A 54,605-nucleotide genomic window follows, 5' to 3' on the forward strand; every position below is an offset into this window, starting at 1 on the left:
GGCTGTGCCCGTGCGGTCAGTCGTCCAGCCAGTCCAGCCGGCGACCGCCCCGGTCCTGCTGCGGCGGGCCGTCCGGGCGGCCGCGCCCGGCCTGCGGGTCGTCGTAGCCGCCGCCCTGCTGGCCGTAGCCGCCCTGGCCGTAGCCGCGGTCGTCGTAGCCACCGCCGCGCTGCTGCGGGGGCTCCTGGCCGTAGCCACCCTGCTGGCCGTAGCCACCCTGGTCGTACGAGGTGGGCTGGTCGTAGCCGCCCTGGCCGTAGCCGCCGCGCTGCTGCGGGGGCTCCTGGCCGTAGCCGCCGCGCTGCGGTGAGGGCTCCTGGCCGTAGCCGCCCTGCTGGCCGTAGCCCGGGTCGTCGTAGCCGCCGCGCTGGTCGAAGCCGCCGGTCGGCTCGCCGCCCCGCCCGTACGGCGCGGTCTCGGACCGGCCGTAGCCCTGGCCCTGCTCCGGCTGGTAGACGCCCGTCGCGTAGGGGTCGGCCGGGGCCGGGTACTGGGTGGGCTCGCCGGTGTAGCGGCCGGTGGGCTCGTCGTAGCGGTCGCCGTAGCCCCGGCCGCCTCCGGCTCCCGCCGAGTAGCCGCCGGCACCCGCGGCACCCGCCGGAGCGCCGTAGTCGTGGCCGCCGTAGCCGCCGCCCGAGGCGGGGGCGTTGCCGTAGCCGCCGCCGGAGGACGGCGCGTTGCCGTAGCCGCCACCGGAGGCGGGGGCGTTGCCGTAGCCGCCACCGGAGGCGGGGGCGTTGCCGTAGCCGCCACCGGAGGCGGGGGCGTTGCCGTAGCCGCCGGCACCGTAGCCGCCCGAGCCGGCGGACTCGTCGCCGTAGCCGTTGCCGGCCCAGCCCTGCCCTGCGTCTGCCGCGCCGTAGGGCTGCGGGGGTGCGCCGTACGGGTCCGGCGGCACGTCGTCGACCACGGGGCGGTGCATCATCGTCGGGGCGTCGCTGAGCGAGGTGCCGCCGACCATCGTCGGGTCCGGCCCGGCACCGGCTCGGTTGACCACCCGGGTCTGGTCGTCCGCGCCCGCGCCCCGGTACGCCCCGCGCGCCGCCGGGACCGCGCCTGCCGCAGCGGCGCCCGCCGAGACGTCGTCGCCCTCGTCGCCGTTGTCCTTGCGTCGCATCCAGAGCAGCACGATGGTGCCGACGCCCGCGGCGACGAGCAGGCCGCCGAGCAGGATGATCAGCCAGGAGCCCATGCCGCCCGAGTCCTCGTTGCTGGCGTTGGCCGCCGCGCCAGGGCTCGCCTCGGTTTCCTCCCCGGGGGTCTCGTCGAGGGCCTCGTCCGTGGGGAGCGGCTCGTCGGTGGCCGAGGGGGTGGCGCTCGGGGTCGTCTCGACCTTGATCGCCAGGGCGATGCGCTGGCCGGTGATGCTCTGGCCCGCGCTCGCGTCGAAGCTCTTTGTGGCGTACACCTCACCGACGTTGGCGCCGACGGCGAGCCGGCCCGGCGCGATCGGCTTCTCGGTGGTGCCCGTGAAGCGGAAGTTGCCGCTGTCGTCGCTGACCGTGTCCCGCGTATTGCCGGCGCCGTCCTTGAGCATCACCACGGCGTTCGGCACGGCCTTGCCGTTCGCCTGGGCGACCACCTTGCCGGAGACCGACCGGACGGTCTGGGCCTCCTGCGGGCCGCGCACCGTGAAACTCCGGTCCGCGTTGCCGGACTCGCCGTTGATGGCGGCACTGATCTGGACGCTGCCGGACTTCGTCTGGCCCGCGGCGACGTTGTCCGCCAGCAGCGTGACGGTCAGGGACTTGTTGCCGCCGCCGTCGATCTTCTCGGTGAATTCGCAGCGGCCGTCGCACCTGACCGTGCCGGATGTGGTGACCTTGATCTCGGCGGAGTCGGAACCGTTGCCCACCGGCGGCCTGGCGTTGTTGTTCGCCACGACGAAGGACAGGCTTATCCGGTCTCCGGCATTCAGCGTCGAGGGAGACGTGCCGATCTGCACGCTCGGTGGGGCGGCCAGGGCTGGTGTGGCGGGGACAGCGAGCAGAGCGCCGACAACCAGCGCCACGACCACACCGGCCCGCTGCTTCCAGGCACGTCGGTGTGTTGACACGTCCACCGCCTTCCGGACTGACTTCCCTCGGCCGGCGGGGCGCCGGGCCGGGGATCATCACGGTACGAATACGCCGTCGGCAACTATGCCTTGTCTGACCGGATCAGCGCGACCCAGGGCCAGCGTGTGACGCACTGCGTTCGAGTCGTATCGTCCCGTCGTGTCCTCTCCGCACATAAAGTCCGCCGCGGTCGCGGCGGCGTTGTCGGCGCTCGACGAGGGGCGTACGCCCGAACGACCGGTCCTCCGAGAGGCGGTCCGTGCCCTGTTGACCGCCCTCGCGGAGCGCGCCCCCGGCCGATCGGTGGAGGTGCGTGTCCCACCTTACGGCGCAGTTCAGTGCATTCCCGGGCCTCGACACACCCGCGGCACCCCGCCGAACGTCGTGGAGATGGATCCGGCGACCTGGCTGGCGGTGGCGACCGGACGGCTCGACTGGGCCGAGGCGATCACCCAGGGTCGCGTGCGGGTGAGCGGAATCCGGGCGGACCTCTCCGAGCACCTGCCCCTCTAGCTGCGACGATGTGTGGCCGACCGGTGACGCTCGGGAGCCATATCGTGACTTTCTGTGTCGACACGGATTCGCGTACACTGTCAGGCGACGACAGTGGTCCCGGCCGAGGAGCGCGAATCCCGCCCCCCGCGTGGTTCGCCAGGCCGGTCCAGACCAGCATGAGGGAGCGCAGGTGCCCCGAGGCGACGGCCGGCTGAGCCACGACCTTGATCCCCAACGACCAGGCCCCCAGGACGCGTGTGGCGTCTTCGGTGTCTGGGCGCCCGGGGAGGAGGTCGCCAACCTCACCTACTTCGGGCTATACGCCCTCCAGCACCGCGGCCAGGAGGCCGCCGGCATCGCCGTGAGCGACGGCTCCGGCGTCGTGGTCTACAAGGACCTCGGCCTGGTCGCCCAGGTCTTCGACGAGCCGACCCTGGCCAGTCTGCGCGGGCACGTGGCGATCGGCCACGCCCGCTACTCCACCACCGGCGGTTCGACCTGGGAGAATGCCCAGCCGACCATCCGGTCCACCAGCTCCGGCACCACGATCGCGCTGGCGCACAACGGCAACCTGGTCAACACGGCCGACCTCCAGCGCGAGGTGACCGAGCGGGGCCTGGTCGCCGACGGCTCGACCAACGACACCTCCCTGGTGACGATGCTGCTGGCCAGTCGCCCCGACCTGTCGGTGGAGGCGGCCGCGCTGGAGGTGCTGCCGCAGCTGCGCGGCGCGTTCAGCTTCGTCTTCATGGACGAGTCGACCCTCTACGCGGCCCGCGACCCGCACGGCGTACGCCCGCTGGTGCTGGGCCGGCTGGAGCGCGGTTGGGTGGTGGCGAGCGAGACCGCCGCCCTGGACATCGTCGGGGCGAGCGTGGTCCGCGAGGTCGAGCCCGGCGAGCTGATCGCGATCGACGAGGACGGCCTGCGTTCCAGCCGGTTCGCCGCCCCGGAGCCCAAGGGCTGCCTCTTCGAGTACGTCTACATCGCCCGTCCGGACGCCACGATCGCCGGCCGCAACGTGCACGCCGCCCGGGTGCAGATCGGCCGTCAGCTGGCCAAGGAGCACCCGGTCGAGGCCGACCTGGTCATCCCGGTGCCGGAGTCCGGCACTCCGGCCGCCATCGGCTACGCCGAGGAGTCCGGGATCACCTACGGCGCCGGCCTGATGAAGAACCCGTACGTCGGGCGGACCTTCATCCAGCCGTCGCAGACCCTGCGCCAGCTCGGCATCCGGCTCAAGCTCAACCCGCTGCGGGAGAACGTCCGGGGCAAGCGGCTGGTCGTGGTCGACGACTCGATCGTGCGCGGCAACACGCAGCGGGCGATCGTGCGGATGCTGCGCGAGGCCGGCGCGCTGGAGGTGCACGTGCGCATCTCCTCGCCGCCGGTCCGCTGGCCCTGCTTCTACGGCATCGACTTCGCCACCCGCGCCGAGTTGCTGGCCAACGGGCTGGACAACGAGGGCATCCGGCGGTCGATCGGCGCGGACACGCTGGGCTACGTCTCGCTCCCGGGTCTGATCGCCGCCACCGAGCAGCCGAAGACCCGGCTGTGCCGCGCGTGCTTCGACGGGGAGTACCCGATCGACCTGCCCGCCGGCAACCTGATCGGCAAGCACGTGCTCGAGGGGGTGGGCCGGCGCGTCACCGCGGCGCCCGACGCCCCCGAGCACACCACCCCTCCGCTCGTCGCCACTCCGGGCGGCGCGACCACACACCGCCCGTAGCACCACCCGGCGCGGCCGGTCACCGCCGGCGCGGCGCCAGAACCACAAAGGGGAGAACCGTGACGCACGTGTCCGAGCGCAGCGGCGCAGGAAGCAGCCCGACCGGCGCCGGCGGCGACCGTCAGCCCTGGACGGCCGGCACCGGCCGGCCGGCGCGCAAGAGGTCGGTCTCGTACGCGGACGCCGGGGTCTCGATCGAGGCGGGCGACCGGGCGGTCGAGCTGCTGAAGTCGAAGGTGAAGCAGACCCGGCGCCCGGAGGTGATGGGCGACCTGGGTGGCTTCGCCGGGCTGTTCCGGCTGGACACGAAGAAGTACAAGAACCCCATTCTGGCCTCGTCCACCGACGGCGTCGGCACCAAGCTGGTGATCGCGCAGCAGATGGACATCCACGACACGGTGGGCATCGACCTCGTCGCGATGGTCGTCGACGACCTGGTCGCCTGCGGCGCCGAGCCGCTCTTCCTGCTCGACTACATCGCCACCGGCGAGGTCGTGCCGGACAAGGTCGCCGAGATCGGCGCCGGCATCGCCGACGGCTGCCGGTACGCGGGCTGCGCCCTGCTGGGCGGCGAGACCGCCGAGCACCCCGGCGTGCTCCGCCCGGACGAGTACGACATCTCCGCCACCGGCGTCGGCGTGGTGGAGGAGGCCGACATCCTCAGCCCGGAGCGGGTCGAGGTGGGCGACGTGGTGATCGCGATGCGCTCCTCCGGCCTGCACTCCAACGGCTACTCCCTGGTCCGGCACGTGCTGCTGGGCGCCGGCCGGATGCGGCTCGACGTGGTGATCGACGACTTCGGCCGGCAGCGCACCCTCGGCGAGGAGCTGCTCACCCCGACCAAGATCTACGCGCAGGACTGCCTCAAGCTGATCGCCGAGGCCGAGGTGCGCTCCATCGCCCACGTCACGGGCGGCGGCATCCCCGGCAACCTGGTGCGGGTGCTTCCCGAGCACGTCGACGCGGTGGTCAACCGGTCCACCTGGAAGCCGCAGCCGATCTTCGACCTGATCCAGACCAAGGGGCGGATCGAGGACCCGGAGATGGAGGCGACGTTCAACATGGGCGTCGGCATGTTCGCGATCGTCTCCGCCGAGGACGCGGACCGCGCGCTGGCCACGCTGACCGGCCGCGGCGTCGACGCGTGGCAGGCCGGCGAGATCATCGAGGGCTCCGGCAACGTGCAGATGATCGGGCAGCACACCCGGGGATGATGATCACGCTCCGGTGACCGTACGGGCATCTGATCAGGGCTTCACCCGGGTGGCCGTCGCCGCCTAGCCTGAGGGGCACCCTCAACGCTGTCGGGCAACCCCTCACCGGGGGCCCCGACAGCCCTTCAGGCGCGGAGGAGGGCAATGGCTGCTCGGGGACAGTCGTTCAGCGGGATGCGCGGCCTGGCCGCCGTTCCCTCGTACGTCGTGATGCAGCCGACCACCCTGTGCAACCTGGACTGCGCCTACTGCTACCTGCCGTTCCGGGCGGTCGACCGGCGGATGCCGGTGCCGGTGGCCGAGGCGGTGGCCGCGTCGGTCAATTCGTGGGCGGCGGCGGGCCGCTTCTCCGTGGTGTGGCACGGCGGGGAGCCGCTCGCCGCAGGCCGGGAGCATCTCGCCGCGCTGATCGCGCCCTTCGGGCCCGAGGTCGAGCACCACGTGCAGACCAACGCCACGCTGATCGACGACGCGTGGTGCGCGTTCTTCACCGAGCACCGGGTGCGGGTGAGCGTGAGCGTGGACGGCCCGCGGGAGCGCAACGGCGACCGGATCACCCGGGCCGGCGGGCCGGCGTACGACCGGATCGTGCGCGGGGTGGCGGCGCTGCGCCGGCACCGGCTGCCGTTCTCGGCGCTGGCGGTGGTGGGCCGCCCGGAACCGGGCCTCGCCACCGAGCTGTACGACTACTTCCTCGGTCTGGGGTGTGACGTGCTCGGCGTCAACATCGAGGAGACCGAGGGGGTGAACCTCCGCGACAACTCCCACGACGCCCGGGCGGTGACCGCGTTCTGGGCGGAACTGGTGGCGGCCTGGCGGCGGGAGCCCAGGATCCACCTGCGCGAGGTCGAGTGGTCGTTGCGGTACGCCGCCGCCGTGCTGGACGGCACCGCCGACGACGTGCTGCCCCGGCGGCTGGACCCGATCCCGACCGTCGGCCACGACGGCTCGGTGACGGTGCTCTCGCCCGAGCTGGCCGGCTTCACCGACGTCCGGTACGGCGACTTCAGCAGCGGCAACGTGCTGACCACGCCGCTGGCCGACATCCTCGCCCACGCGGGCCGGACGCCCTGGGTCGGTGAGTTCCTCGCCGGTGTCGAGGCGTGTCGCTCGTCCTGCCCCTACTTCGGTTTCTGCGGCGGCGGCCACGCCGCCAACCGCTACTTCGAGCTGGGGCGTTTCGACGGTACGGAGACCGCGCACTGCCGCAACAGCAAGATCCACCTACTGGAGGGAGTGTTGGAGCATGCCCGAGACCACCAGTCACCGGCAGCCTGAGCGTGGGGTGGACGCCGCCCCGGGCCAGGTCGCCGATCGGGTGCGGGAAGCCGCGCCGGGACTCACCGCTCTGCTCCATGAGGCCGAGGCCGCGCGGCGGCTGCGGGCGGAGGTGGCGGGCGGCGACGGCGCGAGCGCCGTCTGCGCCTGGAACCACTTCGAGAACATCCCGACGTTCTACAACTGGAACAACCGGCCCCGCTGAGGCGGGCCACACCGGGATCAGGGACCTGCCGAGCAGCCGGAGTCGCCTCCGGGACGGCATGGTCCCTGATCGTCGGTGTTGGCGCCGCTTCGGATGGGCACATGCGTGAGCACGCGGGGGATTACCGCGTGCTCAGCTGCGACCGGAGGTCAGCGGGTCGGACGTACCCAGGGATCCGGGTCTTCGTCCGCGTGATCCTCATCATCGTCGTCGACATACTCTTTGTAGTCGTCGTCGAAGTTGTGCTCAGACTTACCAGCACCCGCCAACTCGCGCTGCAAGGCGGTGAGGTCGGTGTTCGGGGAGTGGTACTTCAACTCCCGCGCCACCTTCGTCTGCTTGGCCTTAGCACGGCCGCGCCCCATGGCTCGACCCCCTCGCACAGAATGCGGGGCAGCCCGAAGGCGGGCCCCGATGACGTCAGGCATCTCTCGTAGCTCTTACGGTACATGGGGATGCCGTCGTTCGGCACCTCGGGTTACCGTCGACCGGTGCCGCGCGTCGCGGTCATCCAGCCGTCACCGATTGTACCGGGTAAGGAGCGGTGCCGGGAGCGCCCGTGACACCGGACAAAGTCCGACGAAATCAGCTTAACGGCGCGCTTCGGTGCGGCGGCGCCGGAGGCGGAACCGGGCCGGCTCCGCCTCCGTGACGCTCATCGCAGGTGGATCGTGCGCAGCCGGCCGACATCGGCCATCCGCCGCTCCGCCAGCCGGTCGGCCGCCACCGCCGGGGGCACGCCCTCGGCGTCGGCGAGCTGGAGGATCTCCCGGGTGGTGTCGTAGATCCGGGTCGCGCGCAGCTTGGCCCGCTCGAAGTTGAAGCCCTCGATCTCGTCGGCCACCTGGATCACGCCGCCGGCGTTCACCACGTAGTCCGGGGCGTAGAGGATGCCGCGGTCGGCCAGCAGCTTCTCGATGCCCGAGTGGGCGAGCTGGTTGTTCGCCGCACCGGCGACCACCTTGGCGCGCAGCGCCGGCACCGTGTCGTCGTTGAGCGCGCCGCCGAGCGCGCACGGGGCGTACACGTCGATGTCGGCGGCGACCAGCGCGGCGGCGTCGTCGACGAGCGCGACCTGCGGGTGGGTGTTGCGCGCCCACTCCAGGGCCTTCGGGTTGACGTCGGTCGCCACCACCTCGGCGCCGTCGTCGAGCAGGTGGCCGACCAGGTACTTGCCGACCTTGCCCAGGCCGGCCACGCCGACCCGCCTGCCGGCGAGGGTCGGGGTGCCCCAGACGTGCTCGACGGCGGCCCGCATGCCCTGGAACACGCCCCAGGAGGTCAGGACCGAGGAGTCGCCGGCGCCGCCGTGCTCGACGCTGCGGCCGGTGACGTACGACGTCTCCCGGGCGATCACGTCCATGTCGGCCACGTAGGTGCCGACGTCGCAGGCGGTGTAGTAACGCCCGGCGAGGGACTCCACGAAGCGGCCGTAGGCGCGCAGCAGCGCCTCGCTCTTGATCCGCTCGGGGTCACCCCAGATGACCGCCTTGCCGCCGCCGAGGTCCAGCCCGGCCAGGGCGTTCTTGTACGCCATGCCCCGGGACAGGTCGAGCACGTCGGCGAGGGCGGCCTCCTCGCTCGCGTACGGGTAGAACCGGGTGCCGCCGAGCGCGGGGCCGAGCGCGGTGGAGTAGATCCCGATGATCGCCTTCAGGCCGGACTGCTTGTCCTGGCAGAACACGACCTGTTCGTGACCGGTGGATCCCGGGTCGTCGTTGCTGGCGAATACGCCCATGAGTAGCTCCTGGTGTGGGGGTGCGTCCTTGTGGGACGCGGACCTGTGGACGCCGGCGGGATGCTGCCGGTGCCGCTGAGCCTAGTATCGGCCGACGCCGTCCGACCGCCCACGGCGCGCGTGATCGCAGCGCCGACGACGGTCGGGTTCCGATTCGTGGGAGGATCGCGCCGTGCCGTCGCTCTTCGCTTCTTACCTGCGCGTGTACGAGCCCCTGACCGCTTTCGACCGGGACCGCCAGACGTACTGGCGCCGCTACGTCGAGCAGGGGCGGGCGGTGGCCCCCGTGGAGGGGCCCGGCCGGCAACGGACGTCCGTGATCGAGGCGCTCGGCGCGGGCTGGACGCGGCTGCCCGACCTGCCGGACGAGGCGTACGTGCTGGAGGCCGACGACACGCTGCTGGTCTGCCCGTGGAACCTGCGCATCCGGGTGGCCGAGGCGGCGCTGAGCGCGCGCGACGGCGTGCCGCCGGTGCTGGCCGACGCGTTCGTGCCGCCGGTGCTCGCCGGGCAGGCCAAGGCGGTGGTGGAGGACTGGCGCAGCGGGGCCCGCGTGCTGGAGCACGGCGTGCCCCGGCTGCACGAGCAGATCGCGACCTGGGGTGTGCCGCTGCGCTGGTTCGTGCTCTTCGACCCGGAGGAGCGGCACCACGTGACCCGTCCGGGCCGGCGGGCGCTGCGCTTCCGGACGGAGATCTCGAAGGCGCGGCGCCGGTCGTCGCGGGCACTGTCGGTGCTGCGCAAGTCGGTCGGCGACGCGCCGATCACCGAGGCGGTCGAGGAGGCCGCCCGCTGGCTGGAGGAGTTCCACCCCCGCTCGATGGTGGAGCTGGACTACGGCGGCCTGGTCGACCTGCTCTCCGACGAGACGCTGGCCGCCGACGACTCGCCCGAGCTGGTGGCGAGCGGGCTCGCCGGGCTGTCCCGGGGCGAGGCCGAGGAGGCCTCGGCGGCGTACGACAAGCTGGTCGCGCGGTGGCGTGCGGTGCAGCTGCTGGAACGGTGCAACTGACGACAATTCGCCCAGGCGGGGCCGCGAAGGCGAGGCGTCCTCGTAGTTGACGCATCACGAACCGTGATCATGAGTCCGAATAAGGTACTTTCTGCCGTGTAAAAGTCGCATAAATCGGGCATGGTTCATCCGTCCGTCTAGGGACGTTCGGCCGTTCGGCCCATGTCGGACATCGGGGACTAGCCGGACCATGGGAGACGCGTCGACCGGCGGGACCCCGGCCGATGTCTATACATGTGGAGGAGTGACCGATGGCATCGCGAACGCACGAACCAGAGCCGCTACTCACGCCGGCCGAGGTGGCGTCGATGTTCCGTGTCGACCCGAAGACGGTGACCCGGTGGGCCAAGGCTGGCAAGCTCAGCGCCATCCGCACCCTGGGGGGCCACCGCCGGTACCGCGAGTCGGAGGTCAGAGCCCTGCTGCAGGGGCAGATCCCGCAGCAGCGCCAGGGGGACTGACGGCCGGAAGGCAACGGGTGCGCACGAAGGGCGGCGGACACGGTCCGCCGCCCTTCGTCGTGTCGGGGCCCGGCCGGTCGGCGCCCGCGCGGCCGGGCCGGTTGCGCATGCCGGCCGCACCGGCGCCCCTGCCGCCGAGCGGCGGCAGGGGGCAGCGGGGGCGGGGCGTGGGTCAGTCGCCGCCCGATGGCCGGCCGGCGAGCGAGACCCGGATGCCGACCGTGCCGCCCTCGCCCCGGCGCAACCGGCTGCCGAGCAGGCTGAGCCGCCCGATCATCCGGTACTTCTGCTTGATCAGGTCGCGGACCCGTCGGGTGTCGGCCGGGCCGCAGAGCGTCGCGTGGGCGGGCACCGCCTCGCCGTGCGGGCGGCCCCGGACGTCGCACGGCGCGACCGTGACGTCCCCGCTGCGCCGGATCCGCTTCACCTTGCCGGAATCCGCCGCCGACCACACCGCCAGCGCGTCGCCGTCGCGGACCGCCCAGACCGGCGTCGGCACCGCCCGCCCGTCCTTGCGGAACGTCGTCAGCAGGATGTATTTCTCCGCGGCGAGGCGGTCCAGTGTGGCCACCCCGCCAGGATACGGCCGCCGCGGCTGACTGACCGGCCGGATAGCGTGAAGCCGTGACGGTGGAACCACGGATCGGTGACGTCTTCGGCGAGATGCTGCGCGACGCGTTCGCCGTCGCCACCGGCATCGGCCCCCGGCCGCTGGCCGGCGGGCGGCTGCCACGGCCGGTCATCGAGATCATCGAGCGGGACGACGGGCTGATCAACGGCGCGCCCGCCGCGCACTACCTGGACGGCCCGGCCGACTGGCAGCCGTACGACCACCGGGCGGTGGACCGGGTCGAGGGCGCCACCCTGGACGTCGGGGTCGGGGCGGGCCGGATCGCGCTGCTGCTCCAGGAACGGGGCGTGCCGGTCACCGGGCTGGACACCTCGGCCGGCGCGCTGGCCGTCTGCCGCCGCCGGGGCGTACGCGAGCTGGTGCACGGGACGGTCGACTCGCACGTCGCCGACGGCCGGCGCTACGACACGTTCCTGCTGCTCGGCAACAACGTCGGGCTGCTGGAGGGGCGGGAGCGGGCCCCGGCCCTGCTGGCGGCGCTCGCCGCGCTGGCCCGGCCGGGCGCGCGGGTCATCGCGCAGGGCACCGACCCGTACGGCACCCGGGACCCGCTGCACACGGGCTACCACGAGCGCAACCGGCGCCGGGGCCGGCTCGGCGGGCAGCTCCGGCTCCGCCTGCGCTACCGGGAGCTGGGCACCGAGTGGTTCGACTACCTGGTCTGCTCGCCCGACGAACTCGCCGAGCTGGTCCGGGGCACCGCCTGGCGCCTGACCGACGTGGACGACCACGACGCCCCGTACTACCTGGCCACCCTGCGCCTGGCCGGCTGACGCCCGGGGCCCGCCGCGTGGCGGCACCCCGGACGACCTGCGTACGCCTCAGACCTGGACGGTCGGGGGGAGCTGCTCGGGCGGGAGGCCGCCATCGCCGTCGACCACCTCGTCCGGGGTGCCGTCCTCGTCGAGGTCGACCATCGTGACGTCCACCCTGCCGTCGTGGTCGGTGTCGAACTGGAACAGGTCGGGCCTGCCGTCCCCGTCGGTGTCGGCCACCCAGACGTCGGTGCGGCCGTCGTTGTTGGTGTCCGCGCGCAGCAGGTCGACCCGCTCGTCCCCGCGGGTCTCCACCGTCTCCGCCGCGCCTGCACTGTCCACGGTCTCCGGTGCCTGGCTCATCTAGGTTCGTCCTTCCCTCGGTTGACGGCCGTCGTACCCGATCCGCGCCGCCCCCACGCATGCCGGGGCGAGCGTCGCTGCATAGGGTCGGCCCATGAGCGAGTGGAGCGGGTGGCGGAGCGCGGGTCAACCCCGGGTCGCCGCCGGAGGCAGGGAGGCGTCATGAGCGACCGCTTTGTCGTCGTCGGGGCCGGCACGATGGGGCTCGGCATCGCGTACGTGGCGGCCGGGGCCGGGTACGCCGTCGAGCTGGTCGAGGTGGACCGGGCCCGGGGCGCCATGGCCGTGGACCGGCTCGGTGAGCTGTGGGACAGGGCGGTGGGGCGCGGCAAGCTGACCGCCGACCAGGCCGCGACGAACCGGGGGCGGGTGACGCTGCGGGCCGCGCTCGCCGAGGTCGCGCAGGAGCCGGCCGTGGTGGTGGAGGCCGTGCCGGAGCGGCCGGACCTCAAGCGGGCGGTGCTGCGCGAGGCCGAGGCGCTGCGCCCGGCGCTGCTGGGCAGCAACACGTCCAGCATCTCGATCGCCGAGCTGGCCGGCGGGCTGGCGCGACCCGAGCGCTTCGTCGGGCTGCACTTCTTCAACCCGGTCTGGGCGATGGCGCTGCTGGAGGTCGTGGTCGGCCCGGCCACCGCCGACGAGACCACCGCCGCGGCCGTCGCGCTCGCCGGCCGGCTGGGCAAGGACCCCGTCGTCGTACGCGACATGCCCGGCTTTGCCACCTCCCGGCTCGGGGTCACCCTCGGCCTGGAGGCGATCCGGATGGTCGCCGACGGGGTGGCCAGCCCGGCCGACATCGACAAGGCGATGGTGCTCGGCTACCGGCACCCGATCGGCCCGCTGGAGCTGACCGACCTGGTCGGGCTGGACGTGCGGCTGGACATCGCGCGCACCCTCCAGGCCGCGTACGGGGACCGGTTCGCGCCGCCGCCGCTGCTGGCGGAGATGGTGGCCGCCGGCAGGCTGGGCAAGAAGTCGGGTCAGGGCTTCTACCGCTGGGAAGGCGGGGTGAAGTCGTGAGCGGGCTGCGGGTCGAGGAGCGGCCGGACCGGCTGGTGGTCACGCTCGACCGGCCGGAGAAGCGCAACGCCATCGACGCCGACCTGATCGCCGAGCTGCACCAGGTCTGCGCGGAGCTGGAGGCGCGCCCCCGCCTGCTGCTGCTCACCGGCGGCACCGAGGGCATCTTCGCCGGCGGGGCGGACATCGGGCAACTGCGCGAGCGGGGCCGGCTGGACGCGCTCGCGGCGATCAACTCCGCCGCCTTCGCCCGGATCAGGGCGCTGCCGATGCCGACCGTGGCGGCGGTGGACGGGCCGGCGCTGGGCGGCGGCGCCGAGCTGGCGTACGCCTGCGACCTGCGGGTCTGCACCGAGCGTGCGGTGTTCGGCCAGCCGGAGGTGCGGTTGGGCATCCTGGCCGGGGCGGGCGCGACCCACCGGCTGCCAGCACTGGTCGGGGAGGCCCGGGCCAAGGAACTGCTCTTCACCGGCCGCCGGGTGGACGCCGAGGAGGCGCTGCGGATCGGCCTGGTCAACCGGGTGGTGGCCGAGCCCGACGAGCTGCTGCCCACCGCGCACGGGCTGCTGGACGAGATGGCCAAGGGGTCCGCGCTGGCGCTGCGGCTGACCAAGCTGGCGGTCGACGCACCGGCCGCCGCGCACCCGCACCTCGACCTGGTCAGCCAGGCGGTGCTCTTCGAGGACGAGGAGAAGCGCCGGCGGATGACCGACTTCCTGGAGCGGCGACGGTCCCGCTGACCGGGGGCGTCCGTGGCGGCGTCGGCACCCGCGGCGGCGGTACCGGCACCCCGTCGCGGCGTCGGCGGCATGACGACGACGGCCGCACCGGTCATCCGGTGCGGCCGTCCGCGTGCGACGGGTCAGCGGCTCAGTGCCGGATCTCCACGCCGGCGTCCGCGAGCGCGCGGATCACCTGCGCCGACTCCGCGAACCCGATGACCAGCACGGCGTCCGCGCCGAAGTCCTTGATCTCCTTCGCCCCGGCCGTGAAGTCCACGGGGTTGGTCTTGGCGTCGGCCGGCGGATCGTAGGCCAGCAGCTTGATCCGGTCGCCGTCGACGCCGGTACGCTCCAGCTCCGCCTTGACGGTGGCCTGGAGGCCCTCGCCGTAGGAGTCCTTGCGGGCCACGATGGCGATCTTCTGCGGCCCGTCCCGGAGGATCACGTCGGCCAGCGCCCGTCCCTGGAGGCTGTCCGGCGGGGCGGTGCGGAAGTAGAGGCCGTTGTCGTCCAGCTTGGTCAGTCCGGCGTCCGTGTTCGAGGAGGAGAACAGGATCTTTCCGGCCCGCACCACGTCGGGCAGGACCTCGCGGGAGATCCCGGAGGCGCCGGCGCCGATGAGGACGTGCACGTTCTGCTCCACGTGCCTCGCCACGGTGGCCTTGGCCACCTTCGGGTTGGTGCCGTCGTCGCCGTCGATCCAGACCACCGGCTCGCCGAGCACGCCGCCGGCCGCGTTGATCTCCTTGATCGCCAGGGCGGCCGCGGCGGCCATCGGCGGGTACGCCAGGGACAGGTCACCGGTCATCGGCAGCAGGCCGCCCACGACCAGCGGGGAGCCGTCGCTGCGGTCGGTGCGGCCACCGCGCTGCTTCTTCCCCTTCGGCGGGGCCTCGGTGCTCGCCGCCGACTCGTCGCCGGCGCCGACGAACTCCGTCTTGCCGTCGTTGAGCTGCTGGCCGTCGAAGTGCACGGTCGCGTAGCTGGCGGTGGCCGGCTCGCCGGCCTCGGTGAACCCGGCCCGGGTTATCGAGACGCTGCGGTACTCCACGTCCTTGCCGGCGCGGGCCAGCGCCAGGCAGGACGCCACGTCCTCGCAACGCTGCCCGCCGTTGGTGACCCCGACGATCTGCTTGGCGACGGCGGCGGGGTCGGTGCTGCCGGCGAGCTGGGCGGCGATCGCGCTGATCACCACCGCGTCGTACGTCTCGGCGGTGTAGAGGAAGTCGTTCAGTCGCGGGTCGACGGACCGTAGCCGGTTCTTGAAGCTCTCCGGCAGCGGCGTCATCGGCGTGGTGCCCTTCATGCCGTCGACGAGGCTGGCGCGGTCCTTCAGCTCAGCGGGGTACGAGTTGAGCATGTTGCCGTCGGAGCCGTAGAGGCGCACCTGGTGGGTCGTCGCCTCGTCGGGCCCCTCGGTCCCGCAGGCGCTGGTGGCGAGCAGGAACGTCGCGCAGGCGGCCAGGGTGGCTGCCCGCGAGGCGCGTGACTTGAGCATGGTCGTCCTTCCTCCGGGCGAAGGTCCGCTGCGCACATTAGCGTGCCGACATGTGCGGCGTGACCACGGAGGCGACTCAATCCGCAGGTCGTCCGCCATGCGCACGGAGAGTCACCATCGCCGATCGCTTGACCCGCTGCCGTACCGTGCGGTGCGTGACGGAATCACCACAGCAGACGCTCGACGACGCGACCGCCGTGCTCCGCTCGGCGCTGGCCGGGGACGGCGACGCGGTGGTGGGGGCGTTCGACGCGGTCGTCGACCGGTCCGGCCTGGCCGGCGCGTACGGGGTGGCCTGGTGCCTCGCCGCGACCATGGTCGGCGGGCCGGTGCCGCCGGGCACGTGCGCGCTGGACTTTCCCGGGATCGACGAGGCGGACTACGACACGCGCTGGGTGGCCCGCTTCGTCAGCGCGTACGCCAACGCCGACGCCGACACCGGCGAGGCGCTGTTCGGGGCGGCGGCGGCCGACGGGTTGCTGCCGGACTGCCTGCTCACCCTGGCCGGCTCGACGGTGGCCACCCTGCGCAGCCGGGCCGGCTGATCCGGCGGCTGCCGCCGCCCCGAACAGCGCCTCGCCCGCGTGACAGGCTTGGGGGCATGTCCGAGGCCATGCTCAGCAAGGTGCGCAAGCTGCTGGCCCAGGCCGAGGACCCGGCCTGCACCCCCGCCGAGTCGGCCGCCTTCACCGCCAAGGCCACCGAGCTGATCGCCCGCTACGGCGTGGACCGGGCGCTGCTGGCCGCCCGGGACCCGGCCACCGACCCGGTGGGCGACCGGGTGGTCGAGGTCGTCGCCCCGTACGCCCGGGACAAGGTCGGCCTGCTCGCCGCGGTCGCCGACCCGCTGCGCTGCCGCTGCGTCCGCCGCCGGCAGGGCAGCGGCTTCGCCATGCACCTGTTCGGCTTCGCCAGCGACCTGGAACGCGTCGACCTGCTCTTCACGTCGCTGCTCGTGCAGGCCGCGCACGGGCTGGCCGCGGCCGAGGTGCCGCCCGGCGAGCATCCCGCCGCCTTCCGGCGCTCCTGGCTGGCCGGCTTCGCCCAGGTGATCGGCGTGCGGCTGAGGGCGGCCGAGGCCCACGCGGCCGCCGACTCGGGCGGGTCGTCGGTCGCGCTGGTGCTGGCCGACCGGTCGGATCGGGTGCGGCGCCGCGTCGCCGAGGTGTACCCGCGCCTGCGCACCGCCGCGCCGCGCCGGCTGGCCGGCAGCGGGTTCGGCTCCGGCGCGGAGGCGGGACGCCGCGCCGACCTCGGGGGCCGGGGAGTCGCCACGGCTCCCGGCACCCGCCCGGGCATCGGCCACTGACGGCTCGGGCCACGGCGACGGTGCCCGTGGCCCGGTGGGTGCGGGTGGCGCGCGCCGGGTCAGCCGGCGCCGTGGGCCACCGTGGTCGCGTAGCGGGAGAGCAGCTCGTGCCAGCCGGCGGTCAGCGCCTGCCGGTAGCCCTCCGCGGCCTCGCCGTGCCGGTCGAAGTGCCGGTGCTCGACCTCCACCCGGGTCCGCTCCGGCCCGTCCGCGTGGAAGAGGACCTCCACCTCGCTCGCCTGCGCCGGATCCGGCACCGGCGCCCGGTCGGCGCCGATCTGCCAGGTGAAGACCAGCCGCCGGGGCGGATCCCAGGTCAGCACGCGCCCCCAGTCGCAGCGGAAGCCGTACGGGCCGATCTCGTAGAGCATCCCGCCGGCGCGCGGCTCCATGCCCAGCTCGGCCAGGTGCTCCGGGCCGGACCACGTGTACTCCGTCACCCACCAGGCCGCCAGGGCGTCGGTGAACACCGCGAACGCCTGGTCCGCGGGGCCGGGGACCAGGAGAACGCTGCGTAACGAGAACTGGTCGTACTCCTGCCGGAAGCCGGCCGGGTCAGCCATCTCCTGTCCCATAGGCCCGGACCATACCGGCTGCTGCCCGGGTGTGCAGCTTCGCGCGCTGCCCGGTTCCGGACACCCTTTTCGTACGCCCGTACGGCGGCCGGCGGCCGGCCGGGCGCGCCTTCCCGGGGCGGGACGGAGGCGGGACGGCGGGACGGGATGGTCGACCGGATAGCGGGTAAGCGCCCCGGACGGTCCCGGCCGGACCGGGCCGGAGGATGCGGAGCGGGGAGCATGAGCGAAGACGCGCAGCAGCGGGAGCCGGACCGGGTCGCCGGGCCATCGCAGCAGGGGGCGACGGAGCCGGACGTCCTGCTCGACGTACCGGAGGTGTCGGTCGACTCGATCCGGCTCGCCGTGGACGGGCTGGACGCCGACCTGTCCCTGCGGGCGCGCTTGGCCAACCTCCTCCAGCTCGACGCCGGCGTGCGGGTGCACCTGCGGGGCGTCGAGCTGGACATGACCGGGGTGCACGCCGAGGCGCAGCTCAAGGTGCGCCTGGAGAAGCTGGTCGACATCCTCGACCGGGCGCTGAGCACCATCGACAGAAATCCGCATATCATCGACGCCCTGTCCCGTACGGCGATCGCCTCGATCGACGACGTGAACCGGGCGACGCAGCAGATCGCGAGCCCGGGCGGGCAGGTCGCCGGCTCGGCAACGCAACCCGGCGGGCTGCTCGCCGGCTCGGCAACGCAACCCGGCGGGCAGGCAGCGGGCTCGGCGGAGCGGCGGGGCGGGCAGGTCAGCGCCTCCGGGGAGCGGCCCGGCGGCGCGACCGACGATCTCGGGCAGCAGGTCGGCGCCATCGGCGCGGTCGCCGACCGGTCCCTGCGGGAGCCGGGCGCCCCGGGTCAGGGCGGGGGACCGGGCGCGGGCGGCGGCGGGGAGCAGGGCCAGCGCGCTCGGGAGCAGGCGGGGCGCGAGGCGGGCCCGTCCGCGCAGGAGCGCCCTGAGCAGGGCGGGCCCGAGCAGGCCCGCGGAGAGCAGGGCGGGCCCGGACGCGGGCCGCGCGAGCAGCCCGACGAAGCCGGCGGTGGTGGGACGCCGAGCGCGACGCAGCTCGCGGAGCAGGCGGGCGAGACGCTGCGGCAGGCCGGGCGAAGCGTGTGGGAGGCGATCCAGAGCGGGATGGCCCAGCGCCGGCAACAGGGGCGCTGACGGGTCGGCCCCCGACCCTGGGCCGCCCCCGTCTCGCCGGTGACGACGGACCAGCCGCAGGCGACGCCGGTCCCCACCCGCGTCCTGGGCGGGCGGGGACCATCCATCCCCGGCGACTGTGGCCAGGGGTGGTGCTGGCCCGCCGACCTTCCGGCTGCCAGCCCCCGACCGGTACGGGTCAGGGCGTCGGGCGCCTCGTCATGCCGCCTCGTCCCGGAAACGCACCTCGGGGTAGGCCGGGGCGGGTGCGTCGAGCAGGGGCTGCGGTCGATCACGCAGGTGCGCGTCGAGGAACGCCGCGACGTACGCGCGGGTGATCAGCAGTTGCCGGTCCCCCGGAATGGCGCCCGGGTCCATGCCCAGTTGGGCGCCGAGGACCGGCCGGTCCGTGAAGGAGAGGTGACCACTGCCGGTGACGGTGAGCCACCGCTTCCAGCCGGCCAGGCCGGGCCAGTCGCGCAGCCAGCTCGCGTCCGTCGGCCGCTCGGAGCCGACCAGCAGGAACGGCTTGGCCACGGTGCCCGCCGGGACCGGGACGAAGTGGGTGCCGTCCAGGTTGACACCGGCGTCGACCCGCCGGTCGGTGCGGAGCACCTGCGCGGCGCTCGCGCCGCCGATGGAGTGCCCGGCCATGCCGATCCGGCTCGCGTCGATGAACCGGGCGCCGCGCCACACCGGACGCGGCCCGGTCAGCCGGTCCAGCAGGAACGACACGTCGGCCGCCCGTCCCTCGACCACCCGGGGGAGCCTGTCCTGCCCGGTCGCCTCACAGGCGAGACAGTCGGCGACCCGGCCGTCCGGGAACTCGACTCCCCGCGCCTCGTGGGGGTGGTCCACGCCGGCCACCACGTACCCCCGGCTGGCCAGCTCCTCGGCCAGCCCGGTCAGCGACTCCCGGCTGAGGCTGAAACCGGGAGAGAGCACCACCAGCGGCCAGCCCCGGGCGGCCGGCCGGACCGGCACGTCGCGGCGGGCGTTGGTGCGTACGGTGGTCAACAGGTCCGGCGGGAGGGGCAACCCCTCGGCGGCGATGATCCGCGCGGAGACCGCCGCGGTGGTGTAGGGCGCCCGCGCGCCCGGCGCGGCCACCGCCGGGTACCAGAGCGACACCATCAGCTCCCGGCGTAGCTCGGGCCGCCACGGGTCGGGCCGGGCGTCGTCGGTCAGGTGCAGCCAGGTGGTGCCGACCAGGTAGCGGCCGGTCGGTGCCGGCAGCTTCAACGCCGGCGCCGAAGCCTGGGCCGCGACCGGGCTGCCGGCCAGCAGTGTGGCCAACAGCGTCAGGAGTACGAGCAGTGCCCGGCCGCGGCTACGCAAGGCGACCACCGGCCGCTGCGCCCGACGCCGCCGCCGCGCCGAAGCGTGTCGTCAGCCCAGTTGAAGTGATCATGTCGCCCTCCCTGAGGATCCGTCGTGACGCGTCGACGGTAGGGATCCGCCAGGGGCGCGCACCGTGCCCGAACGACAGGCGGGCGTACCCACCTTCGTCAGGGTTCGGCCCTGCGCCGTCGGCCACGGCAGCGTCGACCGGCCCGGCAGAGGCGCAGCTCTCTCCGCGTTGCTTCCAGGGCTGGCCGGTCTGGCGACTGCCCGACGAGGAGATCCTCCGCAAGCGGCGGTGATCAGAGCAGGTCGGACACGACGATAGCCACGAAGATCAGGACCACCGCCTCGCTGACCAACCACGAGTGGTCGTTGGCCCAGTTGCGGATCTTCGGCAGCGCTGCCGTCGCCCGCTGACCGAACGCGAGCAGGGCGAGCAGTGGCAAGGCCAGTAGCAGCAGCGTCAGACACAGGAACGGCAGCAGGTTCCACCACGGCTTGTCGTGGCCTGCCAGGCTCCCGGCGACTGCCAGCATGGTCGCCTCGTCGCTGGGCATGGCGATGAAGAGAAGGAAGCCCAGCCCGAAGGCGAAGCGCGGCTCGGCCTCCTGCAACCTGCTCATCCACTTCGGCGGCTGGCTGCGCCTGCGGCGGGCGAAGATCATCACCATCAACGCCAGCAGCACCAGCAGCACCACCCAGTCGATCACGCGACGCGTGCCGGAATGCTTGTGCTGCCCGTTCCCGGCGCCATGCACCGTGTGGAAGACGACGTACCACACGGTCAGCGCGACGAGGATGCCGAGCCCGGCGCCGACCAGGTAGGCGAGCGAGCTGCGCTTCGCGTTCCGGCTGGAGGCGAGGAAGATGGCGCTGATGATCTGCGGACCGGCGATCATCACGAAGGCGAGCGGCAGGACACTCAGCAGATTCACGGTCCCTCCCTGTCGCCCTGATTCTTTTCCGAACCGGCCCGCCAGGTCGGCGTTCTGGGTGATCCGGTCCGTCCGGCCCACAGTGAGTCCGCGCAATCCACGTGTGACACGGGACGGCCATCGGCGGGATTCCGGGGCCAACGAGGGTCAGACCGGGCAGCCGTGTTCTCGGGGCGTGACGCAGAAGCGCCGACCGGCTTTCGCGACGGGGTCTACCGGCCGCTCGTAGGAGCACGAGGCGTCGATGAAGGGTCGGTGATCAGCTTCTCGACTCGGGCGCGGATGTCGTCGCGGACCTGGCGGACGACGTCGAGGGGCTGCCCGGCGGGGTCGGTGAGCTTCCAGTCTTCGTAGCGTTTGCCGGGGAAGACGGGGCAGGCGTCGCCGCAGCCCATGGTGATGATGACGTCGCTGGTTTCGGCGGTGTCCCAGGTGAGCCGGGCCGGGGTTTGGTCGGTGATGTCGATGCCGACCTCGCGCATGGCTTCGACGGCGACGGGGTTGATCTGGTCGGCGGGTTCGGAGCCGGCGGAGCGGACGTCGATGGTGTCGCCAGCGAGGTGGCGCAGCCAGCCGGCGGCCATTTGGGAGCGGCCGGCGTTGTGGACGCAGACGAACAGGACGGTGGGCTTGTCGCTCATCGGTGGGCTTCCTGTCAGGTGATGGTGGGACTGCGGCGTTCGATGAGGGTGACGTCGCGCCAGGTGCCGTGGTGTCGGCCGACGCGTTCGCGGGTGCCGACGGTGCGGAAGCCGCAGGTGGTGTGCAGGGCGAGGCTGGCGGTGTTCTCGGGGAAGACCCCGGATTGGATGGTCCAGATGCCGGCCTGCTCGGTGGAGGCGATCAGGGCGTCGAGCAGGAGTCGGCCGACTCCTCGACCGCGGGCGTCGGGATGGACGTAGACGGAGTGCTCGACGACCCCGGCGTAGACGCATCGGTCGGACACGGCCGAGCAGGCCACCCAGCCCAGGACGCGGCCGGTGGGGTCGACGGCCACCCAGCGGTGGTGCGGTAGCCGGGTCGCGGTGAACCGCTCCCAGGTCGGTGGCTCGGTTTCGAAGGTGGCGTGGCCGGTGGCGATGCCGAGCCGGTAAATGTCGAGCACGGCGTCGGCGTGCTGGTCGCCCATCGCGGTGATGGTGATGCCGGCGGGGCTGGCGGGGGCGTTCATCGGTTCTCCTGGACGAGGTGCGGCACGACGACGGCGTCGGCGGAGTCGGCGGCGTGGGGGTACCAGGCGGCGAGCGCGGCGACGGCGACCAGGCCGCCGACGAGCTGGGCGGCGATGAAGCCAGGCACGGATGCGGGGGCGATGCCGGCGAAGGTGTCGGTGAAGGCCCGTCCGATGGTGACGGCCGGGTTGGCGAACGAGGTCGACGAGGTGAACCAGTACGCCGCCCCGATGTAGGCGCCCACGGCGGCCGGAGCAGCGGAGGTGCGGCCGGAGCGGGCGAGGGCGAAGACCAGGAGGACCAGGCCGGCGGTGGCGACCACCTCAGCCAGCCACAGGTTCCCACCGACCCGGTCGGTGCGCGACCAGGCCACGGCCGGCAGGTCGAACATGAGGTCAGCCAGGACAGCCCCGGTGATCGCACCGCCGATCTGGGCTGCGGTGTAGGCGGCGAGATCCCGTCCGGTCAGGCCGGTGCCGGCGCGGCGGCCGAGCCACCAGTCGACGGCGGAGACGACCGGATTGAAATGCGCCCCGGACACCGGCCCGAAGGTCAGGATCAGCGCGCCCAGGGCCAGGGCGGTGGCGATCGCGTTTTCCAGGAGCTGGAGCCCGACGTCAGTCGGAGAGAGTCGGGAGGCCGCGATCCCAGACCCGACCACGGCGGCGACCAGGAGGGCGGTGCCGGCGAACTCCGCCGATGCCCGCCGGGGCAGGGCGAGGCTCACTCGGCGCTGCCGGCTGCGGGGGCGGCGGAGATCTCCAGCAGCGCGCCGAGCTGGCGGAACGCCTCCGGCTTCACCCGGTACCAGACCCAGGTGCCGCGCCGCTCGGAGTCGACCAGGCCGGCCTCGCGCAGCACCTTGAGGTGGTGGGAGATGGTCGGCCCGGACAGGTCGAACGCCGGGGTCAGGTCGCAGACGCACATCTCCGGCACCGACGCGATCATCGACATCAGCCGCAGCCGGACCGGGTCACCGAGGGCCTTGAACATCGGCGCGACTACCGCCGCCTGCTCGGGGTTCATCGGGCGGACGGCGATCGGGGAGCAGCAGGCGACCGCGTTGAGGCCCACCACCGGCAGCTCTTGTTTCGACATTCCTCTAGCTTGACAGATCTCAAAACAGGGTGCAACGTAGTCCTTGCTTCGAAAATCATCTAGGCAACCGCACCGCCGCTCTCGCCTACCACGTCCGCTGAACCCATCAGGAGGGAACAACCATGTCTCGTGTCCAGCTCGCTCTGCGCGTGTCCGACCTCGAAGGCTCCGTGGCCTTCTACTCGAAGCTGTTCGGCGTCGAGCCGGCCAAGCGTCGCCCCGGTTACGCCAACTTCGCCGTAGAGAACCCGCCCCTGAAGCTCGTCCTCTTGGAGGGCGAGGCCGACCAGCCCACCGTGCTGGACCACCTGGGCGTCGAGGTGTTCAGCACCGACGAGGTCACCGCCGCGACCCGGCGTCTCACCGACTCCGGCCTCATCACGCTGGAGGAGAACAACACCGAGTGCTGCTACGCCCTCCAGGACAAGGTGTGGGTGCGCGGCCCCGGCAACGAGCCCTGGGAGGTCTACACCGTCAAGGCCGACTCCCCCCAGTTGGAGAAGGCCGCCGGGAGCGCATGCTGCACCCCGGCCGCCGGGAAGGAGCCGGCCACGGCCGGAGCAGCCGGAAGCTGCTGCTGACTGGTGAGGCATACGCGCCCGGCCTCGACCAGGGGGCGGGCGCGTTCGGCTTGAGGGGAGCCGTGCGATTCACGTGCGATACGTGACGGTGCTCCCGGGCAAGGAGCGGTCAGCAGCGCGCACAACGACAGCAGAACGATCCGAAGCGCATACAGCAAGATCCCCACCAGGGTCGGGATCGGGCAACCACCGCTTCTCGGTCGCGGTGTGACACCCGGAGGTCTTTCACAAGCAGAGGGTGGCCAAGAGCGGTCAACCATGGCCAAGGGCGATCCATGAGGCAGGCCCCTGCACGCAGAAGCGCCGACCGGCGTTTCCGCTGGTCGGCGCTTCAGTAGCCCGGCGAAAGGCTATGTGGCCAGGGGCGGGGTCGAACCGCCGACCTTCCGATTTTCAGTCGGACGCTCGTACCAACTGAGCTACCTGGCCGTGTTGCTCGGTTCATGCTACCCGCACGGCGGGCTGTCCGCCGGGAGGGTCACACGCTCCGATACGCAGAACGCCGCGCATGGTGGGCGCGGCGTCAGCGCTGGCGGTCCTGACGGGACTTGAACCCGCGACCTCCGCCTTGACAGGGCGGCGAGCACTCCAACTGCTCCACAGGACCTAGCTTTGTTGCCTCCGGCCGAAGCCGGACCGTGCCCCCAACGGGATTCGAACCCGTGCTACCGCCTTGAAAGGGCGGCGTCCTGGGCCGCTAGACGATGAGGGCGGCCCCGCCATCATTGCACACTCGCAACTTCAAGCGGACTTGCTCCCATCCGGCCCCGCCGGAGGCTTGGATAGCTTACGTGATGGTCGGCCCCTCGACCAAACCGGTATGGCCCTGGCCACAACGAGCCACAAAACCGCAGGTCAGGGACGGTCTAGCGGAGTCGGGCGATGCCGAAGCGGCGCTTCAGGTCGGTGATCAGGTGCGGGCAGGCGGCCAGTGTCGCGGCCCGATCGCCGCCCCCGTCGTGCAGCAGCACGACCGATCCGGGCCGGGCCGCGGCGCGTACCCGCTTGGTGATCGTCGCGGTGGTCGGCTTGCCCCAGTCCTGCGGGTCGACGCTCCAGTGCAGCGACCGCATGCCGAGCTGCTTGGCGACCGACACCACCTCGGGCGTCCACCGGCCGCCCGGCTGCCGGTAGAACGGCACCTTGGCCCCGGGCGCCGCGGCCCGGATCGCCGCGTTCGTGCGGGCCAGGTCGCTGCGGATCTCGGCGACCGGTCGCCGGGCGAGGTCCATGTCGTGGCGCCAGCTGTGGTTGCAGAGCTGGTGCCCCTCCCGCACGATCCGCCGCACCAGATCGGGGTGGCGGCGGGCCTGGGTGCCCACCACGCAGAACGTGGCGGTGACCCGCGCCGCGCGGAGGTGGTCGAGGATCTTCGGCGTCCAGACCGGGTCGGGCCCGTCGTCGAAGGTCAGCGCCACGGCCCGTACGCCGGTGCTGCGCTGCAGGCCCGGCGGCAGTTTGCTGGGCAGCGGCCGGACCGGGCGTTTGGGCGGGGTGCTGCGGGTCGGGCGCGGGCTGGCCGTCGGGGTCGACTCCGGCGGCAGCGGCGCCGAGGCGACGGGGCTGGGGCCGGCCGCCTCCGGCGGGGACGCGGAGGTGTCGCCGCAGCCGCCGAGGAGGAGGGCAAGGGCCAGACCGGATGCCAGTACGGCGCGTGGGCGCATCGTTCGCTCCCGAAGGGGGTCGGGGTCAGCGGACCCCCCGACGCTAGTGGACGGCTTTTCGTCCCGGCGCCCCGGTCAGCCAGCGGTGGACTGGTCCAGCGAGTCGCGTACGGCCAGCGCGAGCGAGACCGCCTCGCTGAGGTCGAGCGGCCGCACCACCCCGGCGGGCAGCGAGTCCGCCGGCCAGCCGGGCCCGGCGGCGAGCACCAGCAGCGGCCGGCGGGGCGCGGCGAGCAGGGCGGTGAGCTGGGCGGGGTCGGCGGTGGCCGGGGCGTGCGACCAGACGACCACGGCGGCCGGCCCGGTCCGGTTGACGGCCTCGACCAGCGCCGCCCCCGGCACCCGGGCACCGAGCATCCGGTAGCCCACGCCGGCCTCGGCGAGCGCGGCGGCGAGCGCCTCCAGCGGCAGGCTGTGCTGCTCCTCGTCGGCGCAGGAGAGCAGGACGCGCGGCGGCCCGGTGGGCGCGCCGGCCCGGGCGACCGCCGCGAACGCCTCCGACACGCACCGGGACACCAGGTGCTCGACCTCGATCAGGCCGGCGGTGGCGGCGTGCCGCTCCCCGATGCCGACGAGCACCGGGCGCAGCAGCCCGTCCCAGGTGGCGACCACCCCGTCCGCCTCGACGGCGTGCGCGATCGCCTCGCTGATCGCCACCGAGTCCAGCCGCATGGCGGCACGGGCCAGCCCCCGGGCGGCCGGCCCGGCCCGGCCGACCGGGATCGTCGGGCCGCCGCCGTCCCGCGTGCCGGCGGTACGCGCGGGCGGGCGGGCACGGGCGTCGGTGGCGGGTGCGGCCGCCGGCGTCCGACGGGCCCAGCGGGCCGCCTCGGCGGGGGTGACCCCCTGGGCGGTGAGCCGCCGCATGATCTCCAGGCGCGCGAGGTCAGCCGGCGTGTAGCGCCGGTGGTGCCCCGGTACGTGCTCGCTCGGGCCGAGCCCGTAGCGCTGGTGCCAGGTGCGCAGGGTGGTGACGGCGACCCCCAGCTGCCTGGCCACCGCCCCCGCGCTCAGCGCCTCATCGGCCACCCGACCGCTCCGACGCGTCGTCCGCCGGCAGCGCGGAGGGGCTGGTGGCCGCGTTCGGCGGGCCGACGGTCGGCCGCAGCAGCCGCTTCACCACCCCGCCCAGCCAGGGCGCGTACGCGCGGGGATCGGCGTCGAGGTCGGCGACCAGCTCGACGGGGTCGACCCAGCGCAGCTCGGCCACCTCGTCGGGGTCGGGCAGCAGCGGCGTGCCCGGCCGGAACCCGCCCCGCAGGACGTGGTCGTACTCGAACTCGACCCGGCCGGTGGCCGGGTCCTCGGCGTAGTAGACGTACACCCCGACCTCGGTCAGCTCGACCGGGTCGGCGCCGAGCTCCTCGCGCAGCCGGCGGTTGGCGGCCTCGGCCAGCGACTCGCCGGGCGCGGGGTGGCCGCAGCACGAGTTGGCCCAGCGCAGCGGGAAGCGGGTCTTCACCCCGGCCCGGCGCTGGAGCAGCACCCGGCCGTCGGGGTCGACGAGCAGCACCGAGAAGGCGCGGTGCAGCTGGCCCGGGGGCTGGTGCGCGGCGGACACGGTGGTCTCGCCCCGTGCGTGCCCGGCGTCGTCGACGAGCTCGACGAGGTGCTTCTCGCGGGTGGTCACGGCAGGTGCCTTTCGGGTGTGCGGGCGAGGGTCATCAGGATTCCCCGGTGATGCGGCCGGCGGCGAGCTTGCCGGAGATGAGCACCATCGGCACGCCGACGCCGGGCTGGGTGCCCGAGCCGACGAAGACCACGTTCGACAGCGTCCGGTGCAGGTTCGACGGGCGGAACGGGCCGGTCTGGAAGAAGCTGTGCGCGGCGGCGAACGGGGTGCCGGCGGCCATCCCCTGCTCGGCCCACTCGGCCGGGGTGACGGCCCGCAGCACCTCGACGCCCGCGCCGAAGCCGACGTAGCCGCGCTCCTCCAGGGTCCCGACGAGCTGGTCGGCGTAGCGGTCGGTGAGGTCGCCCCGCCAGTCGAGCGGCGCCCGGTGGAGGTTGGGCACCGGCGCGAGCACGTAGTAGGTGTGCCGGCCGGCGGGCGCGACCGACGGGTCCGTCCGGCTCGGGTTGGTCACCAGCAGGGACGGGTCGCTCATCAGCTCGCCGCGCCGGATGACCTCATCGAAGGTGCCCTTCCAGGACCGTCCGAAGTGGATGTTGTGGTGGGCGATCCTCCCATATCCCTGCCGGGATCCCACGTGCAGGACCACGCAGGACGGCGAGTAGGTGAGCCTGCGGGGGCGGGTCGGCGGCAGCAGGTCGCGGTAGGCGACCGGCAGGTCGGGGTTGAGCACCACCACGTCGGCCGGGATCAGCTCCCCGTCGGCGGTCAGCACGCCGGTGGCCCGGCCGTTCGCGGTCTCCACCCGGGTCACCGTGGTGTCGTACCGGATCTGCACGCCGTGTTTCTCGGCGGCGCCGGCCATGCCCCGGGAGACCGCGTGGATGCCGCCGCGCGGGAAGTAGACCCCGGCCACCGAGTCGAGGTACGCGATGACCGCGTAGATGGCCAGGGCGTCGTGCGGGGCGAGGCCGGCGTACATCGCCTGGAAGGAGAAGATCCGCTGGGTGCGTGGGTCGCGGAAGAACTGGTTGATCTTCGTCTGGAGTCGGCGGAAGGCGCCGCCCGCCAGCAGCCTCAGGAGGTTGCCGGTGAGCAGGTCGGTGGGCGCGTCCAGGTTGCGTTCGATGAAGTCGGCGCGCTCCCACTGCCAGAGCTTCCGGGCGTAGTCGACGAAGCGCAGGTAGCCGTCGGCCTCGCGGGGGCCGCAGACCCGGGCGATCTCGGCGGCCATCCGGGCGGTGTCGGTGATGACGTCCAGCGTCGACCCGTCGGGGTAGTAGGCCCGGTAGGCCGGGTCGAGCGGGGTCAGGTCGAGCCAGTCGTCCAGTTCCTCGCCCACCGCGCCGAGCGCCTCGGCGATCAGGTCCGGCATGGTGAGCACGGTGGGGCCGGTGTCGAACTCGTAGCCGTCGACGCCGAGTCGGCCGGCCCGGCCGCCCGGCACCGGCTCGCGCTCCAGCACGGTCACCTGCCGGCCGCTGCCCGCCAGGTGCAGCGCGCAGGCCAGCCCACCCAGGCCGGCGCCGACCACCACCACCCGGTCCGTACGCCCGTGCACGGTGCGCACGCGACCACCCCCCTGTGCGAAGTTGCCCATCATGCCCGCCGGTTGGTGGCGGCGGTGGCGAGACCGGTCAGCGCGGTGCGCGCCGTCTCGTCGACCGACGCGGCGTCGAGCGCGGCGAGCGCCTCGGCGACCCGGTCGGAGATCATGCGCTCGACGCGGTCCACCGCGCCCGTGTCGGCGACCACGCCGGCGAGCCGGGCGATCTCCTCGTCCGTCACCCCGTCGCCGACCCGGTCCAGCGCGCGCCGCTGAGCCGGCGTGGCGAGCTGCCGGGCGAGCATGAGCAGCGCGGTCGGCTTGCCGGTGCGCAGGTCGTCGCCGGCCGGCTTGCCGGTGGCCGACGGGTCGCCGTAGACGCCGAGCAGGTCGTCGCAGAGCTGGAACGCCTCGCCGACCGCGAGCCCGTACCGGGTGTACGCGGCGATCAGCGGGGCGTCGGTCTCGACGCCGGCCAGGCGGGCGCCGAAGAGCAGCGGCTTCTGCACCGTGTAGCTCGCGGTCTTGTAGCGGGCGACCCGCAGCGCGCGGTCGACCGACCAGTTCGCCGCGTCGCTCTCGCCGAGCACGTCGAGGTACTGCCCGGCGATCGTCTCCACCCGCATCTGGTCGTAGCAGCGGCGGACGTGGAGCAGCCGGGCCGGCGGCAGGGCGGCGTGCGCGAGGAGCCGGTCGGCCCACACCACGCAGAGGTCGCCGACCAGCACCGCGACCGCCTCGCCGAACCGACGCGGGTCGCCCCGGTGCCCGGCGGCGGCGTGCCGGGCGGCCTGCGCCACCTGCACGGTCGGCCGGCCGCGTCGAGTGGCGGAGGCGTCCATCACGTCGTCGTGCACGAGGGCGAAGGTGTGCAGCAACTCCAGGGCGGCGAACGCCGGCAGCACGGCCGGCAGCGGCTCCGCGCTTCCCGCGCCGCGCCAGCCCCAGTAGGCGAACGTCGGCCGGACCCGCTTGCCGCCGGCCAGCACGCTGTCGCGCGCCGTCGCGGCGAAACGGCCCATCGCCGCGTCGATCTCGGCCAGCGAGGCGACCTCGGCGGCCAGGAAGGCGGCCAGGGTGCGGTCCACCGCCGTGACCAGATCCCTCGTGTACGCGGCCAGGACCGCGCCGACGAGGTCGTCCCCGTCCCCCTGGGCTGCCGGCGTGACGCGGAGGGTGTTGCCGGCAACTGCGTCGTTGGCCATGCGGCCGAGCGTACCCTAGGGTTACGTCTTGCGTCGATTGGTGCGTCGATAGTTGAGGAGGGCCGGTGGACACGGATCTCACCGCTGCCTATGACCGTTGCCGTGCGGTGCACAGGCGCCACGGCCGCACCTACTATCTCGCGACCCGGCTGCTGCCCGCCTGGAAACGGCGGCACGTGCACGCCCTCTACGGGTTCACCCGCTACACGGACGAGATCGTCGACCGGACCGAGGAGTTGTCCCCGGCCGAGCGCGCGGCACGGCTCGACGACTGGGCCGGCCGCTTCGTCGCCGGGCTGCACGGCCAGCCGGTCGACGACCCGCTGCTCCCGGCCGTGTTGCACACCATCGCCGTCTTCGATCTCGACCGGGACGACTTCGTGTCGTTCCTCAAGAGCATGGCGATGGACCTGACGGTCACCTCGTACCGCACCTACGACCACCTGCTCGACTACATGGAGGGCTCGGCGGCCGTCATCGGCACGATGATGCTGCCGATCCTGGGCAGCTCCGACCCGGCCGCGGCCCGCGAGCCGGCGCGCCAGCTCGGCTTCGCCTTCCAGCTCACCAACTTCATCCGGGACATCGGCGAGGATCTGGAGCGCGGGCGGACGTACCTGCCCGACGACGACCTCGCCCTGTTCGGCGTCACCCGCGAGGAGCTGACCGAGGCCCGCGCCCGGGGGCGGGCCACGCCCCGGATCCGGAAGCTGATCGCGTACGAGGTGGGCCGCGCCCAGGCCCACTACGCCGCCGCGGCACCCGGGATCACGCTGCTCGCGCCCGCCTCGCAGGCGTGCATGCGCACCGCGTACGCGCTCTACGGCGGCATCCTCGACGAGGTGGCCGCGCAGGACTACGACGTCTTCGCCGGCCGGGCGCTGGTGCCGCGGCGCCGCCGGCTGGCGGTGGCCGCCCGCGCCCTGCTCACCCCGACCGGCACGCCCGTGGTGTTCCCCGGGCCCGCCCCGGCGCCCGCCCCGGTCCCCGTGCCCGCCCCGTGACGCCGCCGCCCGGGGGGGGCGGGTCAGAGGCAGGTGTGCAGGGCGTCCACCAGGGCGTCGACCCGGTCGTGGTCGGCCAGATGGGACGTTGCGTAGGCGAAGGTGTAGCCGCGCGCGGGGTCGGCCCAGGCGGAGCTGCCGCCGATCCCGCCCATGCCCCAGCTCCCGTCCTCCTCCCACCGCATGCCCAGCGTCCACCGGGTGCGCCGGCCCAGCAGCAGGTCGTCGCCGTCGTACTGGACCCGCGTCGCCTCGCCCACCAGCTCCGGGCTGAACAGGCGTACGCCGTCGAGGACGCCACCGGCGAGCAGGCCCGCGTAGAGTCGGGCCAGGGCACCCGCCGTCGAGTGCAGGTTGACCGCCGGCACCTCCGCGCCCCGCCAGAGCGGGCTGTTCACCACCGCCAGGTCCCGCCCGCCGGGCGGGTTGTCCAGCGCCCGCGCCCAGAGCGAGCCCGGCGCACCGGCCACCCGGTCCGGCCACCCCGGGTCGCCGTACCGCAGCTCGGCGCAGCGCCGCCGGTCCGCCTCGCCGAGGCCGAAGCCGAGGTCCAGCCGCCACGGCCCGGCGATCTCCTCGGCCAGGAAGCGGCCCACCGACCGCCCGTCGACCCGCCGCACCAGCTCGCCCACCAGATGCCCGTACGTCCAGGCGTGCTCGCCCGCGACGGAACCCGGGGGCCACTCCGGCCCGGCGGCGGCGAGGTCGGCGCAGAGCAGGTCCCAGTCGGCGATCGCGGCGGCCGGCCGGGGCACCGGGAAGGTCGGCAGTCCGGCGGTGTGTGCGAGCACCTGCCGGACGGTGGCCGCGGTGCGGAAGTCCGCCCAGTGCGCGGCGACCGGGTCGTCCAGGCCGAGCCGGCCCCGGTCGACCAGCATCAGCAGGCAGAGCGCGGCGACGGGCTTGCCGACCGAGTAGACGTTCACCAGCGTCTCCGGTCGCCACGGTCGCCCCGGCGACCGTTCCCCGCCGACGATGTCGACGACCGGCTCCCCGTCGTACCAGATCGCCAGGCCGGCCCCGCTCTCCCGGCCGCTGACGAGCAGGTCGGCGAAGCAGTCGTGGACGGCGGAGAAGCGGGCGCGCATCCGGCCACCGTAGGCGGCCGACCACCACCCGGGCAGCGAATATCGCGCCGGCCGGGTGGTCGGAGGCCGGGTGGTGCGGAATGCTGGCGGGATGGCGGAGCCGGAACTGGTGGACGTGGTCGTGGTCGGGCTCGGGGTCGGCGGCGAGGAGGTGGCCGGGCGGCTCGCCGAGGCCGGGCTGACCGTCGTCGGCGTCGAGCGTGACCTGGTCGGCGGGGAGTGCCCCTACTGGGGGTGCATCCCGAGCAAGATGATGATCAGGGCGGCCAACGCGATCGCCGAGGCGCGCCGGGTCGACGGGCTCGCCGGCACCGCCCAGGTCCGGCCCGACTGGGCGCCCGTGGCGAAGCGGATCCGCGAGGAGGCCACCGACACCTGGGACGACACGGTCGCCGTGGAACGCTTCACCGGCAAGGGCGGCCGGTTCGTCCGGGGCAGCGCCCGCCTCGACGGCCCCGGCCGGGTCCGGGTCGGCGAGCGGGTCTTCCAGGCCCGGCACGGGATCGTGCTCGGCACCGGCACCAAGCCGTCCGTGCCGCCGGTCGACGGGCTGGCCGACACGCCGTACTGGACCAACCGCCAGGCGATCGAGGTCGAGGAGCTGCCGGAGTCGCTGCTGGTGCTGGGCGGTGGCGCGATCGGCCTGGAACTGGCCCAGGTGTTCGCCCGGTTCGGCGTCCGCGTCACCGTCGTCGAGGCGGCGGACCGGGTGCTCGCGGTCGAGGAGCCGGAGGCGTCCGAGGTGGCCGCCGCCGCGCTGCGCGCCGACGGGGTGGAGATCCACACCGGTGTACGGGCGGAGCGGGTGCGCCACGACGGGCGCGGCTTCACGCTGCGCGGGGCCGACGGGGCGGAGTTCACCGGGCAGCGGCTGCTGGTGGTGACCGGCCGCCGGGCCCACCTCGACGAGTTGGGCCTGGAGACCGTCGGGGTGGACGCCGGCCAGCGGTACCTGGCCGTCGACGACCGGCTGCGCGTCACCGACGGGATGTGGGCGGTCGGCGACGTCACCGGGGAGGGCGCGTTCACCCACGTCGCCATGTACCAGGCGGGGATCGTCGTCGCCGACGTGCTCGACCACGCCCGGCGCGCCGACGGCGGGCCGGACGCCAGCGGCACCGCCCGCGTGACGGGCGGCGCTGTCGGCGCGGTCAGCGCGTCCGGCACCACCGGGTCGGGGGCCTCCGCCGGCGCGGTGCCGCGCGCCGACTACCGCGCGCTGCCCCGGGTCACCTTCACCGACCCCGAGATCGGCGCGGTCGGCCTCACCGAACGGCAGGCCCGCGAGCGCGGAATCAACGTGCAGGTCGGCCTCGCCGAGCTGCCGTCGTCGGCGCGCGGCTGGATCCACCGGAGCGGCAACGAGGGATTCGTCAAGCTGGTCGCCGACGCCGACCAGGGCGTGCTGATCGGCGCGACGTCGGTCGGGCCGGCCGGCGGCGAGGTGCTCTCCGGGCTGGTGGTGGCGGTGCACGCGGCCGTGCCGTTGGCCCGGCTCCGGCACATGATCTACGCCTACCCGACGTTCCACCGCGCCATCGAGGACGCGCTGCGGCACCTGCGTTAGACGGCCCCGCTGCGGCGCCCGCGCTAGACGGCCGCGCTGCGGCGCCCGCGCTAGACGGCCGCGCCGTGCCGCCCGGCGCCGGCGGCGAACCGGGCCGCCCCGGCCGCCGCGTCGGCGGCGAGCGAGTCCATCCCGTACGCCAGCTCGGTCGCCAGCGCCGCCGGCTCCGGCTGGCCCACGCCGGCCAGCACGGCGGCCCGGTCGTTGCGCAGGCAGGTCTGCGGGTGCCGGGCGATCTCGGCCGCCAGCCGCTCGGCCGCCGCCCGCGCCTCACCCGGGGCGACCAGCCGGTTCACCAGCCCCATCGCGTACGCCTCCTCGGCCGGCACCGGCCGGCCCGTGAGGATCAGGTCCATCGCCCGGCTCTCGCCGATCAGCCGGGGCAGCCGGACCGTCCCCCCGTCGATCAGCGGCACCCCCCAGCGCCGGCAGAACACCCCGAGGACCGCGTCGGACTCGGCGACCCGCAGGTCGCACCAGAGCGCCAGCTCCAACCCGCCGGCCACGGCGTGACCGGAGATCGCGGCGATCACCGGCTTGCCGAGCACCATCCGGGTCGGGCCCATCGGGCCGTCCCCCTCCGGCTCGACCCGGTTGCCGCTCGGGGTGCCGATCGCCTTCAGGTCGGCCCCCGCGCAGAACGTGCCGCCGGCGCCCCAGAGCACGGCCACCGCCGCGTCGGGGTCGGCCTCGAAGGCGCGGAACGCGTCGGCCAGGGCCCCGGCCGTCGGCCCGTCGACCGCGTTGCGGGCCGCCGGGCGGTCCAGGATCACCGTGGTCACCGGCCCGTCGTGCTCGACGCGTACGCCCATCGGCACAGCATGCCCCGGTGGTGCCGGCGGCGCCAGGGGCGTCAGCGCGCCTTCGCGGCGCGGGGACGGACCAGGGTCGCGCCCAGCGCGGCGCCGACCACGCACGCCACCCCGGCCGCCTGCGGCCAGGCCAGCAGCTCGCCCAGCAGGACCAGCCCGACCAGCGCGCCGATCGCCGGCTCCAGGCTGAGCAGGATCGCGAAGACGCGGGCCGGCATCCGGCGCAGCGCGGCCAGTTCGGCCGAGTACGGCAGCACCGACGACAGCAGCGCCACCGCGACGCCCAGCGCGAGGGTCCACGGGTCGAGCAGCGCCGTGCCGCTGCCGGCGACCCCGAACGGCAGTACGGCGAGCGCGGCGACGGCCATTCCCAGCGCGAGGCCCCGGCTGCCCGGCACGCGGGCGCTGACCGCCTTGCCGAGCAGTACGTACCCGGCCCAGCCGACCGCGATGGCGACGCACAGCAGCAGCCCCACCCGGTCCACCCCGGTCCCGCCGAGCCCGCTGATCAGCAGCACCCCGCCGCCCGCCAGGACCGCCCACGCCACGTCGGCCGGCCGGCGGCTGCCGGCGAGCGACACCAGCAGCGGCCCCGCGAAACCGATGGTGACCGCCACGCCGAGCGGCACCCGGTGCAGCGCCGCGTAGAAGGCGAGGTTCATCAGCGCCAGGGTGAGCCCGAACGCCCCGACCAGGCCGGCGGCGCGCCAGCCCAGCCGCAGCCCGGGCCGGGCCACGAGCAGCAGGATCAGCGCGGCGAAGCCGAGCCGCAGCGTGGTCGTACCGCCGGCGCTGGTGCTGCCGAAGAGCTGCTTGGCGACGGCCGCACCGACCTGGGTGGAGAGCATGCCCAGCAGCATCAGCAGCGGCGGCGGCACGGCCCGGGGCCGGCCGAGGGCGACGGTCAGTCGGGCCGCCGGGTGGCCGGCCGGCAGCGGGCGGGAGGCGAGTGCGTACACCCGGACCACACTGGTCGCGGACGGCGCGGCCCGCGACCGGATTTCCACGCCCGGCCGCCGGATCCGGCCGGCGGTCCGGCCCCTGCCGGTCGGCGACGACCTCTACCCCGACGCGGGTGCCGCCGCCGGCGGGGCGGCGGTCCGGGTGGCGCGGCGCTAGCATGCCGGGCGGCACGATCATGTGAGGTGCCCCGCGCGAGCGGGGAGAATCGGGAAGCCGGTGCGAATCCGGCACGGGCCCGCCGCGGTGACCGGGGAGCCACCGTCCACGCGCGAGAGCGCAGCCACTGGCCCGCCCGGGCCGGGAAGGCGGACGGCCAGGCGTCGATCCGGGAGTCCGAAGACCGGCCTCGCGGTCAGGTGCCCACGCCCGGAGCGTGGGCCGAGCGCAGCGGGAGCCTGCCTTGGATCTCTACGACGTCATCCATCGCCGCCGGGACGTCCGCGGCCAGTTCACCGGGGCGCCGGTGCCCGACGGGGCGCTGCACCGCGTCCTGACCGCGGCGCACGCCGCGCCGAGCGTCGGCTACTCCCAGCCCTGGGACTTCGTCCTCGTCCGCGACCCCGAGCTGCGGCGCCGGTTCCACGAGCACGTCCAGACCGAGCGGGACACCTTCGCCGCCACCCTGGACGGGGAGGCGGCCGAGCGGTTCGCCCGCATCAAGATCGACGGCGTACTGGAGTCCACCCTGTCCGTGGTGGTCACCTACGACCCGGCCCGCGGTGGCCCCGCCGTGCTCGGGCGGCACGCCATCGCCGACACCGGGCTCTACTCGGCCTGCCTCGCCATCCAGAACCTCTGGCTGGCCGCCACCGCCGAAGGGCTCGGCGTCGGGTGGGTGTCGTTCTACCGGGAGCCTTGGCTGGCCGAGCTGCTCGGCATCCCCGACGGCGTACGGCCGGTGGCGTGGCTCTGCCTCGGGCCGGTCACCCACTTCGAGGCCGTGCCCGACCTGGCCCGGCACGGCTGGCGGCAGAAGCGCCCGCTGGCCGAGGCGATCCACCACGACCGCTGGACGCCGCCGCACCGCTGACCGCACCGCCGCGGAAGGGCGGGTGCCATCCGGCCGGTGCCCGCCCGGTTCCGGGTCGGCAGGGACCTCGTCACGCACCGCTGCGGATCCGTCACCGGATACCGGTTTGCGGTCGCTCCTGCCGGGAAGTCGGTACGGGTGCGAGCACTCATGACGAAGATCGAGCAGGCCTCCGCGCTGGACCGGATCGGCGACCGGTTGCAGCGGGCCGTCCAGGCCACCCTCCGCCCAAGGCGCGTCCGCGACCTGCTGCACGGTGTGTGGCTGGGGCACCCGCTGCACCCGGCGATGGTGCAGGTGCCGGTCGGCGCGTGGCTCAGCACGGCCGTGCTGGACCTGATGCCGGGGCAGCGCCGCGCCGCCACCACGCTGTGCGCGGTGGGCACCGTCAGCGCCCTGCCGGCCGCGGTCGCCGGGCTCAACGACTGGGCGGCCCTCGCCCGAGACCAGCGCCGGATCGGCCTGGTGCACGCCGCCTCCAACAGCGTCGGCCTCACGTTCTACGCCGGCTCCATGGCCGCCCGGATGACCGGCCGGCACAACCTCGGCCGTACGCTCGGCTTCCTCGGGCTCAGCGCCGCGAGCATGGGGGCGTACATCGGCGGGCACCTGGCGTACAAGCAGGGCGCGCAGGTCAACCAGAGCATCTCCGAGCTGCACCGGATGAGCGACGGCTGGCACTCGATCGCGGACATGTCCGCCCTGCCGCAGCGAAAGCTGATCACCCGGGAGATCGACGACGTCTCGGTGATCCTCTACCGGCACGGCGACGAGGTCACCGTGATGCTGGAGCGCTGCCCGCACCAGAGCGGCCCGCTCGGCGAGGGTGAGGTGCAGGAGATCGACGGGCACGCGTGCGTGGTCTGCCCGTGGCACGGCAGCACGTTCCGGCTCAACGGCGGCGAGGTCGTGCACGGGCCGTCCGGCAACGACCAGCAGGTCCTGCCCACCCGCATCGTCAACGGCATGCTGGAAGCCCGCCTTCCCTGACCACCCCACCCACCCACCCATCCCGTCCGGGGGTTGGGGTGGGGTTTGGGCGGGTCAGGGGCGGCGGTGGCGGCCGATTTGGGGTTCGCGGGTGGTGTCCGCGTGGGCCCGGGACAGGGCACCGGCCACCGGATGGGGGCCGGTGGGCGCGTCGCGGGGGCCGCCCGGAGCGGTGCTGCTCGGGATGGCGGTCGTCCCGGTGTGGATGGTTGCGCCGGCGTCCCGGGGACTCGCGTTCCGTCCGGTTCCGCGTCCGGTCCGGGCCCGTACGGTTCCGTCGCGTCCGCTTCCGTTGCGGCTGTCTCCGTTCCGCCCGGTGCCCCCGGTGCCTCGACGGCGGGTGGTGGTGCGGGCCGCGCCTGCCGGTACGCGGGCGGGGCGGCCGCGCAGGCCAAGGACCGCGCCGATCTGCGCGCCGACGATGCTCGCCACCGCCAGGACGGCGGAGACCGCGAGCGGTCGGTTCACGCGGTCGGGCTCGCCGGCCCGGGCCGCCCCGACCGTCAGCGTCGGGGCCTCGTCGCCGGGCGTGTCGGCCGGCGGCGGTGCCGGGGCCTGCGCCGGGGGCGGGGGCGGGGGCGTCGCCCGCTCCGGGGTGACCTGCGGGGCCGGCCGGGCCGGCAGGGGTGCGGTGGGACGGGCGACGAGGCGGCCGGTGGCGTGCCGGCGGGCACCCCGGTCCTCGGCCTCCTGCGGGAGCCTCAGCAACTGGCCCGGGTGGATCCGGTCCGGGTCGTCGATACGGTTCAGGGCGGCCAGTTCACGGTAGGCGTCGAAGTCGTCGAGGTAGCGCTCGGCGACCCTGCCCAGCTGGTCGCCCCGGGCCACCCGGTAGACCGCCGCCCCGTCGGCCGAGGCCGCCGGAACAGGCTGCGCGGCCTGAGCAGCCTGCGCCGCCGAGGCCGCCGGAGCAGGCTGCGCGGCCTGGGTCGCCAGATCGACGTGGGTTGCACGGGCGGGCGACAGAGCCGGGCCAGCCTGGACGGCCGGAGCGGCGGAGGACGGCCAGGTGGCCTGCGGCGGGACAGCCATCGGCGCGTTAGCGGTCGGCGCTGCCGGCAGGGCGTACGGGCCGGCGATCGCCGTCGCCGCGCTCGCCGCCGGGCTGGCCGCGATGATCAGCGCGACCGACCCGACCAGGGCGGCGGCGGCCCGCTGCTGGCGGCTCATGCCCGGCAGCCGGGGTGCCGGCCGGCGCAGCGCCTGCGCGCAGAGTTCCACCAGCACGGAGAAGGCGAACGTCGCCCACCCGAACCACCCGGCCAGCGCCAGCGCGCGCAGGAAGAGACGCCCGTCGTCGCGGCTGGTCAGCGTCGCGCCGATCTCCGCGACGGTGGGCAGGTGGTCGGGCAGCGGGTTGCCGGCGAGGGCGAGCAGCGCCACGGGCGCGCCGACCAGCACCGCGCAGAGCACGACGAGCGCGCCGAACCCGGTCAGGATCCGTCCGGTCCGCCGTACGACGGAACGACCCGAAGCGGCCATGGCTGCTTTCCTTCCTTCGGTGCTCCGGTGAGCGGCCGCGCGGTCGCCTCGCCGGAGACGGTGACGGTCTCGTCGAAGCCGAACAGGCCGAGCATGGATCTGTGGTGGGTGACGGTGACGCGTACGCGGACCCGGGTCTCCCCGTCGACGACCGGGAAGCTGACGGTGTGGCCGGCGGCGCCGGCGGCGGCGAGGTAGTCGGCGACGGCCCGACGGGCCTGCGGCCGGTTGATCCGGGTGGGCCCGCCCTCGATGGCGGTGGCCCGGTCGATGGCCTGACCGCCGGCCCGGGCGGCCTCGGCCGCGAGGTTGTCGGCCCGCTGCAACGTGCGCAGTTGGCCGGCGCCGTCGAAGGCCATGCCGATGACGGCGAGGATCCCGACCATCGCCACCGCGAGGAAGACGCTCACCCGTCCCTCGTCGCCGAGGGTGGCGGGAGCCGGCCGGACCCGACCGGCGGTCATCGCCGGCTCCGGTAGCGGTCCAGCGGCGAGGTGAAGCTCGCCGACACCCGGTTGCCGGCGGGCATTCCCGGCAGGACGGACAGGTGCAGGTCCCGGTAGGAGACGGTGCAGGCGATCCGCACGGTGACCGAGGCGTCCTGCCCGGCGGGGCTGCGGAACGCCGCGTCGAGGGTGGTGGGCCTGCCGCGTACCGCGCCGCTGAAGGTCACCTCCGGGCTGCCGACGCAGTCCAGGCCCCGCCAGTCGAGCTGCCGGCGGGCCGCGTCCCGCGCCTCCGCGCGGGCGGTGCGGGCGTCCCGGGAGATCGACGCGGCGCGGGCGGCGTCGTGGGCGGCGGCGTCGATGGCCTCGGCCGCCACGGCGGTACGCCCCGTGACCCCGGCCAGCACGATCAGCGCGATGAAGGCCGGGGCGAGCACCGCCACCTCGATCGAGACCGAGCCCCGCTCGGCGGTACGGCTCACGGCGTGGTCCACCGTTCCACCGTCCCGTGGGCCGTCTGCCGTACCGGGAAGCTGACCCCGGGGACGACCGACAGGGCGCGACCGCGCACCGTGCAGGTCACCTCGGTCCTGGTGCTCTCGCAGCTCGGGGCGGGCTTGTCCCAGTCGACGAGCCAGCCGCCGGCGGCCCGCAGGAAGCGGGTGGCCCGGGCCTCGCCGGCCCCGGGCGGCGCCTGGTGCAGCCGTTGCGCGTTGACCGCGCTCTGCGCGGCGTTCAGCGCGGTGGAACGGGCGACGAACCAGGCCGCGGTCTGGATCGAGGCGAAGAGCAGCAGCAGGATCGCCGGCATCGCCACCGCCAGTTCGACCGGGTTGGCCCCCCGGTCGGTCCCGCCGGCTGCCAGGCGCCGGGCGACGGCCAGGGCAGGGCGGCGGGCGGCGGCTGGACCGGGGCGGCGGGCGACGGCCAGGGCGGGGCGGCGGGCGACGGTCACCGCCCGGCGCCCCGGCGAGGAGTCTGCGCGGCTCACGGATCAGGGCTACTTCGGGTCCTGGTGCTTCGGGATGTTGTCCATCCAGTCGTTGGCCGCGCCGAGGGCGGCGGCGGTGACCGCCATCGCGACGGCGACCAGGCCGAAGATGATCACGGCGGTGGGTACGGGGCTGTCCCCCCGTTCGCCGTCGCGGCGCAGCTCGGCCAGCCGCGCCGCCAGCGCGACGTGCAGGTAGGTGATGACGGACATGACGGGACTCCTTCTCTCGGGGTCGGATCAGAGGCGGGCGATGAACGGGTAGACGGCGAAGCCGAGCAGGACGAAGACGAGCAGCGCCCCGGGGATGTCGAGGCGACTGGTCACCCCCTCGGCCCGCGCCAGGTTGTCGGTGCGGATCTGGTCGCGCAGTGAGTCCGCGCGGCTGCGCAGGGTGTCGTGCACCTGCGCGCCCTCGCTGCCGGAGGAGCGCATGATCGCCCCGACGTCGCCCAGCTCCGGGATGCCGATGCGCTCGGCGAGGTCGCGCAGCTCGTCCCAGGGCGAGTGCATCTGCATCTGGGCGATCCGCAGCGCCTCAGAGATGCGGTCGAAGACCCAGCCGTCGCAGACCGCCGCCGCCCGTTCCAGCGACTGCACCGGCCCGTGGGCGGCGGCGAGCTGCAACGCGACCAGGTCCAGGTAGGTGCAGACGGCCTGGCGGAACTCGTCGCGGGCCCGGTCCGCCCGGTCCAGCACCGCCCGGTGCGCGACCAGGGCGCAGAGCAGCGCCAGCCCGAGGCTGCCGAGCACGGGCACGACCACCGGCAGCCGTACGCCGACGGCGAGGAGGGTGCCCCCGAGCAGCGTCGGCGCGGCGAGCCCGATCAGCGCGGAGAGCAGCATCGACAGGGCGTACTGCTCGGGGGTCCGGTCGATCAGGGCGAGCTGTCGGTGCGGTGGCCGTAGCCAGCGGGCCAGCCCGGTCAGCCACTCCAGCCGCCGGTCGGCGGGGGCGGTGAGCTGCCCGCCGCCGGGCGGCTGGTGCAGCCGGCGCAGCGCGGGCCCCAGCGCCGGGGTGGCCGGCACCAGTTCGCGGACCACCAGGAAAGCGCCCAGCCCGACGGTCGCCCCGCCGCAGACGGCGAGCGCGAGCTGCCAGTTGAGGACCACCGCGCTCACGGGGCTGGCCTTTCGTTCGCGACTGCGGGGCTCGCAAGCTCACTCCTCGCGCTCACGCGAGCACCTCCTGCGGGTCGGGGGCGGGCAGGAAGCGCGCCGGCCGGCGCGGCTGGCTCATCGACCGCACCCAGGCCAGCAGGCCGACGAAGGCCGCGCCGAGGGCCGCCATCACGAGCTGCCCGAAGGGCGTGCCGTACGGGCTGACGTACTCGGTGTTGAGCAGCCCGTACGCGACGGTGGCGAGGGTCATCCCGGTGAGGAAGCGGACCGCGAACCGGGGCTGGGTGCGCTTCGCCTCGATCTCCCGGCGGGTGGCCACCTCGGCCGCCGCCGCGTGCGCGATCGATCCGAGCACGTCGCCGAGGCGCTCGCCCCGGTCGGCCACGTGCAGGATCAGCGCCGCCACCACCTGGTCGCAGACCGGGTCGCCGATCTCGTCGGCGAAGGCGAGCAGCGCGGAGCGGGCCAGCCAGCCGGCCTGGAGGCGGGCGGCGAGCAGCCGTACCTCCTCCTGGATCTCCTCGGGCGCGGTGGTGACCGTGCCGATGATGGTCTGCTGGAGGCCCTGGCCGGTGGCCGAGACGTCCTTGAGCCGGCGGGTCCACTCACCGACCGCCTCGATCCGGGCGATGGCCCGCTGCTCGGCCCTGCCGACCGAGAACAGCCACGGGGTGCCGGGGACCGCCACCACGACCAGCAGGCCGACCACCGGCAGGCCGGTGACCAGGAAGGCCAGCGCGCCGGCGACCAGCGCGCCGACCAGCAGGGCCTGGTGCGCCCGCTGCTCGCGCGGGCTGGCGCCGGAGCCCTTCCACAGGCGCTCCAGCCCGCGGCCCGCGCCGGGCCCGCCGGACGGCCGGCGGGTGCCGACGAGCGCGACGACCGCCAGCAGCAGCCCGGCGACGCAGGCGGCCCCGGAGATCACCGCGACGAGTTCGACGTTGTCCAGCACCGCGGTCACCGCCGCCCGAGCCGGCTCTGCCGGGGCCGCCGCCAGGCGCCCGTGCCGGCCTCGATCCACCGGCCGAGCAGCCGGGCGTCGTAGCCGACCCGGAGGAGTTGGGCGCGGATCCGCTCGGGCAGGTGCCGGGGCACCGCCCGCCCGTCCGGCCCGGGACCGAACACCTGCGTGGTGGTGATCCGGTTGCCGTCGCCCACGCCGATGACCTCCTCGACGTGCGAGACGAAGCGGTGCTTGCGCCCGCCGATCGCGGTCTCGTCCTCGACGGTGACGTAGACGATCAGGTCGAGCGCGTTGCCGGCCATCCGGCGGGCCTGGTCGACGGTCATCTCCCGGCCGTGCGCCAGCGCCAGCTCGATGATCCGCTCGCTCACCCCGGCGGGCGTACGCGCGTGGATGGTGCACATCGAGCCGCGGCTGGTCGTCATGGCCTGGAGCATCGGGACGATCTCCCGGGACCGGACCTCGCCGACGATGATCCGCAGCACGCCCATCCGCAGCGAGACGGGGATCAGGTCGGCGATGCTCACCTCGCCGGCCGGGCGGCCGTCCGGCCCGCGCTCGCCGTGCCCCTCCCGGGCCTCGAAGCTCATCACCGCCCGGTGCTTGAGCCGGCGGCGGGCCGGCAGCAGCTCCCGGCTCTCCTCCAGCAGCACGTACGGCTCGTCGGCCGGGATCTCGTCCATCAGCGCCCGGATGACCGTGGTCTTCCCGGCCCCGGCCAGGCCGGCCACCATGATGTTCAGCCCGGCCCGCATGGAGGCGCGCAGGAAGTCGCGCACCAGCGGGTCGATCATCTCGTCCAGGTCGCCCCGGCCGCCGGCGAGGTCGTCCAGGCTCACGTCCAGCGTGTTGTGCTTGCGGATCACCGCGTACGGGCGGTGGCTGACCAGGAACACCGCGGCCAGCCGGCTGCCGTCGGGCAGTTGCAGGTCGAGGGTGGGCTTGGAGGTCGACAGCGACCGCTCGGTGGCCCCGGCGCGGCGGGCCGCCGCCTGGAGGATCTCCACCATCTCGTCGTCGCTGTCGGCGATCGGCTCGGCCCAGTCCACCCCGCCGCCGTGCCGGGTGACGCGCACCTGGTCGCAGCCGAGGATGTGCACCTCCTCGATGGTGTCGTCGACCAGCAGCGTCTGGAGGCGGCCGAGCCCGGCCAGCTCGGCGGTCACCTGGTCGAGCAGGAGCCGCTCCTCGCCGGCCGCCATCGGGGTGCCCGCGCGGCGCACCGCGTCGGCGTACTCGGCCACCACCGCGACCGCGAGCCGGGCGCGTTCGGTGTCCTCCTCGTCGACGGTGAACTCCCGGCCGCGCTGCCACCGGGTGAGCCGTTCGCTGAGTTCCCGGCGCAGTTTGCGGACCACCTGGAAGTCGACCCGGGCCCGGGGCGGCGGCTCCGGCGGCGGCCCGGCCAGCGGCACCGGAAGGGGCGCCGGCTGGTGGTGCCGCCCGTTGGGCGGGGGCAGCGGCGGCGCGGTGGAGGTGACGCCGGGCGGTGCGGTGGCAGTGGCACCGGGCGGGGTGGCGGTGCCGGGCGGCTGTCGGCGCGGATCGGCGGAGACCGGTTCAAACCGCATCCGGCACCCCCTGCGACACGGGCCAGGCCAGCCGGGCGCGCCGCCGTTCCAACAGCGCCCCGACCGACACCTCCAGGGCCCCGGCCGCGCGCATCAGCGGCCGACCGGCCCGTACGGTGCCGCCCAGGCTGAGCACCTCGGCCGTACGCGGGTCGTCCGGCAGCCGGGCGGCCACCGGCAGCCGCAGCGCCCTGCTCACCTCGCCGCTGCCGTGGCCGTCGCCGACCAGCAGCAGCCGCAGGCTGCCCGGCGGCACCCGGTGCTCGGCGAAGTCCCGCTCGATCGCCCTGACCATCGCGCGGGTGCCGGACAGGTCGGGCAGCCGGGCGCGGCTGACCAGCAGCACCACCGAGGCCGCGCGCAGGATCGGCCAGGGCGGACCGACGACGTGCAGCCGGCCGCAGTCGACGAGCACGTCGTACGGCGGGTCGCCGCGTTCCAGGCTGGCGAAGAAGTCGGCGAACCGCTGCCAGAGCGGGGTGACGCTGCCGGCCTGCGCGGGGTCGACGACGCCGGGCAGCAGCAGCCGTTCCCGCTTCGGCGCGTCCAGGTCGACCAGTTGCGACCAGAACGCGGTCTCCAGGTTGCCGTCGCGCAGCTCGCCGACCGCCAGTTCGCCGATGCCCCGGGGGCCGTCGAGCGCGCCGCCGAGGTAGCCGGCGAGGATGGACCCGCCGGCCGGGTCGCACTCGGCGAGCACCAGCCGCCGGTGCCAGGTCAGGGCGCAGGCCAGGGCGGAGGTGGTGACGCCCGGGGAGCCCTTCGCCGAGAGCAGCGCGATGATCGCCATGCTCAGGCCGCCTCGGTCAGCACGACGGCGATCCGTTCCTGCGCGGAGAGCGCCACCACGGCCGGCACGTCCCGCACGGCGAGCGCCAGGTAGACCACCACCTCGTCGTCATCGGCGGATGTCGCGGTGTCGATGACCGTCGCCTCGAACCGGGTGGCGGCGCCCGCCGGGTGGCCGTCGTTGCCGTCCGGTGTGCTGACCAGCAGGACCTTGTCGCCGGGGTGCAGCTCGCGGGCGGGCACCTCGGCGGGCCCGAGCCCCAGCGCGAGCTGTTGCTGCCCGGGGCCGAGCAGCGGGTCGTCGGTGAGCTGGGCCATGGTCAGCAGCGTCCCGGGGGTCAGCGACACGGCGGCCCGCTTGCCGAGCACCTCGTCGAGCCGGCCGGCCGGGACCGGGGACAGGCCCTGGCCGCCGGTCACCTGCACCGGCACCAGGTCGTCGGCGCTGATCTGCCGGCCGACCTCGACCGGTCGGGCCACGGCGAGGTAGCTGCCGGTGGCGCGTACGGAGGTGACCGCGAACGCCGCCCCCAGGCCGCCGAGGGCGATCAGCAGCACGGCCAGGCCGAGCAGCCCGGGTCGCATCCGGCGCTGCCGCACCACCTTCGGCGGGGCGATCGGCGCGTCCACCGGTCCGGTCCCGTTCCGGGTCACCACACTCATTCCGACACCACCTGTAGTTCGTTGATCCGGACCGGGACCGTGCCCGTGGTCCGGTTGACCGGGATGACGCCGCTCTGACCATCGCCTTCCCAGGTCACCGTCCAGTACGTCGTGGCCCGCACCCGGTAGTCGCCGGCCTTCGGGTAGCCGCTTGCGTAGCCGCAGTCGGGGGACCGGCGGCCGGCGAGCGGGCCGTCGGCCCGGTACGGGGTGCCGGCGCCGTAGCAGGTGACCGTGCGGCCGTTGCCCATGTCCCAGACGATCCGGCGGAACGTCGCCGTGATCCTCACGGTCAGGCCCCGTTCGCTCTCCGACGCCTGCTGGGTGGGCCCGAAGTACTTCCGGTCGTCGTTGCTGCCCCACATCCAGACCGGCAGCCCGACCAGGCCGGGACCCTTGCTGCGGCGGGGAGCGACCGCGATCCGGGGCGCCGCGATGGTGATCTTGGCTAGTGCCCGCCGGGCGAGTTCCTCCGGGTCGGGCGGCGCGCCGAAGCCGGGCGGCGGGGCGTCGAGCAGGACTTCGGTCTGGGTGCCGACGTCACCGCCGTTGCAGGTGCGCGTATACCACTGCTTGCCCTCGGGGGCCTCCTGCTGCGGCTCGGAGAGCTTGTAGTAGCAGCCGTCGCCGTTGTTGAACCAGCCGAGCACGTCGTCGTAGCACTTCACCGTGCGGCCGTTCCACTGGCACTTCCCGCCGCCGCCCCCGCCGCCCGAGTCGCCGCCCCCGCCGGTGTCCCCGCCGCCGCCGGGGCCGCCCGGGGTGCCGGGGTCGTCGTCCCAGACGCTGCAGTCGCTCTGCCCGGGCGGGCACTCCGCGCCGGGGTCCGCGCGCCCTGCGGCGGGTGCGGACACGGCCGCCCCGAGCGCCAGCAGCAGCGCCAGGCCGGCGCCGGCCAGGGTGCGGGTAGCCCCGGCCCCGGCGGTGCGTGTGCGGGTCGCCCCGGCCCCGCTCGGCGCGACGGCCGGGGCGCCCCCTCCTCCCCAGGTCAGCACGGCAGGTCCTCGTGGGCGGCGCCGGCGCTGATCAGCCAGCGGCCGTCCGGGTACCGGGTGGCGGTCGCGGTGGCCAGGTGCCGGGTCCCCCCGGTGCCGGGGACGACCCGCTTGTCCCTGGCGTAGACCAGGCGGTAGCCGGTCGCGTCCAGGCAGTCCTGGATCTCCACCGTGGGCGGGCTCGAATCCAGGCTCACCGACGTCACGGTGGGGTCGGAGACCAACCTGCCGGTACGCATCGCGCCGTGCTCCTTCGCCTCGCGGATGGACAGCCGGACCCGGGTCAGCAGCGGGTCGGCGAGGAACCGCGACAGGTCCGGGTGGTGGGGGTCGCTGCGCCCGCTCGCCGTGCGGGACGCGGCGAGGTATCCGGCGTACGCGGCCAGGGCCGCCTTCCTGGCCGCCTGCTCGTCAACGCCCCGATGGGTCGGGGCCGGGGCGCCGCTGGCGGGAGCCGCCCGGGTGGTCGTCGCCGGGTCGGCGCCGCAGGCCGTGACCGCCGCGATCGCCGCGATGGCGAGCAGGCGGGCCGTAGACCGGCCGAGCTGCCGTCCGCGCACGTCGTGCCTCCTCGGTGGCCGTCCGGAGGTCTGTGCACCGGCCTCCGGGCATGCGGCGGCGCGGCCGAATGGGGCCATCCGGACCTGTCGGAAAATCGTCGTCGCATTCGCCGTTATGGATATCTACAAATGCAAGCCCTGGGTCGTCCTGTCGTTTCGTCGCGGGGTTGCACCGCACCCAAGGGGCGAGCATAGGCTGACGTCCGCCGATGCAACAGAGGCAATTCAGATGGACACTGTGAGTGATGACAGGTGGTGGCGCGGGGTGGCTGCGGGCGGTGTGATCGAGTCGGGCTGCGGGGTTCCGCGGGGCGGCTGGAAAAGTCGACGCGGTGGGAGTCCGTCCGGTGAACGAGTGGGCGTCGTGGTCGCCGGGGGCTGTCCCGGACGCGGCGTCTGGTCCGATCCGTCCCCCGCCCTGAGGCATCAAAATTTCATTCGTATGGGATTCCCGCTCATGTGGTCGCGCCATTGCCGCGCGCATTTCCGCGATTCCGGCGGGACGGGCGCAGGCCGCCGCGCCCGTTACCGGCCGATCAGGGTGTCGCTACCCTCCGTGTCGTGCCCCGGCGTCCGGCGGGAGGGCCGTCCATGGCGCTGACCGAACCGCCGGTGCTGGCGGAGCCCGCCGGGCCGCCGCCGGTCGCCTCCCGCGCCGCCCGGGCGCTGGCCGTCCTCGCCCTCGGCCCGGTGCTCCGCCTCGCCGCGATCCGGTACGCCGTACCGCCGGGGGTGGCCACCAGGACCGGGTGCGACGCCTGCGGCGCTCCGATCGGGCTGGCCCGGCCGTGGCCGGCGCTGGGCCCGACGGCCCGGTGCGGGCGGTGCCGGGCGCGCGTCGGCCCGCCGCCCGGCGCGGTCGAACTCGCCGTGGCGGCGGCGCTCGGGGTGCTGCTGCTGGTCGGTCCGCCCGCCGCGGTGCTGGCCGCCACCGCCTGGTGGCTGGGCTGGGCGATCCCCCTCGTCTTCGTCGACGCGGCCGTGCACCGGCTGCCGGACCGGCTCACCTGGCCCGCCGCGGCCGGCACCTGGCTGGTGCTCGGCGTGGCCGCGCTCGCCGGGGCGGGTCCGGCGCCCTGGCTGCGGGCCACCGTGGCCGGGGCGGGGCTGGCGCTGTTCTTCGCCGCCACCACGCTGCTGCTCGGCCGGCGCGGGTTCGGCCTCGGCGACGCCAAGCTGGCGCTCGGCGTCGGCGCCCTGCTGGGCTGGTACGGCTGGGCCCTCCCGGTGGCCGGGCTCATGCTCGCCCTGCTGCTCTCCGGGCTGGTCGGTGTCGCGCTCCTGGCCAGCCGACGCGTCGGCTGGCGCAGCCACCTCCCCTTCGGCCCCTTCCTGGCCCTCGGCGCCGTCGCCGCGCTCCTCCTGACCTGACCCGCCGCCCCGGGCTCCCGCCGCCCCCGGCTCCCGCCCACGGCTCCCGCTCCCGCTCCCGCTCCCGCGATCTTGCACTTGTGGCCCGGGACGTGGGGCGGAAAGTGCGAGATCGCGGGGAGCGGGAGGGGAGGGTTAGCGGCGGGCCGACGTGGCCCGGTCCGGGATGGGGCGCTCGGCGTGGCGGGCGCGGCGTTGGAGCAGGCCGGCGGTGGGGCGGGCGAGCAGCGGCGTGAGCAGCGCGGTGACGAGGGCGCCGAGCAGGACGCCGACGACCACGTCGTGCGGGTAGTGCACGCCGACGAAGGTGCGGGAGAACGCGGCCAGCGCCGCCACCGGCACCGCGACCAGCCCGACCCGGCGGGACAGCAGCAGCGTCGCCACCGCCAGCCCGCCCGCGATCGTCGAGTGGTTGCTGGGGAAGGACCAGTCACCCGTCGGCGGGCAGTGCCCCGCGATGATGGCCAGTTCGGTCGCCACCGCCCGGCAGGGGCGCTCCTGGTCCACCACCACCTTCAACGCCTCGCTGCACCCGTACGCGAGCACCACCGCCACCGGCGTCACCAGGGCGTACGCGCGGGAGCGCGGGCCGCCGCCGAGGCGCGACACGGCCGCCACCAGCCACAGTGCCCCGAGCAGCAGGATCGCGGCCTCGGTGAAGTGCCCGGCGAACCACTGCACCGGTTGCGGGGTGTCGGCGGCGAAGTCGACGATGTCCCTGTACCACTCGGCGCTGATCTCCGGCACATCCGTCGTGCCCGCATCAACCATGACTCACCTCACCAATCGTCTATACCGCGTTTACCTCACGGACAACCCTGGAACACCTGGAAGTCGGACGCAGTGTGCGTTGGTCGGGCCGGGACCCTGACTTTCGTCTCAGCGATCTCTCAGCCCGGTCTGCCACGGTCGACCCGGTACGTCGGACTCCCTGGAGTCGCTGTGCACGACACCCCGACCGCCGACCGGCCGCCGACCGCGCCCGGGACCGGGGACGACGAGGCGTGGCGGATCCGGCGTACGGAGGCGGACCTCGACCGGCTCGCCGAGACGGAGTCGATCTTCGCGCTGGGCAACGGCTGGGTCGGCTGGCGCGGCAACCTGGACGAGGGTGCCCCGTACGGCATGCCCGGCAGCTACCTGAACGGCTTCCACGAGCGGCGCGAGCTTACCTACCCCGAGGACGGGTACGCCTTCCCGCAGCTCAGCGACACGGTGATCAGCGCGCCGAACGCCGCCCTGATCCGCCTCTGGGTCGACGGCGAGCCGCTGGACGTGCGCACCGGCACCCTGCGCACCCACGAGCGGGTGCTCGACCTGCGCGCCGGGGTGGTCGAGCGGTACACCGAGTGGGTCTCCCCGGCCGGGCACGGCGTACGCGTCCGCAGCACCCGGCTGGTCTCGCTGCCCCGCCGCCCGGTGGCCGCCGTCCGGTGGAGCGTCGAGCCGCTGGGCGGGACGGTCGACGTGCGGGTCTGCGCCGACCTGCTCGCCAACGAGCGGGTGCCGGAGCGCTCCGACGACCCCCGCGCCGCCTCGGTGATCCATGACCCGCTGACCGCCGAGTACCGCCACTCCAACGGGCACGACGGCGTCCTCGTGCACCGCACCGAGCGCAGCGGGCAGCGGGTCGCCGTCGCCGTCGCGCACGAGGTGCGGGCCCCGGACGGCTTCGCCCCCGGCGTCGACTGCGCGCCGGACCGGCTGCGCCTCACCCTGACCGGGACGGTGCGCGCCGGCGAGCGGCTGGAACTGACGAAGTTCGCCGCGTACGAGTGCGCCACGGTGGACGCGACGCCACCGCAGGGGCTGGCCCGCCTGGTCGTCGAGGAGGCCGGGGCGGCCCGCACGGCGGGCTTCGACGCGCTGCTCGCCGCCCAGCGCGCGGCCCTGGACGCCGCCTGGCAGACGGCCGACGTGCTGCTCGACGGCGACGCCGAACTCCAGCAGGCCATCCGGTTCGCCGTGTTCCACCTCATCCAGGCGGGCCGGCCGGACGGCGACCGGACCATCCCGGCCAAGGGCCTGACCGGCAACGGCTACGACGGGCACGTGCTCTGGGACACCGAGGGCTACGTGCTGCCGGTGTTGACGTACCTCGCCCCGGAGGTGGCCCGGTCGGCGCTGCGCTGGCGGCACGCCCACCTGCCCGAGGCCCGCGAACGCGCGGCGGAGCTGCGGCTGGCCGGGGCGACCTTCCCGTGGCGCACCATCGGCGGCCGGGAGTGCTCCGGCTACTGGCCGGCCGGCACCTCCGGGCTGCACGTCAACGCCGACATCGCCGACGCGGTGCTGCGCTACGTCGCCGCCACGGGCGACCACGAATTCCTCGCCGGGGCCGGGCTGGAGCTGCTGGTCGAGACGGCCCGGCTGTGGCACGGCTTCGGCCACTGGTCCGACGCGGGCACCTTCCACCTGCGCGGGGTGACCGGCCCGGACGAGTACTCCGCCCTGATGGACGACAACCTCTTCACCAACCTGATGGCCCGCCGCAACCTGCGCGGCGCCGCCGACGCCGCCGAGCGGCACCCCGAGGCGGCGGCCCGGCTCGGCGTCGACCCGGCCGAGGTGGCCGGCTGGCGGGCCGCCGCCGACGCGGTCTTCGTCGCGTACGACGGCAAGCGCGGGGTGCACCAGCAGGCGGCCGGCTTCACCGCGCAGCCGGAGTGGGACTTCGCGAACGCCTCCGACGACGACTACCCGCTGCTGCTGCACTTCCCCTATCTGGAGCTGTACCGCAAGCAGGTGGTCAAGCAGGCCGACCTCGTGCTCGCCATGCAGCGGTGCCCGGGGGAGTTCACGGCCGACGAGAAGGCGCGCAACGTCGCCTACTACGAGGCGCGGACCGTCCGGGACTCGTCGCTGTCGGCCTCCCCGCAGGCGGTGCTCGCCGCCGAGGTCGGGCATCTCGACCTGGCGTACGACCTGTTCGCCGAGTCGGTGCTCCAGGACCTGGCGGACCTGGGCGACAAGACCGGCGACGGGCTGCACCTGGCGTCGCTGGCCGGGGCGTGGCTGGCGCTGGTGCAGGGCTTCGGCGGGCTGCGCGACGACCGGGGGGTGCTCTCCTTCGACCCCCGGCTGCCGGCACGGATCGACCGGCTCGGCTTCTGCCTGCGCTGGCACGGCCACCGGCTGCGGGTCACCCTGACCCGGGACGAGGCCCGCTACGAGCTGCCCGACGCCGACCCGGCGACCGGCATCGAGGTGTGGCACCACGGTGAGCCGCTCCGGGTCACCGGCGCCGGGCCGGTGGCACGGCCGATGCCTGTCGTCCCCGACCCGGGCCCCGAGCCGCCCTCCCCGCCCGGCCGCCGCCCCACCCGCCGCTCCGCCGGCGACCGCTGACGCCGCGATATCCCGGGGCGGGTGCGGGCCGCGGTTGGCTAGGGTGGCGCGGTGTCCGACCTCCAGCGGCTTGCCGCCCACCACGTCGCCGCGCTGCTGCGCTTCGAACGCGAGAACCGGGAGTGGTTCGCCCGGTCGGTGCCGGACCGCGGCGACGCGTACTTCGCCGACTTCGACGCGCGGCACGCGGGGCTGCTCGCCGAGCAGGAGACCGGCGCGTGCCACTTCCACGTCCTGGTCGACGCCGACGGGGCGGTGCTGGGCCGGTTCAACCTGGTCGACGTCGCCGACGGCGAGGCCGAGCTGGGCTACCGGGTGGCCGAGCGGGCCGCCGGGCGCGGGGTGGCGACCGACGGCGTCCGCCGCGTGGCCGCGCTGGCCCGTGCGGCGTACGGGCTGTGCCGGCTGAGGGCCAGGACGACCCTGGACAACGCCGGCTCGCTCGCGGTGCTGCGGCGCACCGGCTTCACGCCGGTCGGCGAGATGTCACTCGACGGGCGCCCCGGCCTGCGGTTCGTCCGCGAGCTGACGGCCGACGACTGACGCGCCGGTCATCCGCTCCCGGACGGCCTCCAGCGCCTCGAAGGCGTACGCCCAGTTGTGGCACTTGAAGCTGCGCAGCCCCTCGATCGGGGTGCGGCAGTCGGCGCAGCGCACGCCGGCGATCGCGTCCGGGACCTCGGTGTTGACGTACTTGCGGTCGCCGAGGATGACCGTCGCGATCATCATCCGGTCGTGCACGCCGGAGAGGGCGGAGGAGACGATGTCGTACCAGGTGACGCGCCGCCCGCACTTGGGGCAGTCCGGTTCGTCGCCGCTGACCCACAGCGGGGCGCCGATGCTGCGCAGCGGCATGCCGAGCAGCTTCTCGATGCGCCGCACGTCCGACTCCGGGGTCGTCCACCGGTGCGCGCCGGGCAGCGACGCGGGCGAGTCGTAGACGGCACGGAACAGGACCGGGTCGACCTCCACGGTCTCGCGCTGACGGGTCATCGGCGTGCCTCCTCACGGTCGGTGCCCCCACCGTCGTCGCAGGTGGGGGCAGGCTCAACCGGATCAACGACACGGCGGGCCGCCGGATCGCGTCGTGGCCGACGACATCCGCCGGCCGGCTCAGCTCTCCGGCGGTGGCGGCAGTTCGGCGTGCCGCACCTGATAGCCGCCCTCGGTCACCGGGGCGAAGGGAGCGGGCGCCATGCAGGTGCCGACGCTGCCCTCCCGCCACTGCCCGTCCGGGCCCTGGTCGGCGTTGACCACCGCCCAGGAGAAGCCGACGCGGTCGCGGCCCGGCCCGTCGTACACGCTGAAGCCCAGCCGCCGCCCGATGAGGTCGGCCACCGGCGCGTCGGCCTCGGTGACCACGGCGGTGAGGGTCGCGGTCCGCGCGGCCGTGACCAGGCAGTCGACCCGGGCCGCGAAGCGGACGGTGGAGCCGTCCGCCGCGACCCGGTGGGCGACGTGGACGGTCCCGGTCGCGTCGGTGGGCAGGCCCTGGGGCGCCCCCGGCAGAGGTCGGGTGTACGGGGTGGCGCGCGCGTCGAAGCTGAAGCTGCGCACGTCCTGGTCCGGCGCGAACGTCAGCCGGATCTCGCCGCTGCCGGTCACGCGCGCGGTCCCGGCGGGCTCCCGGTCCGCCGTCGCCGAGGCGGTGGCGCCCGACGCGCCGGCCAGGGCCACGCCGACCACGACGGCCGCCGCGCCCAGCCCACGGAGTGTCGTCCTCATCGATCCTCCCGAAAACGGTGGCGACCTCTCGTCGCCCTCGCCCTCCAGGCTTCCGGCCGGCCGCCGGTCACACCTCCCGCGACGGCGTGAGTCCCCTCCTTCCCACGGGGGACGCCCCACCGCCGGCCGTGCCGGTGACCGTGCGGCGCGGGTGGTCGGCGTCGTCGCCACGGTGACGCGGCGACGACCGGCGCGGCGACGGCGGGCTGCAGCTCACCGGACGGCCCCGGCGTGGCACGCTCCGGGGCCGTTCCGCGTCCCGGGGCGGCCCCGCCGTCAGCGGTCGTTCAGCATGAGCAGCACCGTCTCGTGCTCGACGTCGAGGAACGCCACCCGCCCGCGCGTGGCGGGCGGGGCCTCGTCGTACGACCGGCTGTGCAGCCAGCGGGCCCCGGCCGGGACGTGCGGCCGGAGGTCGGGCCACACGTCGGCGGGCGTCCTGCCCTGGTCGTGCTGGGCCGGGTCGTCGGCCGCGACGGGCGCGAAGTCGTACTGCTCCGCGAGTTCCCGCGCGTCCTGCGGATGGAGCCTGACGACGGCCTGGTACGCCCAGTCCGTCGGACCCGGGACCCGGGAACACGGCTCGCCCAACGCGCGAGCCTGCCAGTGGATCTCGGGATAGTCCCCGAGCCCCGGCAGTTCCTCCGGCGGGTCCCAACGGTCCACCCGGACCTTGGCCTCCGCCTCGTCCACCGACTCCTGGCACGCTCGCGCCTCGCGCGCCGCCGCGCCGCCGCAGCCGGCGACCAGCCCGATCGCCGTGGCGATGGTGGCGGCCCGTGCCAGCGTCCCCGTCCTCATGGCGAGGACAGTAGACGGTCGCCGCTCACCCCTCACCGGGCCGACGCCGGCCGCTTGTCGGGGCTCACGTCGGTTCAGGCGTCGACGGCGGTGCCGGCCCGGCCGGTCAGAGCCTTCCAGGCGGTGTCGGCGAGTTCGCGGACGTCGGTGTCCGTCAGGGTGCCCTCGACCAGCCACCGGTAGACGAGCGGGCCGGCGAGGAGATCGCGCGCGGTGGCCGGCGAGGTGTCGGACGGGAGGTCGCCACGGGCGATGCCGCGCTCGACGACGTCGGTGATGGTGTCGAGGCGGGGACGCAGGTACCGCTCCCGCAGCGGTGCGGCGAGGTCGTCGCGCCCGATGCTGTCGGCGAGTACGCCGAGGATGACCGGCGCCAGGCCGGTGAGCCGGTCGACGAGGCCGCGTGCCAGGTGGTGCAGGTCGGTGCGGGTGTCGCCCGTGTCCGGGGCGGGCGCGACGGGCACCGCCTCGGCCAGGGCGTCGACGACCAGACCGGCCTTGTCGGGCCAGCGGCGGTAGACGGTCGGCCTGGTCACGCCCGCCCGGGTGGCCACCTTCTCGATGGAGAGGGCGCGGTAGCCGCCGTCGCGGAGCAGGTCCAGGGTGGCGTGCAGGATCGCCGCGTCGGTCTCCGGCCGCCGGGGTCGGCCTCGCTCGTTGGCCACGTCACATCCTCTATAATTTACGAACTGTATCGTAAATTATAGGCGCATGACTTCGCGGAAGGACGGAGCCCTCCCCGCGGCGGCCACCTGGGGGCTGCTGGCGGCCTGGGCGATCCACGACGCCGAGGAACTCGCCACGATGGGCGGCTGGCTCGACCGCGCCCGGCCACGGCTGCGGGCCCGCTTCCCGCAGGTGCCCGAGCGGGTGTGGGACCAGCTCCGGGTCAGCCCGGCGCAGGCACGCATCGCCATCGGCGCGATGGGCGTCGTGATGGCCGCCGCGGCGGCCCGGGGCGCTCGCACCGGCGGGCGCAGCGGCTTCTACCAGTCGGCCCTGGTCGGCTTCGGCC

General features: G+C 74.6%; 57 protein-coding genes, 3 tRNA genes, 3 pseudogenes and 1 riboswitch (1 of these 64 running past the window's edge). Of the genes and pseudogenes, 22 read left to right on the forward strand and 41 right to left on the reverse strand.

Going from position 1 to position 54,605, the window contains the following annotated elements:
* Positions 1-16: 16 nt before the first annotated feature.
* The gene (locus tag AB0L34_RS06265; RefSeq protein ID WP_363702365.1) at positions 17-2,056 is read right to left on the reverse strand and encodes a hypothetical protein; all 2,040 of its coding nucleotides are present in this window, start codon (positions 2,054-2,056) and stop codon (positions 17-19) included.
* A gap of 160 nt (positions 2,057-2,216) precedes the next feature.
* Between AB0L34_RS06265 and AB0L34_RS06270 the strand changes: the two genes are divergently transcribed.
* The 5 genes from AB0L34_RS06270 (at position 2,217) to amcA (ending at position 6,978) form a co-directional block, all read left to right on the forward strand.
* A complete protein-coding gene (locus AB0L34_RS06270; protein WP_363702367.1) occupies positions 2,217-2,570 on the forward strand; it encodes a sterol carrier family protein in 354 nt (117 codons plus the stop codon).
* A 172-nt stretch (positions 2,571-2,742) separates the two neighbouring features.
* Complete coding sequence (gene purF, locus AB0L34_RS06275) at positions 2,743-4,281, forward strand: amidophosphoribosyltransferase (RefSeq protein WP_363702369.1); 1,539 nt, start codon at positions 2,743-2,745, stop codon at positions 4,279-4,281.
* A 59-nt stretch (positions 4,282-4,340) separates the two neighbouring features.
* Complete coding sequence (gene purM / locus AB0L34_RS06280; RefSeq protein WP_350702130.1) at positions 4,341-5,495, forward strand: phosphoribosylformylglycinamidine cyclo-ligase; 1,155 nt, start codon at positions 4,341-4,343, stop codon at positions 5,493-5,495.
* A 174-nt stretch (positions 5,496-5,669) separates the two neighbouring features.
* Positions 5,670-6,773 (forward strand): cyclophane-forming radical SAM peptide maturase AmcB, encoded by a 1,104-nt coding sequence (amcB, locus tag AB0L34_RS06285; RefSeq protein ID WP_363702486.1) that lies wholly within the window; start codon positions 5,670-5,672, stop codon positions 6,771-6,773.
* Entirely contained in the window at positions 6,742-6,978 is a 237-nt protein-coding gene (gene amcA, locus AB0L34_RS06290; RefSeq protein ID WP_357449724.1) for a multiple cyclophane-containing RiPP AmcA, read from the forward strand. The genes amcB and amcA overlap by 32 nt, the downstream gene beginning before the upstream one ends.
* A 149-nt stretch (positions 6,979-7,127) precedes the next feature.
* Here the strand turns inward: amcA and AB0L34_RS06295 are convergent, their stop codons facing one another.
* Together AB0L34_RS06295 and AB0L34_RS06300 are read right to left on the reverse strand one after the other, a co-directional pair.
* Complete coding sequence (locus AB0L34_RS06295) at positions 7,128-7,343, reverse strand: DUF3073 domain-containing protein (RefSeq protein WP_091099829.1); 216 nt, start codon at positions 7,341-7,343, stop codon at positions 7,128-7,130.
* 290 nt (positions 7,344-7,633) lie between these two features.
* Entirely contained in the window at positions 7,634-8,716 is a 1,083-nt protein-coding gene (locus AB0L34_RS06300) for a Glu/Leu/Phe/Val dehydrogenase dimerization domain-containing protein (protein ID WP_363702372.1), read from the reverse strand.
* A 172-nt stretch (positions 8,717-8,888) separates the two neighbouring features.
* On the opposite strand from AB0L34_RS06300, the gene AB0L34_RS06305 reads away from it, so the two are divergent.
* Both AB0L34_RS06305 and AB0L34_RS06310 read left to right on the forward strand, forming a co-directional pair.
* Positions 8,889-9,728, forward strand: a complete 840-nt coding sequence (locus AB0L34_RS06305; RefSeq protein WP_350702125.1) for a hypothetical protein — start codon at positions 8,889-8,891, stop codon at positions 9,726-9,728.
* 251 nt (positions 9,729-9,979) lie between these two features.
* Positions 9,980-10,189 (forward strand): BldC family transcriptional regulator, encoded by a 210-nt coding sequence (locus tag AB0L34_RS06310; RefSeq protein ID WP_007073996.1) that lies wholly within the window; start codon positions 9,980-9,982, stop codon positions 10,187-10,189.
* A gap of 172 nt (positions 10,190-10,361) precedes the next feature.
* Here the strand turns inward: AB0L34_RS06310 and AB0L34_RS06315 are convergent, their stop codons facing one another.
* Positions 10,362-10,760 (reverse strand): PPOX class F420-dependent oxidoreductase, encoded by a 399-nt coding sequence (locus AB0L34_RS06315; RefSeq protein ID WP_357449714.1) that lies wholly within the window; start codon positions 10,758-10,760, stop codon positions 10,362-10,364.
* A 53-nt stretch (positions 10,761-10,813) separates the two neighbouring features.
* On the opposite strand from AB0L34_RS06315, the gene AB0L34_RS06320 reads away from it, so the two are divergent.
* Complete coding sequence (locus AB0L34_RS06320) at positions 10,814-11,593, forward strand: class I SAM-dependent methyltransferase (protein WP_363702374.1); 780 nt, start codon at positions 10,814-10,816, stop codon at positions 11,591-11,593.
* Positions 11,594-11,641: 48 nt separating this feature from the next.
* Here AB0L34_RS06320 and AB0L34_RS06325 read toward each other — a convergent pair whose 3' ends face one another.
* Complete coding sequence (locus AB0L34_RS06325; protein ID WP_363702376.1) at positions 11,642-11,938, reverse strand: hypothetical protein; 297 nt, start codon at positions 11,936-11,938, stop codon at positions 11,642-11,644.
* A gap of 162 nt (positions 11,939-12,100) precedes the next feature.
* Here AB0L34_RS06325 and AB0L34_RS06330 point away from each other — a divergent pair, with 162 nt between their 5' ends.
* Positions 12,101-12,958 (forward strand): 3-hydroxyacyl-CoA dehydrogenase family protein, encoded by an 858-nt coding sequence (locus tag AB0L34_RS06330; RefSeq protein WP_363702378.1) that lies wholly within the window; start codon positions 12,101-12,103, stop codon positions 12,956-12,958.
* Complete coding sequence (locus tag AB0L34_RS06335; protein WP_357449705.1) at positions 12,955-13,698, forward strand: enoyl-CoA hydratase/isomerase family protein; 744 nt, start codon at positions 12,955-12,957, stop codon at positions 13,696-13,698. The genes AB0L34_RS06330 and AB0L34_RS06335 overlap by 4 nt, the downstream gene beginning before the upstream one ends.
* Positions 13,699-13,828: 130 nt before the next feature.
* Here the strand turns inward: AB0L34_RS06335 and AB0L34_RS06340 are convergent, their stop codons facing one another.
* A complete protein-coding gene (locus AB0L34_RS06340) occupies positions 13,829-15,178 on the reverse strand; it encodes an ABC transporter substrate-binding protein (protein ID WP_363702380.1) in 1,350 nt (449 codons plus the stop codon).
* A 155-nt stretch (positions 15,179-15,333) separates the two neighbouring features.
* Between AB0L34_RS06340 and AB0L34_RS06345 the strand changes: the two genes are divergently transcribed.
* Both AB0L34_RS06345 and AB0L34_RS06350 read left to right on the forward strand, forming a co-directional pair.
* Positions 15,334-15,723 carry a hypothetical protein gene (locus AB0L34_RS06345; RefSeq protein WP_350702114.1) on the forward strand — a complete coding sequence of 130 codons (390 nt, stop codon included), beginning with the start codon at positions 15,334-15,336 and terminating at the stop codon, positions 15,721-15,723.
* A 56-nt stretch (positions 15,724-15,779) separates the two neighbouring features.
* Entirely contained in the window at positions 15,780-16,487 is a 708-nt protein-coding gene (locus AB0L34_RS06350) for a DUF2786 domain-containing protein (RefSeq protein WP_363702382.1), read from the forward strand.
* Positions 16,488-16,546: 59 nt separating this feature from the next.
* On the opposite strand, the gene AB0L34_RS06355 is transcribed toward AB0L34_RS06350, so the two are convergent.
* Positions 16,547-17,062 (reverse strand): SRPBCC family protein, encoded by a 516-nt coding sequence (locus AB0L34_RS06355; protein ID WP_350702110.1) that lies wholly within the window; start codon positions 17,060-17,062, stop codon positions 16,547-16,549.
* 222 nt (positions 17,063-17,284) lie between these two features.
* Between AB0L34_RS06355 and AB0L34_RS06360 the strand changes: the two genes are divergently transcribed.
* Positions 17,285-18,211 carry a hypothetical protein gene (locus tag AB0L34_RS06360; protein ID WP_363702384.1) on the forward strand — a complete coding sequence of 309 codons (927 nt, stop codon included), beginning with the start codon at positions 17,285-17,287 and terminating at the stop codon, positions 18,209-18,211.
* A 198-nt stretch (positions 18,212-18,409) separates the two neighbouring features.
* On the opposite strand, the gene AB0L34_RS06365 is transcribed toward AB0L34_RS06360, so the two are convergent.
* The 6 genes and pseudogenes from AB0L34_RS06365 to AB0L34_RS06390 form a co-directional block, all read right to left on the reverse strand.
* Positions 18,410-19,528: a hypothetical protein gene (locus tag AB0L34_RS06365; RefSeq protein ID WP_363702386.1), complete on the reverse strand. Its 1,119-nt coding sequence runs from the start codon at positions 19,526-19,528 to the stop codon at positions 18,410-18,412.
* A gap of 305 nt (positions 19,529-19,833) precedes the next feature.
* The gene (locus AB0L34_RS06370) at positions 19,834-20,469 is read right to left on the reverse strand and encodes a GAP family protein (RefSeq protein ID WP_363702388.1); all 636 of its coding nucleotides are present in this window, start codon (positions 20,467-20,469) and stop codon (positions 19,834-19,836) included.
* Positions 20,470-20,681: 212 nt separating this feature from the next.
* Positions 20,682-21,110 carry an arsenate reductase ArsC gene (locus AB0L34_RS06375; protein ID WP_363702390.1) on the reverse strand — a complete coding sequence of 143 codons (429 nt, stop codon included), beginning with the start codon at positions 21,108-21,110 and terminating at the stop codon, positions 20,682-20,684.
* Between the two features lie 14 nt (positions 21,111-21,124).
* Positions 21,125-21,598, reverse strand: a complete 474-nt coding sequence (locus AB0L34_RS06380) for an N-acetyltransferase family protein (RefSeq protein WP_363702488.1) — start codon at positions 21,596-21,598, stop codon at positions 21,125-21,127.
* 62 nt (positions 21,599-21,660) lie between these two features.
* Positions 21,661-22,368, reverse strand: a pseudogene (locus AB0L34_RS06385) (MIP/aquaporin family protein); the annotation flags it as partial.
* The gene (locus tag AB0L34_RS06390; protein WP_363702392.1) at positions 22,365-22,739 is read right to left on the reverse strand and encodes a metalloregulator ArsR/SmtB family transcription factor; all 375 of its coding nucleotides are present in this window, start codon (positions 22,737-22,739) and stop codon (positions 22,365-22,367) included. The pseudogene AB0L34_RS06385 and the gene AB0L34_RS06390, both read right to left, overlap by 4 nt.
* Positions 22,740-22,861: 122 nt before the next feature.
* Here AB0L34_RS06390 and AB0L34_RS06395 point away from each other — a divergent pair, with 122 nt between their 5' ends.
* A complete protein-coding gene (locus AB0L34_RS06395) occupies positions 22,862-23,320 on the forward strand; it encodes an ArsI/CadI family heavy metal resistance metalloenzyme (protein WP_363702394.1) in 459 nt (152 codons plus the stop codon).
* 355 nt (positions 23,321-23,675) lie between these two features.
* Here the strand turns inward: AB0L34_RS06395 and AB0L34_RS06400 are convergent.
* From AB0L34_RS06400 to AB0L34_RS06435, 8 genes are all read right to left on the reverse strand, one after another.
* Positions 23,676-23,749 (reverse strand) — tRNA-Phe (locus AB0L34_RS06400).
* Between the two features lie 101 nt (positions 23,750-23,850).
* Positions 23,851-23,927: transfer RNA gene (locus AB0L34_RS06405), tRNA-Asp, on the reverse strand.
* A gap of 32 nt (positions 23,928-23,959) precedes the next feature.
* Positions 23,960-24,032: transfer RNA gene (locus AB0L34_RS06410), tRNA-Glu, on the reverse strand.
* Positions 24,033-24,186: 154 nt separating this feature from the next.
* Positions 24,187-24,984 (reverse strand): polysaccharide deacetylase family protein, encoded by a 798-nt coding sequence (locus AB0L34_RS06415; protein ID WP_363702396.1) that lies wholly within the window; start codon positions 24,982-24,984, stop codon positions 24,187-24,189.
* 75 nt (positions 24,985-25,059) lie between these two features.
* A complete protein-coding gene (locus AB0L34_RS06420) occupies positions 25,060-26,013 on the reverse strand; it encodes a MerR family transcriptional regulator (protein ID WP_363702398.1) in 954 nt (317 codons plus the stop codon).
* A complete protein-coding gene (idi, locus tag AB0L34_RS06425) occupies positions 26,003-26,614 on the reverse strand; it encodes an isopentenyl-diphosphate Delta-isomerase (RefSeq protein WP_363702400.1) in 612 nt (203 codons plus the stop codon). Before idi ends, AB0L34_RS06420 begins: the two co-directional genes overlap by 11 nt.
* A 34-nt stretch (positions 26,615-26,648) precedes the next feature.
* A complete protein-coding gene (crtI, locus tag AB0L34_RS06430) occupies positions 26,649-28,157 on the reverse strand; it encodes a phytoene desaturase family protein (RefSeq protein WP_363702490.1) in 1,509 nt (502 codons plus the stop codon).
* Positions 28,157-29,308, reverse strand: a complete 1,152-nt coding sequence (locus AB0L34_RS06435) for a polyprenyl synthetase family protein (protein ID WP_363702402.1) — start codon at positions 29,306-29,308, stop codon at positions 28,157-28,159. Before AB0L34_RS06435 ends, crtI begins: the two co-directional genes overlap by 1 nt.
* Before the next feature lie 65 nt (positions 29,309-29,373).
* On the opposite strand from AB0L34_RS06435, the gene AB0L34_RS06440 reads away from it, so the two are divergent.
* Complete coding sequence (locus AB0L34_RS06440) at positions 29,374-30,312, forward strand: phytoene/squalene synthase family protein (RefSeq protein ID WP_363702404.1); 939 nt, start codon at positions 29,374-29,376, stop codon at positions 30,310-30,312.
* A 23-nt stretch (positions 30,313-30,335) separates the two neighbouring features.
* Here the strand turns inward: AB0L34_RS06440 and AB0L34_RS06445 are convergent, their stop codons facing one another.
* The gene (locus tag AB0L34_RS06445; protein WP_363702406.1) at positions 30,336-31,400 is read right to left on the reverse strand and encodes a serine hydrolase domain-containing protein; all 1,065 of its coding nucleotides are present in this window, start codon (positions 31,398-31,400) and stop codon (positions 30,336-30,338) included.
* A gap of 91 nt (positions 31,401-31,491) precedes the next feature.
* Between AB0L34_RS06445 and AB0L34_RS06450 the strand changes: the two genes are divergently transcribed.
* Complete coding sequence (locus AB0L34_RS06450; protein ID WP_363702408.1) at positions 31,492-32,967, forward strand: FAD-dependent oxidoreductase; 1,476 nt, start codon at positions 31,492-31,494, stop codon at positions 32,965-32,967.
* A 50-nt stretch (positions 32,968-33,017) separates the two neighbouring features.
* On the opposite strand, the gene AB0L34_RS06455 is transcribed toward AB0L34_RS06450, so the two are convergent.
* Both AB0L34_RS06455 and AB0L34_RS06460 read right to left on the reverse strand, forming a co-directional pair.
* Positions 33,018-33,779, reverse strand: coding sequence for a crotonase/enoyl-CoA hydratase family protein (locus AB0L34_RS06455; protein ID WP_363702410.1), 762 nt, complete (start codon positions 33,777-33,779; stop codon positions 33,018-33,020).
* A gap of 41 nt (positions 33,780-33,820) precedes the next feature.
* Positions 33,821-34,738 carry an EamA family transporter gene (locus AB0L34_RS06460; RefSeq protein WP_363702412.1) on the reverse strand — a complete coding sequence of 306 codons (918 nt, stop codon included), beginning with the start codon at positions 34,736-34,738 and terminating at the stop codon, positions 33,821-33,823.
* Positions 34,739-34,905: 167 nt separating this feature from the next.
* Positions 34,906-35,106: riboswitch (cobalamin riboswitch) on the forward strand.
* A 36-nt stretch (positions 35,107-35,142) separates the two neighbouring features.
* Here AB0L34_RS06460 and bluB point away from each other — a divergent pair.
* Positions 35,143-35,772, forward strand: a complete 630-nt coding sequence (gene bluB, locus AB0L34_RS06465) for a 5,6-dimethylbenzimidazole synthase (RefSeq protein ID WP_363702414.1) — start codon at positions 35,143-35,145, stop codon at positions 35,770-35,772.
* A gap of 150 nt (positions 35,773-35,922) precedes the next feature.
* Positions 35,923-36,762: a Rieske (2Fe-2S) protein gene (locus AB0L34_RS06470; protein ID WP_363702416.1), complete on the forward strand. Its 840-nt coding sequence runs from the start codon at positions 35,923-35,925 to the stop codon at positions 36,760-36,762.
* Between the two features lie 372 nt (positions 36,763-37,134).
* Here AB0L34_RS06470 and AB0L34_RS06475 read toward each other — a convergent pair.
* The 12 genes and pseudogenes from AB0L34_RS06475 to AB0L34_RS06530 form a co-directional block, all read right to left on the reverse strand.
* Positions 37,135-38,244: pseudogene (locus tag AB0L34_RS06475) on the reverse strand (LysM domain-containing protein); the annotation flags it as partial.
* Between the two features lie 23 nt (positions 38,245-38,267).
* Positions 38,268-38,708, reverse strand: a pseudogene (locus AB0L34_RS06480) (hypothetical protein); the annotation flags it as partial.
* The gene (locus AB0L34_RS06485; protein WP_363702418.1) at positions 38,705-39,184 is read right to left on the reverse strand and encodes a TadE/TadG family type IV pilus assembly protein; all 480 of its coding nucleotides are present in this window, start codon (positions 39,182-39,184) and stop codon (positions 38,705-38,707) included. The gene AB0L34_RS06485 and the pseudogene AB0L34_RS06480, both read right to left, overlap by 4 nt.
* On the reverse strand, positions 39,169-39,573 hold the full coding sequence (locus AB0L34_RS06490) for a TadE family protein (RefSeq protein ID WP_363702492.1): 405 nt from the start codon (positions 39,571-39,573) through the stop codon (positions 39,169-39,171). The genes AB0L34_RS06485 and AB0L34_RS06490 overlap by 16 nt, the downstream gene beginning before the upstream one ends.
* Before the next feature lie 117 nt (positions 39,574-39,690).
* The gene (locus AB0L34_RS06495; RefSeq protein WP_350702076.1) at positions 39,691-39,894 is read right to left on the reverse strand and encodes a hypothetical protein; all 204 of its coding nucleotides are present in this window, start codon (positions 39,892-39,894) and stop codon (positions 39,691-39,693) included.
* Between the two features lie 27 nt (positions 39,895-39,921).
* On the reverse strand, positions 39,922-40,794 hold the full coding sequence (locus tag AB0L34_RS06500) for a type II secretion system F family protein (RefSeq protein WP_363702494.1): 873 nt from the start codon (positions 40,792-40,794) through the stop codon (positions 39,922-39,924).
* Between the two features lie 61 nt (positions 40,795-40,855).
* Complete coding sequence (locus tag AB0L34_RS06505; RefSeq protein ID WP_363702496.1) at positions 40,856-41,800, reverse strand: type II secretion system F family protein; 945 nt, start codon at positions 41,798-41,800, stop codon at positions 40,856-40,858.
* Positions 41,761-43,338, reverse strand: a complete 1,578-nt coding sequence (locus tag AB0L34_RS06510; protein WP_363702420.1) for an ATPase, T2SS/T4P/T4SS family — start codon at positions 43,336-43,338, stop codon at positions 41,761-41,763. Before AB0L34_RS06510 ends, AB0L34_RS06505 begins: the two co-directional genes overlap by 40 nt.
* The gene (locus AB0L34_RS06515; protein WP_363702422.1) at positions 43,328-44,128 is read right to left on the reverse strand and encodes a ParA family protein; all 801 of its coding nucleotides are present in this window, start codon (positions 44,126-44,128) and stop codon (positions 43,328-43,330) included. Before AB0L34_RS06515 ends, AB0L34_RS06510 begins: the two co-directional genes overlap by 11 nt.
* A 2-nt stretch (positions 44,129-44,130) precedes the next feature.
* On the reverse strand, positions 44,131-44,790 hold the full coding sequence (locus AB0L34_RS06520; RefSeq protein WP_363702424.1) for an SAF domain-containing protein: 660 nt from the start codon (positions 44,788-44,790) through the stop codon (positions 44,131-44,133).
* Positions 44,787-45,662: a hypothetical protein gene (locus AB0L34_RS06525; protein ID WP_363702498.1), complete on the reverse strand. Its 876-nt coding sequence runs from the start codon at positions 45,660-45,662 to the stop codon at positions 44,787-44,789. The genes AB0L34_RS06520 and AB0L34_RS06525 overlap by 4 nt, the downstream gene beginning before the upstream one ends.
* 116 nt (positions 45,663-45,778) lie before the next feature.
* A complete protein-coding gene (locus AB0L34_RS06530) occupies positions 45,779-46,345 on the reverse strand; it encodes a hypothetical protein (protein ID WP_363702426.1) in 567 nt (188 codons plus the stop codon).
* A 591-nt stretch (positions 46,346-46,936) separates the two neighbouring features.
* On the opposite strand from AB0L34_RS06530, the gene AB0L34_RS06535 reads away from it, so the two are divergent.
* The gene (locus AB0L34_RS06535) at positions 46,937-47,716 is read left to right on the forward strand and encodes an A24 family peptidase (protein WP_363702428.1); all 780 of its coding nucleotides are present in this window, start codon (positions 46,937-46,939) and stop codon (positions 47,714-47,716) included.
* Positions 47,717-47,851: 135 nt separating this feature from the next.
* Here AB0L34_RS06535 and AB0L34_RS06540 read toward each other — a convergent pair whose 3' ends face one another.
* Positions 47,852-48,487: a phosphatase PAP2 family protein gene (locus AB0L34_RS06540; RefSeq protein WP_363702430.1), complete on the reverse strand. Its 636-nt coding sequence runs from the start codon at positions 48,485-48,487 to the stop codon at positions 47,852-47,854.
* A 171-nt stretch (positions 48,488-48,658) separates the two neighbouring features.
* On the opposite strand from AB0L34_RS06540, the gene AB0L34_RS06545 reads away from it, so the two are divergent.
* Positions 48,659-51,064, forward strand: coding sequence for a glycosyl hydrolase family 65 protein (locus tag AB0L34_RS06545; protein WP_363702432.1), 2,406 nt, complete (start codon positions 48,659-48,661; stop codon positions 51,062-51,064).
* Between the two features lie 51 nt (positions 51,065-51,115).
* Complete coding sequence (locus AB0L34_RS06550) at positions 51,116-51,607, forward strand: GNAT family N-acetyltransferase (protein WP_363702434.1); 492 nt, start codon at positions 51,116-51,118, stop codon at positions 51,605-51,607.
* Here the strand turns inward: AB0L34_RS06550 and AB0L34_RS06555 are convergent.
* From AB0L34_RS06555 to AB0L34_RS06570, 4 genes are all read right to left on the reverse strand, one after another.
* Positions 51,551-52,057, reverse strand: a complete 507-nt coding sequence (locus tag AB0L34_RS06555; protein WP_363702436.1) for a hypothetical protein — start codon at positions 52,055-52,057, stop codon at positions 51,551-51,553. The genes AB0L34_RS06550 and AB0L34_RS06555 overlap by 57 nt on opposite strands.
* 120 nt (positions 52,058-52,177) lie before the next feature.
* On the reverse strand, positions 52,178-52,789 hold the full coding sequence (locus AB0L34_RS06560) for a hypothetical protein (protein ID WP_363702438.1): 612 nt from the start codon (positions 52,787-52,789) through the stop codon (positions 52,178-52,180).
* A 276-nt stretch (positions 52,790-53,065) separates the two neighbouring features.
* Complete coding sequence (locus tag AB0L34_RS06565; RefSeq protein WP_363702440.1) at positions 53,066-53,590, reverse strand: hypothetical protein; 525 nt, start codon at positions 53,588-53,590, stop codon at positions 53,066-53,068.
* Between the two features lie 74 nt (positions 53,591-53,664).
* Positions 53,665-54,255 (reverse strand): TetR/AcrR family transcriptional regulator, encoded by a 591-nt coding sequence (locus tag AB0L34_RS06570; protein WP_363702442.1) that lies wholly within the window; start codon positions 54,253-54,255, stop codon positions 53,665-53,667.
* A gap of 46 nt (positions 54,256-54,301) precedes the next feature.
* Here AB0L34_RS06570 and AB0L34_RS06575 point away from each other — a divergent pair, with 46 nt between their 5' ends.
* On the forward strand, positions 54,302-54,605 hold the 5' portion of the coding sequence (locus tag AB0L34_RS06575; protein WP_363702444.1) for an HXXEE domain-containing protein. It continues 236 nt past the right edge of the window; 304 of the gene's 540 nt are visible here — the first part of the coding sequence; the start codon lies at positions 54,302-54,304; its stop codon lies beyond the right edge, outside the window.

It is taken from the genome of Micromonospora sp. NPDC052213 (assembly GCF_040679695.1).
Lineage (GTDB): Bacteria > Actinomycetota > Actinomycetes > Mycobacteriales > Micromonosporaceae > Micromonospora.

Excerpts from the sequence above, each read along its gene's own strand:
- amcB (WP_363702486.1), top strand. The coding sequence starts at position 5,670 with ATGCGCGGCCTGGCCGCCGTTCCCTCGTACGTCGTGATGCAGCCGACC.
- amcA (WP_357449724.1), top strand. The coding sequence starts at position 6,742 with ATGCCCGAGACCACCAGTCACCGGCAGCCTGAGCGTGGGGTGGACGCC.
- AB0L34_RS06295 (WP_091099829.1), bottom strand. The coding sequence starts at position 7,343 with ATGGGGCGCGGCCGTGCTAAGGCCAAGCAGACGAAGGTGGCGCGGGAG.
- AB0L34_RS06300 (WP_363702372.1), bottom strand. The coding sequence starts at position 8,716 with ATGGGCGTATTCGCCAGCAACGACGACCCGGGATCCACCGGTCACGAA.
- AB0L34_RS06310 (WP_007073996.1), top strand. The coding sequence starts at position 9,980 with ATGGCATCGCGAACGCACGAACCAGAGCCGCTACTCACGCCGGCCGAG.
- AB0L34_RS06325 (WP_363702376.1), bottom strand. The coding sequence starts at position 11,938 with ATGAGCCAGGCACCGGAGACCGTGGACAGTGCAGGCGCGGCGGAGACG.
- AB0L34_RS06330 (WP_363702378.1), top strand. The coding sequence starts at position 12,101 with ATGAGCGACCGCTTTGTCGTCGTCGGGGCCGGCACGATGGGGCTCGGC.
- AB0L34_RS06340 (WP_363702380.1), bottom strand. The coding sequence starts at position 15,178 with ATGCTCAAGTCACGCGCCTCGCGGGCAGCCACCCTGGCCGCCTGCGCG.
- AB0L34_RS06350 (WP_363702382.1), top strand. The coding sequence starts at position 15,780 with ATGTCCGAGGCCATGCTCAGCAAGGTGCGCAAGCTGCTGGCCCAGGCC.
- AB0L34_RS06355 (WP_350702110.1), bottom strand. The coding sequence starts at position 17,062 with ATGGGACAGGAGATGGCTGACCCGGCCGGCTTCCGGCAGGAGTACGAC.
- AB0L34_RS06360 (WP_363702384.1), top strand. The coding sequence starts at position 17,285 with ATGAGCGAAGACGCGCAGCAGCGGGAGCCGGACCGGGTCGCCGGGCCA.
- AB0L34_RS06375 (WP_363702390.1), bottom strand. The coding sequence starts at position 21,110 with ATGAGCGACAAGCCCACCGTCCTGTTCGTCTGCGTCCACAACGCCGGC.
- AB0L34_RS06380 (WP_363702488.1), bottom strand. The coding sequence starts at position 21,598 with ATGGGCGACCAGCACGCCGACGCCGTGCTCGACATTTACCGGCTCGGC.
- AB0L34_RS06390 (WP_363702392.1), bottom strand. The coding sequence starts at position 22,739 with ATGTCGAAACAAGAGCTGCCGGTGGTGGGCCTCAACGCGGTCGCCTGC.
- AB0L34_RS06395 (WP_363702394.1), top strand. The coding sequence starts at position 22,862 with ATGTCTCGTGTCCAGCTCGCTCTGCGCGTGTCCGACCTCGAAGGCTCC.
- AB0L34_RS06415 (WP_363702396.1), bottom strand. The coding sequence starts at position 24,984 with ATGCGCCCACGCGCCGTACTGGCATCCGGTCTGGCCCTTGCCCTCCTC.
- crtI (WP_363702490.1), bottom strand. The coding sequence starts at position 28,157 with ATGGGCAACTTCGCACAGGGGGGTGGTCGCGTGCGCACCGTGCACGGG.
- AB0L34_RS06435 (WP_363702402.1), bottom strand. The coding sequence starts at position 29,308 with ATGGCCAACGACGCAGTTGCCGGCAACACCCTCCGCGTCACGCCGGCA.
- AB0L34_RS06445 (WP_363702406.1), bottom strand. The coding sequence starts at position 31,400 with ATGCGCGCCCGCTTCTCCGCCGTCCACGACTGCTTCGCCGACCTGCTC.
- AB0L34_RS06450 (WP_363702408.1), top strand. The coding sequence starts at position 31,492 with ATGGCGGAGCCGGAACTGGTGGACGTGGTCGTGGTCGGGCTCGGGGTC.
- AB0L34_RS06455 (WP_363702410.1), bottom strand. The coding sequence starts at position 33,779 with ATGGGCGTACGCGTCGAGCACGACGGGCCGGTGACCACGGTGATCCTG.
- AB0L34_RS06470 (WP_363702416.1), top strand. The coding sequence starts at position 35,923 with ATGACGAAGATCGAGCAGGCCTCCGCGCTGGACCGGATCGGCGACCGG.
- AB0L34_RS06495 (WP_350702076.1), bottom strand. The coding sequence starts at position 39,894 with ATGTCCGTCATCACCTACCTGCACGTCGCGCTGGCGGCGCGGCTGGCC.
- AB0L34_RS06510 (WP_363702420.1), bottom strand. The coding sequence starts at position 43,338 with ATGCGGTTTGAACCGGTCTCCGCCGATCCGCGCCGACAGCCGCCCGGC.
- AB0L34_RS06515 (WP_363702422.1), bottom strand. The coding sequence starts at position 44,128 with ATGGCGATCATCGCGCTGCTCTCGGCGAAGGGCTCCCCGGGCGTCACC.
- AB0L34_RS06520 (WP_363702424.1), bottom strand. The coding sequence starts at position 44,790 with ATGAGTGTGGTGACCCGGAACGGGACCGGACCGGTGGACGCGCCGATC.
- AB0L34_RS06535 (WP_363702428.1), top strand. The coding sequence starts at position 46,937 with ATGGCGCTGACCGAACCGCCGGTGCTGGCGGAGCCCGCCGGGCCGCCG.
- AB0L34_RS06540 (WP_363702430.1), bottom strand. The coding sequence starts at position 48,487 with ATGGTTGATGCGGGCACGACGGATGTGCCGGAGATCAGCGCCGAGTGG.
- AB0L34_RS06555 (WP_363702436.1), bottom strand. The coding sequence starts at position 52,057 with ATGACCCGTCAGCGCGAGACCGTGGAGGTCGACCCGGTCCTGTTCCGT.
- AB0L34_RS06560 (WP_363702438.1), bottom strand. The coding sequence starts at position 52,789 with ATGAGGACGACACTCCGTGGGCTGGGCGCGGCGGCCGTCGTGGTCGGC.
- AB0L34_RS06565 (WP_363702440.1), bottom strand. The coding sequence starts at position 53,590 with ATGAGGACGGGGACGCTGGCACGGGCCGCCACCATCGCCACGGCGATC.